Source organism: Shewanella sp. Isolate7 (assembly GCF_022398425.1).
Classification (GTDB): Bacteria; Pseudomonadota; Gammaproteobacteria; order Enterobacterales; family Shewanellaceae; genus Shewanella.
This window is the reverse complement of sequence record NZ_JAKEVJ010000012.1, coordinates 1-57,671: the sequence shown is the minus strand read 5'-3', so window position 1 is coordinate 57,671 and position 57,671 is coordinate 1. Positions and strand designations below refer to the sequence as shown.

At 54.9% G+C, this 57,671-nt stretch carries 42 protein-coding genes (1 of these 42 running past the window's edge); 27 read left to right on the top strand and 15 right to left on the bottom strand.

The genetic code is table 11. The features are described from left to right. The 3 genes from L1D47_RS04510 to L1D47_RS04500 form a co-directional block, all read left to right on the top strand. Positions 1 to 180, top strand: the 3' portion of a protein-coding gene (locus tag L1D47_RS04510) for a PACE efflux transporter (protein WP_041510557.1). Its footprint begins 243 nt before the window's first position; 180 of the gene's 423 nt are visible here — the last part of the coding sequence; the start codon falls outside the window, past its left edge; the stop codon is at positions 178 to 180. A gap of 186 nt (positions 181 to 366) precedes the next feature. Further along, positions 367 to 1,149 (top strand): OmpA family protein, encoded by a 783-nt coding sequence (locus tag L1D47_RS04505; protein WP_239882739.1) that lies wholly within the window; start codon positions 367 to 369, stop codon positions 1,147 to 1,149. Positions 1,150 to 1,178: 29 nt separating this feature from the next. Continuing rightward, positions 1,179 to 2,003, top strand: coding sequence for a mechanosensitive ion channel domain-containing protein (locus L1D47_RS04500; protein WP_041510444.1), 825 nt, complete (start codon positions 1,179 to 1,181; stop codon positions 2,001 to 2,003). Positions 2,004 to 2,100: 97 nt separating this feature from the next. Here the strand turns inward: L1D47_RS04500 and L1D47_RS04495 are convergent, their stop codons facing one another. Beyond that, positions 2,101 to 2,754, bottom strand: coding sequence for a trimeric intracellular cation channel family protein (locus tag L1D47_RS04495; protein WP_239882738.1), 654 nt, complete (start codon positions 2,752 to 2,754; stop codon positions 2,101 to 2,103). 304 nt (positions 2,755 to 3,058) lie between these two features. On the opposite strand from L1D47_RS04495, the gene ltaE reads away from it, so the two are divergent. Then, a complete protein-coding gene (gene ltaE / locus L1D47_RS04490) occupies positions 3,059 to 4,066 on the top strand; it encodes a low-specificity L-threonine aldolase (protein ID WP_239882737.1) in 1,008 nt (335 codons plus the stop codon). 93 nt (positions 4,067 to 4,159) lie between these two features. Here the strand turns inward: ltaE and L1D47_RS04485 are convergent, their stop codons facing one another. From L1D47_RS04485 to L1D47_RS04475, 3 genes are all read right to left on the bottom strand, one after another. Then, positions 4,160 to 4,990 (bottom strand): hypothetical protein, encoded by an 831-nt coding sequence (locus tag L1D47_RS04485; RefSeq protein ID WP_239882736.1) that lies wholly within the window; start codon positions 4,988 to 4,990, stop codon positions 4,160 to 4,162. Between the two features lie 101 nt (positions 4,991 to 5,091). Next, complete coding sequence (locus L1D47_RS04480) at positions 5,092 to 6,729, bottom strand: alkaline phosphatase (protein WP_239882735.1); 1,638 nt, start codon at positions 6,727 to 6,729, stop codon at positions 5,092 to 5,094. 14 nt (positions 6,730 to 6,743) lie between these two features. Continuing rightward, positions 6,744 to 8,240, bottom strand: coding sequence for an alkaline phosphatase (locus L1D47_RS04475; RefSeq protein ID WP_041510558.1), 1,497 nt, complete (start codon positions 8,238 to 8,240; stop codon positions 6,744 to 6,746). Positions 8,241 to 8,523: 283 nt separating this feature from the next. Between L1D47_RS04475 and L1D47_RS04470 the strand changes: the two genes are divergently transcribed. After that, positions 8,524 to 8,892: a hotdog domain-containing protein gene (locus L1D47_RS04470; protein ID WP_239882734.1), complete on the top strand. Its 369-nt coding sequence runs from the start codon at positions 8,524 to 8,526 to the stop codon at positions 8,890 to 8,892. A gap of 104 nt (positions 8,893 to 8,996) precedes the next feature. Here the strand turns inward: L1D47_RS04470 and L1D47_RS04465 are convergent, their stop codons facing one another. From L1D47_RS04465 to L1D47_RS04455, 3 genes are all read right to left on the bottom strand, one after another. Beyond that, positions 8,997 to 9,203: a hypothetical protein gene (locus L1D47_RS04465; RefSeq protein ID WP_041510450.1), complete on the bottom strand. Its 207-nt coding sequence runs from the start codon at positions 9,201 to 9,203 to the stop codon at positions 8,997 to 8,999. Between the two features lie 74 nt (positions 9,204 to 9,277). After that, positions 9,278 to 10,579, bottom strand: a complete 1,302-nt coding sequence (locus tag L1D47_RS04460; protein ID WP_239882733.1) for an NAD(P)/FAD-dependent oxidoreductase — start codon at positions 10,577 to 10,579, stop codon at positions 9,278 to 9,280. A 326-nt stretch (positions 10,580 to 10,905) separates the two neighbouring features. After that, on the bottom strand, positions 10,906 to 11,271 hold the full coding sequence (locus tag L1D47_RS04455) for a hypothetical protein (protein WP_041510452.1): 366 nt from the start codon (positions 11,269 to 11,271) through the stop codon (positions 10,906 to 10,908). A gap of 465 nt (positions 11,272 to 11,736) precedes the next feature. On the opposite strand from L1D47_RS04455, the gene L1D47_RS04450 reads away from it, so the two are divergent. Continuing rightward, entirely contained in the window at positions 11,737 to 12,894 is a 1,158-nt protein-coding gene (locus tag L1D47_RS04450) for an efflux RND transporter periplasmic adaptor subunit (protein WP_239882732.1), read from the top strand. A 12-nt stretch (positions 12,895 to 12,906) separates the two neighbouring features. Beyond that, a complete protein-coding gene (locus L1D47_RS04445; protein WP_239882731.1) occupies positions 12,907 to 16,029 on the top strand; it encodes a multidrug efflux RND transporter permease subunit in 3,123 nt (1,040 codons plus the stop codon). Between the two features lie 78 nt (positions 16,030 to 16,107). Here L1D47_RS04445 and L1D47_RS04440 read toward each other — a convergent pair whose 3' ends face one another. Together L1D47_RS04440 and yiaY are read right to left on the bottom strand one after the other, a co-directional pair. Beyond that, positions 16,108 to 16,317, bottom strand: coding sequence for a cold-shock protein (locus L1D47_RS04440; RefSeq protein ID WP_239882730.1), 210 nt, complete (start codon positions 16,315 to 16,317; stop codon positions 16,108 to 16,110). Positions 16,318 to 17,177: 860 nt separating this feature from the next. After that, positions 17,178 to 18,326 (bottom strand): L-threonine dehydrogenase, encoded by a 1,149-nt coding sequence (yiaY, locus tag L1D47_RS04435; RefSeq protein WP_239882729.1) that lies wholly within the window; start codon positions 18,324 to 18,326, stop codon positions 17,178 to 17,180. Positions 18,327 to 18,840: 514 nt separating this feature from the next. Here yiaY and malQ point away from each other — a divergent pair. The 6 genes from malQ to L1D47_RS04405 all read left to right on the top strand — a co-directional run bounded on the left by malQ (position 18,841) and on the right by L1D47_RS04405 (position 31,136). Then, positions 18,841 to 21,096, top strand: a complete 2,256-nt coding sequence (gene malQ, locus L1D47_RS04430; RefSeq protein WP_239882728.1) for a 4-alpha-glucanotransferase — start codon at positions 18,841 to 18,843, stop codon at positions 21,094 to 21,096. Between the two features lie 159 nt (positions 21,097 to 21,255). Further along, a complete protein-coding gene (gene glgB / locus L1D47_RS04425; RefSeq protein ID WP_239882766.1) occupies positions 21,256 to 23,442 on the top strand; it encodes a 1,4-alpha-glucan branching protein GlgB in 2,187 nt (728 codons plus the stop codon). Then, positions 23,433 to 25,595 carry a glycogen debranching protein GlgX gene (glgX, locus tag L1D47_RS04420; protein ID WP_239882727.1) on the top strand — a complete coding sequence of 721 codons (2,163 nt, stop codon included), beginning with the start codon at positions 23,433 to 23,435 and terminating at the stop codon, positions 25,593 to 25,595. Before glgB ends, glgX begins: the two co-directional genes overlap by 10 nt. Then, positions 25,592 to 28,135, top strand: a complete 2,544-nt coding sequence (locus tag L1D47_RS04415) for a glycogen/starch/alpha-glucan phosphorylase (protein WP_239882726.1) — start codon at positions 25,592 to 25,594, stop codon at positions 28,133 to 28,135. Before glgX ends, L1D47_RS04415 begins: the two co-directional genes overlap by 4 nt. A 78-nt stretch (positions 28,136 to 28,213) precedes the next feature. Further along, positions 28,214 to 29,488, top strand: a complete 1,275-nt coding sequence (gene glgC / locus L1D47_RS04410; protein WP_239882725.1) for a glucose-1-phosphate adenylyltransferase — start codon at positions 28,214 to 28,216, stop codon at positions 29,486 to 29,488. Continuing rightward, positions 29,481 to 31,136 (top strand): glycogen/starch synthase, encoded by a 1,656-nt coding sequence (locus tag L1D47_RS04405; protein ID WP_239882724.1) that lies wholly within the window; start codon positions 29,481 to 29,483, stop codon positions 31,134 to 31,136. The genes glgC and L1D47_RS04405 overlap by 8 nt, the downstream gene beginning before the upstream one ends. A gap of 4 nt (positions 31,137 to 31,140) precedes the next feature. Here the strand turns inward: L1D47_RS04405 and L1D47_RS04400 are convergent, their stop codons facing one another. Together L1D47_RS04400 and L1D47_RS04395 are read right to left on the bottom strand one after the other, a co-directional pair. Then, positions 31,141 to 31,614, bottom strand: coding sequence for an NYN domain-containing protein (locus L1D47_RS04400; RefSeq protein ID WP_239882723.1), 474 nt, complete (start codon positions 31,612 to 31,614; stop codon positions 31,141 to 31,143). Positions 31,615 to 31,697: 83 nt separating this feature from the next. After that, positions 31,698 to 32,225, bottom strand: coding sequence for a GNAT family N-acetyltransferase (locus tag L1D47_RS04395; RefSeq protein ID WP_239882722.1), 528 nt, complete (start codon positions 32,223 to 32,225; stop codon positions 31,698 to 31,700). Between the two features lie 216 nt (positions 32,226 to 32,441). Here L1D47_RS04395 and L1D47_RS04390 point away from each other — a divergent pair, with 216 nt between their 5' ends. From L1D47_RS04390 to L1D47_RS04375, 4 genes are all read left to right on the top strand, one after another. Then, positions 32,442 to 33,683, top strand: coding sequence for an efflux RND transporter periplasmic adaptor subunit (locus tag L1D47_RS04390; protein WP_239882721.1), 1,242 nt, complete (start codon positions 32,442 to 32,444; stop codon positions 33,681 to 33,683). Next, positions 33,683 to 36,787 (top strand): multidrug efflux RND transporter permease subunit, encoded by a 3,105-nt coding sequence (locus L1D47_RS04385; protein WP_239882720.1) that lies wholly within the window; start codon positions 33,683 to 33,685, stop codon positions 36,785 to 36,787. Before L1D47_RS04390 ends, L1D47_RS04385 begins: the two co-directional genes overlap by 1 nt. A 1,074-nt stretch (positions 36,788 to 37,861) precedes the next feature. Beyond that, positions 37,862 to 41,479: a PilC/PilY family type IV pilus protein gene (locus L1D47_RS04380; protein ID WP_239882719.1), complete on the top strand. Its 3,618-nt coding sequence runs from the start codon at positions 37,862 to 37,864 to the stop codon at positions 41,477 to 41,479. A 68-nt stretch (positions 41,480 to 41,547) separates the two neighbouring features. Further along, the gene (locus L1D47_RS04375; protein WP_152619148.1) at positions 41,548 to 41,859 is read left to right on the top strand and encodes a TapY2 family type IVa secretion system protein; all 312 of its coding nucleotides are present in this window, start codon (positions 41,548 to 41,550) and stop codon (positions 41,857 to 41,859) included. Positions 41,860 to 41,911: 52 nt separating this feature from the next. Here L1D47_RS04375 and L1D47_RS04370 read toward each other — a convergent pair whose 3' ends face one another. The 4 genes from L1D47_RS04370 to ettA all read right to left on the bottom strand — a co-directional run bounded on the left by L1D47_RS04370 (position 41,912) and on the right by ettA (position 47,740). Beyond that, complete coding sequence (locus tag L1D47_RS04370; protein ID WP_239882718.1) at positions 41,912 to 43,030, bottom strand: PepSY-associated TM helix domain-containing protein; 1,119 nt, start codon at positions 43,028 to 43,030, stop codon at positions 41,912 to 41,914. A 451-nt stretch (positions 43,031 to 43,481) separates the two neighbouring features. Beyond that, positions 43,482 to 44,570: a metallophosphoesterase gene (locus L1D47_RS04365; RefSeq protein WP_239882717.1), complete on the bottom strand. Its 1,089-nt coding sequence runs from the start codon at positions 44,568 to 44,570 to the stop codon at positions 43,482 to 43,484. A 303-nt stretch (positions 44,571 to 44,873) separates the two neighbouring features. After that, complete coding sequence (locus tag L1D47_RS04360) at positions 44,874 to 45,761, bottom strand: MBL fold metallo-hydrolase (protein ID WP_345778753.1); 888 nt, start codon at positions 45,759 to 45,761, stop codon at positions 44,874 to 44,876. Positions 45,762 to 46,075: 314 nt separating this feature from the next. Then, positions 46,076 to 47,740: an energy-dependent translational throttle protein EttA gene (gene ettA, locus L1D47_RS04355; RefSeq protein ID WP_041510464.1), complete on the bottom strand. Its 1,665-nt coding sequence runs from the start codon at positions 47,738 to 47,740 to the stop codon at positions 46,076 to 46,078. Between the two features lie 247 nt (positions 47,741 to 47,987). Between ettA and L1D47_RS04350 the strand changes: the two genes are divergently transcribed. The 10 genes from L1D47_RS04350 (at position 47,988) to L1D47_RS04305 (ending at position 57,419) form a co-directional block, all read left to right on the top strand. Beyond that, on the top strand, positions 47,988 to 49,622 hold the full coding sequence (locus tag L1D47_RS04350) for a DUF3943 domain-containing protein (protein ID WP_239882715.1): 1,635 nt from the start codon (positions 47,988 to 47,990) through the stop codon (positions 49,620 to 49,622). Positions 49,623 to 49,924: 302 nt separating this feature from the next. Continuing rightward, positions 49,925 to 51,178: a serine hydroxymethyltransferase gene (gene glyA, locus L1D47_RS04345; RefSeq protein WP_239882714.1), complete on the top strand. Its 1,254-nt coding sequence runs from the start codon at positions 49,925 to 49,927 to the stop codon at positions 51,176 to 51,178. Positions 51,179 to 51,303: 125 nt separating this feature from the next. Continuing rightward, complete coding sequence (gene nrdR / locus L1D47_RS04340) at positions 51,304 to 51,777, top strand: transcriptional regulator NrdR (RefSeq protein WP_041510466.1); 474 nt, start codon at positions 51,304 to 51,306, stop codon at positions 51,775 to 51,777. A 52-nt stretch (positions 51,778 to 51,829) separates the two neighbouring features. Continuing rightward, positions 51,830 to 52,981: a bifunctional diaminohydroxyphosphoribosylaminopyrimidine deaminase/5-amino-6-(5-phosphoribosylamino)uracil reductase RibD gene (gene ribD / locus L1D47_RS04335; RefSeq protein ID WP_239882713.1), complete on the top strand. Its 1,152-nt coding sequence runs from the start codon at positions 51,830 to 51,832 to the stop codon at positions 52,979 to 52,981. A gap of 2 nt (positions 52,982 to 52,983) precedes the next feature. Further along, the gene (locus L1D47_RS04330) at positions 52,984 to 53,649 is read left to right on the top strand and encodes a riboflavin synthase (protein WP_239882712.1); all 666 of its coding nucleotides are present in this window, start codon (positions 52,984 to 52,986) and stop codon (positions 53,647 to 53,649) included. Between the two features lie 82 nt (positions 53,650 to 53,731). Further along, positions 53,732 to 54,835, top strand: coding sequence for a bifunctional 3,4-dihydroxy-2-butanone-4-phosphate synthase/GTP cyclohydrolase II (gene ribBA, locus L1D47_RS04325; protein WP_041510469.1), 1,104 nt, complete (start codon positions 53,732 to 53,734; stop codon positions 54,833 to 54,835). Between the two features lie 123 nt (positions 54,836 to 54,958). Then, the gene (gene ribE / locus L1D47_RS04320; RefSeq protein WP_011864992.1) at positions 54,959 to 55,435 is read left to right on the top strand and encodes a 6,7-dimethyl-8-ribityllumazine synthase; all 477 of its coding nucleotides are present in this window, start codon (positions 54,959 to 54,961) and stop codon (positions 55,433 to 55,435) included. Between the two features lie 14 nt (positions 55,436 to 55,449). Beyond that, entirely contained in the window at positions 55,450 to 55,854 is a 405-nt protein-coding gene (gene nusB / locus L1D47_RS04315; protein ID WP_239882711.1) for a transcription antitermination factor NusB, read from the top strand. 111 nt (positions 55,855 to 55,965) lie between these two features. Next, positions 55,966 to 56,922 carry a thiamine-phosphate kinase gene (thiL, locus tag L1D47_RS04310; protein WP_239882710.1) on the top strand — a complete coding sequence of 319 codons (957 nt, stop codon included), beginning with the start codon at positions 55,966 to 55,968 and terminating at the stop codon, positions 56,920 to 56,922. A gap of 2 nt (positions 56,923 to 56,924) precedes the next feature. Further along, complete coding sequence (locus L1D47_RS04305; RefSeq protein WP_239882709.1) at positions 56,925 to 57,419, top strand: phosphatidylglycerophosphatase A; 495 nt, start codon at positions 56,925 to 56,927, stop codon at positions 57,417 to 57,419. Positions 57,420 to 57,671: the final 252 nt, after the last annotated feature.

The window sequence follows — 57,671 nt, the reverse complement described above, 5'->3', positions numbered from 1 at the left end:
GAAGGGGGGCTAGTGTTTGTAACCGTGCCCGTGGTGGCCTGGTTCTTAGCCATTTCCATCTGGCAGGCGCTGATGCTGGAAGCGGTTTTCCTGGTGGTGTTTTTCTTCTATGCCATTATCTTTAACTGGCTTTTTGACTGGGCAAGATCTAAGTTTTATGGGCAGCGTGTGGGCTCTTAATGGCTAGACTGGGCTCGGCGGCCAGGTGAAGGCCAGAATGAGAATTAATTTCACTAGATAGATATTCTTATATTGGAGATGCAGGCAGAAGGATATAAAATGTATCCCTGTCTGCATCTTTATATTTGATTGTTTTTCATGCGTTTTGAGACAGCTCTGTTTGAGTGATTGGCATGAGTGACTCCTATGACTGAACTAAGCAAGCTAATGGCGGGTGGTCGCGTAAAGCCCATTTGCCGTGTAATGGGCAGTGCCTTTGTTTTAAAGGCGAGTCAGGGCCTGTTAGGCGTGCTTTGCAGCGTCTGGCTTGCCGGCGCCGTGCAGGCTCAGGGCTGGGTCGATAGGGATCGAGACGGGGTGCCAGACAGCAAAGATGCCTGCCCACACTCGCGCCCCAATGTCGCCGTCGATGCTATGGGCTGTGAGATTAGAGCCGAAGCGATGGCATGCATTGCCCCTAAGGGGGCGGCGTCGCAACTGATCGCTTGTGAGGGGGCTGAGCCCGGTAAAAGCGTCGAGCCGACTAAGCAAACCAGCACGGCTAAGCAGACTAGCACGGCTAAGCAAACTAGCACGGCTAAACAAGCTAGCACGGCTAAACAAGCTAGCACGGCTAAACAAGGTGCGAGTGAGCCTGAAATCGTTCGCGTCTATTTCGCCTTCGGCAGCGCTGAGGTGGGTATCGACCAATGGCCGCAGCTGGCAAAGGTGCATGGCTTTCTAAAGGTGAGCGATGCCAAGTTAACGCTAGTCGGCCACACGGATAACATCGGCAGCGAGGCGGTCAATATGAACCTGTCGCGCCAGCGCGCCGAGCGAGTAAAACAGATTTTTGTACAAGATTATGGTGTTGAGGCACTGAGGCTGTCGATAGTCGGCAAGGGTGCCAGCCAGCCCGTGACCGATAACCTTGGTCCTGGTGGGCGAGCCTTAAACCGCAGAGTCGAGTTTATAGTTGAGGCCAGATAATCCTGGTCCATTTTATTAGGGAGCGTTACATGGAAAATTTGGATAAATATATCGAGCAAGCGCCTGAGCTGATCGTGACCTATGGTCTTCAGGTGATCTTTGCCATCGTCATCTTCTTTATCGGTAAGTACTTTGCCAAGGTGGCTAAGAACCTTACCACTAAGTTGATGAATAAACGCAAGATCGACAAGACTGTGGTCTCCTTTGTGGCCAACATGGCCTGGGCCTTGGTGTTTGTCTTCACCGTTATCGCGACCCTAGGTCAGATAGGTGTGCAGACCGCTTCTCTGGTTGCCGTGATCGGTGCCGCCGGTTTGGCCGTGGGTCTGGCTCTGCAGGGCTCGCTGTCTAACTTCGCCTCTGGCGTCTTGATGGTACTGTTTCGTCCATGCCGCGTGGGTGACTATATCGAGGCCGCCGGTATCGCGGGTACGGTCGATGAGATCACCATCTTCTCGACTAAGCTGCGCACCCCGGACAACAAGGTGATCGTGGCGCCTAACTCGTCAATCATGAACGGCACCATCACCAACTACTCGGCCATGGAAACCCGTCGTATCGACCTGGTGATCGGTGTCTCTTACGATGCCGACCTTAAGCAGACTAAAGACGTGCTTAAGCAGGTATTGGACAACAACGCCCATATCCTGAAAGATCCAGGCTACACAGTGGCGTTGACCGAGCTAGGGGATTCTTCGGTTAACTTCGTGGTACGTCCATGGGTCAAGGGTAGCGACTACTGGCCAGCTCGTTTCGAGATCCTAGAGCAGATCAAGCTGGCGCTGGATGAGAACAATATCGGTATTCCGTATCCACAGATGGATATCTATGTCAAAGAGACCCCGGCGGCTTAAGCCTTAGGTTGATTGACAGCAAAAAGGTCGGCATTTGCCGACCTTTTTTTGTGCCTGGATTTTGCGATATCAGGGTTGGTGAAAGGTTCGCTAAATCTTAATGTGCCTGGCTATCCTGATTCCCCTGATCCCCGTGTTGATAGTCAAACTTGGGCATGCCCCAGTGGTAGCGAATAGCCAGCATGCGGAAGCTAAAGCCGACGCTCAGGCTGATGGCTAGGTTGACCCACTCGGTGATCTCATAGCTGCGTAGCAGCATGTAGAGGCTGGCGGTGGTCAGAGAGACCAGGGCGTAGAGCTCCTTCTTGAAGATCAGCGGCACCTGATTGCAGAGGATGTCGCGGATCACCCCGCCGAAGACGCCGGTTACCACGCCCATGACGATGGCCAGAGCCGGGCTAAAACCCAAGAGCAAGGTCTTCTGGGCGCCGACAATGGAGAATACCGCCAGCCCAAGCGCGTCTATGGTCAGAAACAGCTTGGAGAGATAGCGCATCACGGGGGAGATGAGCACCGTCAGCAGGGAGGCGAAGGCGATGGCCAACAGGTAGTGGATGTTCTCGACCCAGATGAGCGGATAGTTGCCCAGGAGAATATCGCGCAGGGTGCCGCCACCGATGGCGGTGGTACAACCTATGATGACCACGCCGAACAGATCCATCTGTTTTCTGCCGGCGCACAGCGCGCCTGTCATAGCCTCGGCCAGTATGCCGATGAGCCAGAGGAGGGTGATAAATTCAGCTTCTTGCATTGTCGATTCAGTCGGGAAAAAAGAGAGCGCATATTGCCAGCCTAGAGCAATAAATGACAGCGAGATTTTTTGAAAAAATCGGATTAGATTTTTTAATCGCTTCATGGGTCTAAATCAGGCTTGTTAGCAGTTTGTTGCCTTTGTCATGGTGCTCCTGAATTTGTATGGTATTAGTTTATTCAGGTTAAGCTGGGTTGTAGGTGGCGCCGGGTGATAATTTTATCGCCGGGTGCTAGCGGGGGCGGGCGGCGAGGAGTAATATTTGCGCTCGGTGTACTATTTTAAGATGAGTAGGACGGGGAAGATGATTGATTTTCGCAGTGACACAGTGACTCAGCCCACGGCGGCGATGCGCCGCGCCATGGCTGATGCCCAGGTTGGCGACGATGTGTATGGAGACGATCCCAGTGTTAACCGACTGGAGGCGATGGCGGCGGAGCGTTTTGGCTTCGACGGTGCCCTGTTTACCTCCTCGGGTACCCAGGCCAACCTGCTGGCGCTCATGTCTCACTGTGACCGTGGCGATGAGTATCTCTGTGGTCAACAGGCCCATAACTACAAGTTCGAGGGGGGCGGGGCAGCCGTGCTGGGCAGCATACAGCCTCAGCCGCTGACTAATCAGGCTGACGGCAGCATCTTGCTCTCTGATATCGAGGCGGCCATCAAGCCGGACGATTTTCATTTCGCCCGTACCCGCCTCCTGAGTCTGGAAAACACCATAGGTGGCAAGGTGTTGCCTCAGTCCTATCTGGCCGAGGCCCAGGTGCTCGCCTTCAACAAGCGGCTCAAGATCCACCTCGATGGCGCCAGGGTTGCCAATGCGGCGGTGGCGCAGAATCTGGACATTGCCGATATCACCCAATATTTCGACTCGGTCTCCATCTGCCTCTCAAAGGGTCTGTGCGCGCCCGTGGGCTCGCTGCTGCTCGGTGATGAGCGGTTGATCAACAAGGCGCGGCGCTGGCGTAAGATGCTAGGCGGCGGCATGCGTCAGGCCGGGATATTAGCCGTGGCCGGTGAAATCGCCCTGAACGATCAAGTTGCCCGCCTGGCTATCGACCATGAAAATGCCCGTTATCTGGCCGAGCAGTTAAGCAGCCTGGATGAGTTTGAGGTAGACCTTGGCGAGGTGCAGACCAACATGTTGTTTGCCCGCGTGGCCGACGGTGTGGCGATAGACAAGCTTGCCAGGGAGCTAAAGGCCTCGGGTATCCTCATCAGTCCGGGTAAGACGCTGAGGCTGGTGACCCATGCGGATATCAGCCGCGAAGATATCGACCTCTTCATTGATAAGCTCAAGGCGCTGCTCTGAGCGATTAGCCTGGCGAGACAGCCACAGTGAAAGCAACACAGTGAAAGCAAAAAGCCATCCTCAGGATGGCTTTTTTGTTATCAGGTAAACGGCCTAGTGATGATGGTCATGGCTGCCTTCAAGCTGCTCACCGTCTGCCGAGTAGAAGCCCGAGCTGCCATGCTGAATAAAGCCCTGGGTGATCATCTTGGCGATAAAAGGGTCTGACTCGCTGTCGCCCACGTCGGCAAAGTCGAGGTCCTGATAGCCTGAGGTTAGCAGGTTGAACTCTTGCTGACTGACAGGGGTGAGTTTTGCGAGTCGGTAGTTAAGCTGCTGGCCGCCCTGGGTAATGGTCAGGCTGGCGGGTAGCGCTAGCTCGCTTATCCAGTCGAGTGCCAAAGATTGCTGCTGGTTCTTACTCGTGTGTGAGTATCGCTGCTGGGTAAAACAGGCCTCCTGATGTTGCTCGCCCTTGTCGAATTGGCTCAAGGCGGCTGGAGAGATCAGATGAAACTGTTTGTCGATATCCGTATGGATATTGAGCGCCAGCAGATCGCTGCGGCGATAGCTTATCGAGCGCTTCTGCTCGGGGAAGTAACGGATATACTCGCCGTTTTTCTGCCAGGCCTCATAGCTGACCGGGCTGCGCTGGTAGATGATGGTGTCATCCAAGCGGGTCAGGATGAGCTGGTGGGCTTGAGTCTTACCCTCTGTGCCAGCCGTTACCTGGTAGCTGGCTTGAAAGCGACTCGGCTGAGCGGTGCTATCGCAGACTAAGGTGCCAGTGGCAGCATGCTGATGGCTCATGCTGCCTGACTGGACGTTTGCCTGGATGTTGGCTTGGGCGTTGGCCATGGCTAAATTTCCCTGCAACAGGGAGCCAAGCAGGGTGCCGGTGACGCCGAGAAGGAGTGAGACTGACTTGAGTGTTGAGCGAGACATAATAGACCTACCGATATTTCTCTTAAAACTAAATAAGCAGCCTGACACCCTGCCTGAAGCTAGGAGGCAGACAAGGGTATCAGGCTGCGGGTCGCTGCGCCTTATTGCGCCGCGGCCGCTTCTGCCTTGCTGGCCAGGTCACCGGCAAAGTTCATCACATGGAAGATGTGATTCTGCTCGACCGTACCTTCAATCAGGCTGGCACCCGGGCCACGGGCGAAGATGGCAACGTCTTCACCGGCGTGGGTTTCGCTTCCCAGTGGTACCAGGGCTTCCTGGTGGAAACCGGCGCTCTGGGTGTCGATGTAGTTCAGGTCGACACGGCCAGGCTCGGCGGCGTAGTTGTAACGCTCATCGCCGCCGGTTTCCAGCGAGCCAAAGCCCAGACCGTTGGCATAGCCAACAGTGGTGTATGGCATGCCGTTGGCATCGGTAGAGTTGGTCACTGATGGCTGACCGTTTGAGTCGTTGCTCTTCACTAGACCCAGGATTGGGTTACCACGGGTTGGATAACCTGCGATGGTGAACACATGGCTGTGGTCGGCCGTGACCATGAGCAGGGTATCGTTAGCCGAGGTCTTCTCCATGGCCACACGTACCGCCTCTGACAGGGCGATAGTGTCGTGCAGGGCACGGGCCGCGTTACCGGCATGGTGAGCGTGGTCGATACGACCCGCTTCGACGATCAGCACGAAGCCTTTGTCGTTCTTGCTGAGGATGTCGATACTCTTAGCCGTCATTTCGGCCAGTGAAGGCTCGCCTTCGACGCCATCTTCGACTCTGTCATAGTCATATTCCATGTGAGACGAGTTGAATAGACCCAGAGCGTGCTCTGTGGTGTTGGTGTCCATGGCCAGGAAGCTGTCACGGTCGGTGACATAGGCGGCGTTAGGATACTGCACCATCCACTCGGCGGTCAGGTCGCGACCATCTGCACGCTTACCCGATTTGCCCTCAGGATCCACTGTGGTGTTAGGGATGAAGGCGCGGCGACCGCCACCCATGACCACGTTGATCCCCTTGCCGTCGTTGAAGTCCAGCATCTGAGCGGCGATATCTTTACAGCCGTTGGCAACGGCTTCGGCCGGTAGGTTGCTGTCAGCTTCCCAGTTACGCTCTGGCACATGGGCATAGGTTGCCGCAGGCGTGGCGTGCGTAATACGGGCGGTAGAGACTACGCCGGTAGACATGCCCGCCATAGCGGCCAGTTCCAATGATGTCACCAGGTCCTGGCCTGTGGTCGATGAACACACGCCGCGCTCGACGCCTTCGGCCTGTGAGATCACGCCAACGTCTGTTTTCACACCTGTGACCATGGCGGTCATGGTGCCGGCAGAGTCTGGGGTTTGGCCGTCGACGTTATAGGTCTTAGCCAGGCCCAGATGCGGCAAGGTCTCGAAAGCGAGAGAGTTCTCTTCACCAGTTTGGCCCTTGAGCTGACCGTCTAAGATGCGCGCCGCCGTTACCGTGGATACGCCCATGCCGTCGCCGACGAATAGTATGATGTTCTTGGCGGCGCCTGCCTCGTTGTTCTTGCTCATGCCCGCGGCCTTGGTGACGCGGTTCTGACCGTCGATATACCACTGGTTGACGCCAGTCCAGTCTTTACCGTTAGTGCCGTTGCTACCGTCGGTACCTGGCGTGCCGGCTACGCCATCTTTGCCGTTGTCACCGTCGCTACCACAAGCCGCTAGGCCGAGAATGGCTGCTACAGACAGTACAAGTAGTTTCTTATTCATTTTGCTGCTCCCAATTAATACTTAGTACCGCCAAGCGCTTGGGCTTGGTTGATGATGTGGAAAATGACGTTCTGTTCCATCACGCCCTGTACCAGGTTTGCGCCTGGGCCGGTGGCGTGCAGGCTGATATCTTCACCTGCGTGTGTCTCGCTACCCATAGGGATAAGAGACTGCTGCATGAAGTCTTTGTCTTGGGTATCGACTGAAGATAGGTCGTCACGATTACCCACAACGGCGCCAGGACCATTGGTGTAACCTAGGGTGGTGTATGGCTTACCATCCAAGGCGGTCGAAACGCTGCCGTCTACGCCATGTACCAGACCAAGGATTGGGTTACCACGCTTTGGATAACCCGCGATGGTGAACACGTGGCTGTGGTCGGCGGTAACCAGGATAAGTGTCTCTTCCGGGTCGGTGTTTTCTACCGCGGCCTTGACGGCGTTAGATAGCTCGACGGCATCAGCCAGGGCGCGCTTGGCGTTGCCCGCGTGGTGACCGTGGTCGATACGACCCGACTCGACGATCAGTAGGTAGCCGTTGTCGTTCTTCTTCAGCATCTCGATAGATTTCGCTGTCATCTCGGTCAGCGAAGGCTCGCCGCCCACATCATCGGCGCGATCGGCCTCATATTCCATGTGAGATGAGTTAAACAGGCCCAGCAGGTGGTCTGTGGCGGCAACATCGATAGCGTCGAACTCTTCGCTGTTCCACACATAGGCGGCGTTGTCGAAGTTCTCGACCCAAGCCTTGGTCAGATCCAGGCCATCCTTACGCTTACCCTTCTTGTTCTCACCGTCGGTCACGGTTTCAGGGATGAAGGCGCGGCGACCGCCACCCAGGGCGACCGTTAGGGCGTTGTCCTTGTCACGCATCACCATCTGATAGGCGATATCTTTACACTCGTTAGCAACCGCCTCGGCTGGCAGGTTGCTGTCTGCTTCCCAATTACGCTCAGGGCTGTTGGCATAGGTAGCCGCCGGCGTGGCGTGGGTGATACGGGCGGTAGAAACTACGCCGGTCGACAGGCCTTTGGCATTAGCCAGATCCACTAGGGTGACCAGCTCATTGCCTTTAGATGACAGGCAGTTGCCACGCAGTGATTGCTCAGAGACTGAGAGTACACCAGCCTTAGACTTAACACCTGTGGCGATGGCTGTCATGGTGCCGGCGCTATCTGGGGTCTGCTGGTTAGTGTTGTAGGTCTTGACTAGGGCGGTATGATCGAACTTCTCGAAGCTTAGGAAGTTCTCTTCACCACCCTGGTTGCCGGCCAGCTGCTGGCCCTGGTAGATACGCGCGGCGGTCAGGGTAGAGATCCCCATGCCATCGCCCACAAATAGAATGACGTTTTTGGCCTTTGCTTTGGTTTCTAGTGTGGCCTTGTTTGACACCCGCTCGGCACTTTCCTTATACCAATGGCTGTCTGTCTGAACGCTGGGTAACACGGCGCTGTTGGCGGCCATGGTTACTAGGCTGCAAGAGATCAACGCAGCTAATCTTTTTATCATCATCACTTTCATCATCCGTATTGGGTTGAAGTAAATTGTTCGCTATTTGAGATAAAGCGGCCTGATTGTCAGGTATCCAGATGACAGAATTGGTGAATTAAGATTGCAGTTATATGAAGCTAAGAAGTCGAAACCCTTTTTATGTCTGAGTTAACTTGGTGCACGGGGCACTAAATTAGTGAGTTTCGTGTTGATGACTTGTTTTTAATTGTCTGTTTTATATTGATTTATTTTGTTGGTCTGTTTCTTGTAACGCTTTCGTCTGAGTCTATCAGGGAGAGCACAAATGAAATATTACAGTCGACGCTTTATTAAACCCGAACATTTAAATCCGGCTAATGCATTGTTTGGCGGGCAGCTTTTAAGTTGGATAGATGAGGAGGCGGCCATCTTCGCGGCCTGTCAGATGAACAGCCAAAGCATAGTCACCAAGATCATCTCGGAAAGCAACTTCATGACGCCGGCGCGTCAGGGGGATGTGATCGAATTTGGCCTAGCGCTGATCAGCGCCGGGGTCAGTTCCATCACTGTCTGCTGTGAGGTGCGCAACAAGGTGACCCGGCTCCCCGTGGTGACCATAGATAAGATGATCTTCGTTAACGTGGATGAAAACGGTCTGCCTAAGCCCCATGGGATGAGGGCTAATGCTGCTTAATAGTGCTGCTGGCTGAGCTAGAGAATAAAAAAGAGGGCGGACATGCCCTCTTTATCTTTAGCTCAAGGCCACTATGGCTCAAGACCACTATGGCCCATGCCAATTTAATTTTCTTTGCTGAGATCTTCTTTAACCGATTTAACCGCGTCGCGCGAAGCGTGACCAATAGCCTTGGTAGTGTCTCGGGTGGCGTGGCCGATATCTGTGGTCACTTCCTTGGTGGTGCTACCTATGGTGCGACCGGCTTCTTTAAGATCGGCGCAGGCGCTGAGGGCGCCAAGGATCATAACCGCGCTAATAATTTTTTTCATAATGATCTCATGTTGACGAAAGTTGTCACATTTTAACCCGTTAGTCCGGTAAGCGAAAGCCTCCACCCTAGCCCCTAGTGCAGTTTGAGGTGAGGGTGGATGATACGGCTGATCCCCTTGGCGAACATCAGCAGGCTGCCCTTAAAGATCCCATGGAGTTCAATCAGATGGCGCCGGTAGAGCGAGGTATAGACGAACCTGGCTATCTTGCCCTCGACCAGGACACCGCCACCTATGAAGGACATCAGGTTACCCACGGTATGGAACTTGGACAGGTTCACCAGGGAGCCGAGATCTTTGTAGAGATACTCCTTGCTGGGCGCCTGGCCGGCTAACATCAGGCCTATGTTGTCGGCCGTCATCAGTGCCATCTGCCGCGCTGACTGCCCCCTGGGCGGCACCCAGGAACCATCGGGTTGCGGGCAGGCGGCGCAGTCGCCGATGGCGAAGATGTGAGGATCCCGGGTGGTCTGCATGTTGGGCTTAACCATCACCTGGTTGATCTGATTGCTCTCTAGCCCACCAATCTCACGCATAAAGTCGGGGGCTTTTACGCCGGTCGACCAGATGGTCATGTCGCTGGCGATGATCTGCCCATCTGTGGTGTGCAGGGCATTCTCATCGACCCTATCGATGCGGGTGCCTGTCATCACCCTGACGCCTATCTGATTGAGCTGGGTCGTCACCGCCTGGGAGATCTCCTGCTTCTCTACCTTAGGTAAAATGCGTGAGTCTGCCTCAACAAGGGTCACCTCCAGCAGGCTGGTGTCTATCTTGTAGCCAAAGCCACTGAGCTGCTCGACCGCGTGATGCATCTCGGCCGACATCTCGACGCCGGTCGCGCCCGCGCCGACGACGGCTATCTTGATCTTGTCGTCCAGCTGGTGGTGGCTGGCATAGCGCATGAACTTGTTCAGCAGCATGGTACGGATCTGCATCGCCTGCTGTGTGTTGTCGAGAAACACGCAGTGCTCCCTGACGCCGGGGATGTTGAAGTCGTTGGCGATACTGCCGATGGCCAACACTAGATAGTCGTAGTCTATGCGGCGGGCGGGCAGGAGTTCGTTGTCCTTGTCGTCTAAGATGGGGGCCAGGATCACCTGCTTATGTTCTCGGTCGATATCTGTCATCGCCCCCTGCTGAAAATGGTAACCGTGGGCGGCGGCATGGCTGCGATAGCTGATGGCGTCTATGCCGATATCCAGTGCCCCAGTGGCGACCTCATGGAGCAGGGGTTTCCAGATGTGGCTGTCGGCGCAGTCGATAAGGGTGATCTTGGCCTTGCCCTTACGTCCCAGTTTACGACCTAACTTGGTCGCTATTTCCATTCCACCTGCACCACCGCCGACGATGACGATATTGGCCACTGCACCCATGAGGCTATTGCTCCTATATTCTGCTTAAGTTGATGATTGGCTGGCATTGTTCTGCCAGCAGAATTGTCTCGGTTGGAGAGAAGTGTAAGCTTGAGCCGATATTTTGACAATTAGCCTAAGTTGGCGAAGTTAAGTGGGTGAAATAGGTGGTTTCTGCCTTTAACTATTTGTTTTGTATTTTGTTGTGATTTGGCTTTTTGTGGTTTAAGTCGGCGTGCATCACATTTTAGCGCGTCGCAAATGTGAACTAGATTGTTTTGTGAGCAGAAAAATGTGAACCAGATCGGGTGGCGATCTGGCTCCTTTAGCTGTGGTTGAGTCGGCGACTAGGCGAGTTTGGCGAGTCGCTGACGATAGTCATCGATCAGGTGCGTCATGATCTCCTGCACCGAGCTGTCTTTGGTGGCATCGTCCATAAAGATCTTAAAGGTGACCAAGATATGACCATCATTTTTCAGCCGGTCACTCTGCATCGAGAAGTAGGCGCTCTCGCCATCGGCTTCCCTGACGATAAAGCCGTCATGTTCGAAGATGCGGTGGCCGGATCTGTCGTGCCACTTGGTGATGCGATTCAGGCCAATTTCGCATGACTGATTGAATTCGATATGGTTTTGCCAGGTGGTTGGGTGGGCGGGATCCTTAATATGCGGGCATCTGACTGTATAGTTATAGACATGAGAAATGGCTGTCATAAATTACCTTCCTGATTATGGATACAAGGGCCATCATAGGCACTGCATTTCTTTAGGGTCAACAACTATTCGCCTGGTTTGTACCGATTTAGTCGGCCATGGGAGAAGACCCTTAACCTGTTGTAGCACGATAAGAACGGCCATAACCTTGTGCTGTGTCTCATTTTTACGCCCATTTTGCCATCTGCTTAATAAAGCATCAGCTAATAGACAAGTTGCGGACGTTCAGGTGGGGCTAGTTAACATTTACCCTTAGCAAATCTCACTGCTCGCTGGCGATTACGCAAGTTGAAAAATATAGAAAATGCCAAATGAGTCAGATAATTGCCCTTGCTATTCCTGGTGAAAGTATTAGCTTGTTACTAACATGATAAGCAGTTGTAAATGACGCTGCCGTCATTCACATCTATCTGCCGTCTGATCAAAGTTATCCATGAATTGTCGCTTGGCGCTATGGAGGCCCAAATGCTTGGTAGAAACACCTCAATTCTCTCTCGACTCACCCTATTTAGCGCGGCCTTAATGCTGCTGGCCTGTGGCAAGGCGCCGGCTCCCGGGCCAGCCATGATGCCCAGCGTCGTGGTTAATACCGCTCAGGTAAAGGAGATCCGCGCCAAGACGGAGATCGTCGGCCGTACCCGGGCATCGGAAGATGTGGTGATCAAGTCGCAGATACAGGGCCAGCTGTTAAAGCGTAATTTTGTCGAGGGTGACGATATCGAGGCGGGCGCGCTGCTGTTTGAGATCGATCCCTCCACCTTCGAAGCCGAGCTGGCGCAGCAACAGGCGGTGCTCAAGCAGGCCATCGCCTCGCGGGATGTGGCGGTGATGAACTGGGAGCGTGGTCGTCGCCTGTTACCCGACGGCATGATAAGCGCCCAGGATATGGATGAACTCACCAGTCGCAAGTTGACCACGGCCGCCGGGGTGGTACAGGCCGAGGCTGCGGTCAAGGCCGCCGAACTGCAGCTGAGTTATACCAAGGTTTATGCGCCCATCTCGGGCCGTATCAGTGGTGCCAAGGTGAGCCAGGGGGATATCATCACGCCTCAGTCTGAGCTCGCCAGCCTGGTACAGCTACAGCCCATGTGGGTCAATTTCCAGGTTGCCGAGAAGACCATCATCTCCGCTAAACAGAATTTTGCCAAGGCCGCCAAACATGATGTGGAGCTCTCGGATATTTTGATCCGTTTGCGTCTGCCCAACGGCACCATGTTTGACGAGACAGGCTATATCGACTTTATCAGCAACCGGGTCGACGCCGCCACCGGTACATTGGAGCTTAGAGCCACCTTCAAGAATGAGAGTAAGCTGATGCTGCCCGGCCTGTTTGTCACCCTGGTGATCGAGTCGCCCGTCAGCGAGCAGGCTATCTTGATCCCTCAGGCCGCGGTGCAGGAAGATCAGCAGGGGCGCTTCGTCATGGTGGTCGACACGGAGAACAAGGTACAGAAGCGGGTGGTCGAGCTGGGGGACAGATTCGGTGTCGACTGGCGCGTGCTCAGTGGCCTCGATGAGGGGGAGCGTATCGTGGTGGATGGTCTGCAGAAGATCCGTCCGGGTATCGAGGTAAAGGCAGTCGAGCAGCAGGCGGTGCCTTTCCAAGAAGCTAACGATGCCTAATCGGGGGTCATTATGATCAGTGAATTTTTTATTCATAGGCCGAAATTTGCCTTCGTCATCTCGACCGTACTGACCCTGGTGGGCTTGATCTCCATCCCCATTTTGTCGGTGGCCGAATTTCCCGAAATTGCACCGCCTCAGGTGAGCGTCAGCACCAGCTACTCGGGGGCCAGTGCCGATATCGTCAAGGACACCATAGCCCAGCCGATCGAGGCTGAGGTCAACGGTGTAGAGGGCATGCTCTACATGCAGTCCAAGAGCGCCAACGACGGTAGCTACTCCCTCAACGTCACCTTCGATGTGGGCACAGACGCCGACATGGCTCAGGTGAAGGTGCAAAACCGGGTGCAGCAGGCGATGCCCAGGCTGCCCGAGGAGGTTAAACGCCAGGGGGTCAAGGTCGAAAAGCAGAGCCCTAACATCCTCATGGTGGTTAACCTGGTTTCCCCCAATGAGACCTTCGATTCCCTGTTTATTACCAACTATGCCGGCCTGAATGTGAAAGATGCCCTGGCGCGGCAGAATGGGGTCTCTAAGGTGCAGGTGATCGGTGCGCTGGATTACGCCATACGTATCTGGCTCGATCCCAACCAGATGGCAAGCTTCGGCGTGACGGCTAACGATGTCATTGCCGCCTTGAGAGAGCAGAATATTCAGGTGGCCGCCGGACGTATCGGCGCGGCGCCGGTGCAGCCGGATCAGCAGTTTCAATATACCCTGCAGACCAAGGGGCGCCTGAAGGATCCCGAGGAGTTTGGTCGGGTGATGATCCGCGCCAATTCCGATGGCTCTAAGGTGATCGTCTCGGATGTCGCCAGGGTTGAGCTGGGCTCCCAGACCTATGATGCCCAGGGTAAGTTGAACAACAAGCCGTCGGCCATCATCTCCATCTATCAGGCGCCGGACGCCAATGCGTTGGAGGTCGCCAAGGCGGTCAAGGCTGAGATGGAAAACCTCGCCAGCCGCTTCCCGGACGATCTCGAATATAAGGTGCTCTATGACACCACGGAATTTGTCGAGACCTCTATAACCGAGGTGGTGCAGACCCTGTTTATCTCCATCGCCCTGGTGGTGTTTGTGGTCTACATCTTCCTGCAGGATGCGCGCTCGACCTTAGTGCCGGGGATCGCCATTCCCGTCTCCCTGATAGGTACCTTTGCCTTCTTGCTGCTGTTTGGCATGAGCATCAATACCGTCTCCATGTTCGCCCTGATCCTTGCTATCGGTATCGTGGTGGATGACGCCATCGTGGTGGTGGAGAATGTCACCCGCCTGATGGAAGACGAAGGCTTGTCGCCTACCGAGGCGACCTCTAAGGCGATGAAAGAGGTGACTGGGCCCGTTATCGCCACCACCCTAGTGCTGCTGGCGGTGTTCGCGCCCACGGCGGTGATGCCGGGGATCACGGGGCAGATGTATGCCCAGTTCTCAGTGACCATCTGTATCTCTGTGCTCATCTCCTCGGTCAATGCCTTGACCCTGAGCCCGGCGCTTTGTGCCTCCTTGTTGAAGCCGCCCAAGAGGCATACCAAGGGGTTCCACTATCTGTTTAACACCTATTTCGAGCGCTTTACCGGTCGTTACATGAAGCTGGTCTCCTCCCTGGTGCGTAAGTTGGTGCTGGTGGGCATAGCCTATGCCTGTCTTATCGGCGCCACTGGTGGCATTGCCAAGATACTGCCGTCAGGTTTCGTGCCCATGGAGGATAAGAAGGCCTTCATGGTGGATATTCAGCTGCCCGATGGTGCCTCGCTCAACCGTACCGAAGAGGTGATGCGGGATCTGGTTAAGCTCACCCTGGAAGAGCCTGGGGTAGAGAATGTCATCCATGCCAGCGGCTTCAGTATTCTGACCGGCTCAGTCTCCTCCAATGGTGGCCTGATGATCGTGACCCTGTCGACCTGGGATGAGCGCGATTCGCCCGACATGGTGGAGGCGGCTATCGTCGCCAAGTTGCAGGCAAAGTATGCCGCCAACCCGTCGGTGAAGGCGATGGCCTTCTCCCTGCCGCCTATTCCTGGCGTGGGCAGCGTCGGCGGTTTCGAGTTTGTGCTGCAAGACACCCAGGGGCGTTCGCCCCAGGAGCTCGCCTCTGTGATGCGCGCCTTGATCATGAAGGCCAACGAACAGACGGAAATCGCCATGGCATTTAGTAATTTCCGTGCCGATGTGCCGCAGATGTATGTGGATGTGGACAGAGACAAGGCCAAGGCCCTGGGGATCTCGCTAAACGAGATCTTCTCCACCATGCAGACCATGCTAGGCTCCATGTATGTCAACGATTTCAACCGCTTCGGTAAGGTGTTTAGGGTAATACTCCAGGCCGAAGGGGAGTTTCGTAATTCCGACAAGGATATCGCCAGCTTCTATGTGCGCTCCGCCAGTGGCGAGATGGTGCCCCTGAGCACCTTGGTCAAGGTGACGCCGATTCTAGGGCCCGATGTGATGAACAGCTATAACATGTTCAGCTCGACCACCATCAACGGCTTCCCGGCGCCAGGCTTTAGCTCGGGCGATGCCATCGCCGCCATGGAGCGGGCGGCGGATGAGACACTGCCGGCGGGCTATAAATTTGAATGGACGGGGCAGACCTATCAGGAGATCAAGGCCGGTAACCTAGCGCCGTTGATTTTCGGTCTGGCATTGATCTTTACCTATCTCTTCCTGGTAGCCCAGTATGAGAGTTGGAGCATTCCCTTTGCGGTGATGTTGGCGGTGCCAATCGCCATCCTGGGGGCCTTCCTCAACATACTATTGGTGGGGAGTGAGCTCAATCTCTATGCTCAGATAGGCCTGGTGCTGCTGATCGGTTTGGCCTGTAAGAACGCCATCTTGATCGTCGAGTTCGCCAAGCAACTCAGGGAGGAGGGCAAGAGCATACTGGAGGCGGCTGAAACCGCCGCGCGTCTGCGTTTTCGCGCCGTGCTGATGACCGCCTTCTCCTTCCTGCTAGGGGTATTGCCGTTGGTGATTGCCACAGGCGCCGGCGCCGGTAGTCGTCGCGCCCTGGGTTATTCCGTCTTCGGCGGCATGATGGCGGCGACTTTGGTGGGTACCCTGTTAGTGCCTGTGTTTTACGTCATCATGCAGAAGCTGCGTGAACGAATGAAGGGTGAAGACACGACGAGCCAATAGTTAAAACTTGAGCTAAACCTTAAAATCTGGGCACAAAAAAGGCGACTTGAAGTCGCCTTTTTTTATCGAACCGTTCGATTAAGCCGGAACTACGTTCGTAGCTTGCAAGCCTTTTTGACCTTGCTCAACATCGAAGGTGACCTTTTGGCCTTCGGCTAAGGTCTTGTATCCGTCAGATACGATAGCGCGGAAATGCACGAACACATCAGCGCCGCCATTTGCCTGCTCGATGAAACCAAAACCTTTATCTTCGTTAAACCACTTAACGGTACCAGTTGTATTAGACATATTTGTCCCTTATTCAATTCATTTAAAAAATCCGCGACGTTGCGGTATGCCGAGCCGTTGAATTATTGAGTATTACGATGAAGCTAAGGGAAAACTGAGGACAAAAATGGTGAAGATTTGACTAAGGTTTTGACTTTTACTTGATACTTTAAACTAATAACCCTGAACAACAGAGCACGACTAAGATAGCACACTTTAGCCATTTACCTAGGGTTTATTTTCGCCATCATGGAGGATACCTGTTGTGCAAAATTTATATGGCAGTGCTTTCATGGGCTTATGGTAATAAAAAAAGTTACTGCCTCTCGGGTACTTTCGGTCTCTCTTTGTTATTTGTTGTGGCTGAGTGATAGTGCGGAATATCCGGGAGAAGAAAAAGGCTCGCCGGCAATAGTTGCCGACGAGCTTTTTAGCTAGCTGAATCTTTGCAGGGAAAAAGCGAGCTGACACCATTTTATAACACATGTATCCGAAGGGACTAGTCCAAAAGTGTGACGCGAAAAGAGTATTTAGCTATTAGTGCTGGATTTTTATGATAAAAAATTCGAAAAGCTGGGTGTTTCATTGCTGGATGAGTGATTTTGTTTGTATCTTGGCCGTTTTCCGAGGCATTGACTCGGGAAGCTTGATACAAGTGCCCTCGCTCGAGTGGGGGGAAGTTTCAAGCAGCCAGTACACCTGATACAAAGAGCTGGCTGATAAAAAGCTGTGAGGGCTTAAGGAGTTGCTTGAGTCGAGCGATGACAATACACGATCACCACCTTCACGGGAGGTGGATTAAGATTGCCATTAAAAAGGCCCACCAGAGGTGGGCCTTTGGGAATTTCTACTTGCAGGGAGAAATTCGAGACTAGGCTAGCCTATAGCGCGTTGGTAAAGATCTGACAGATCTCTTCGTGCGTCGCCTGTTTAGGGTTAGTCAGGCCACAGGCATCTTTCAATGCGTTGTCAGCCAGCGTTGGAATATCTTCTGCCTTAACGCCCAGTGTGGTGAGGTTTTCAGGGATCTTCACCGCAACAGACAGCGCCTTGATTGCTTCGATGGCGGCGTTTGCACCTTGCTCATCTGTCATTGTGCTGACATCGACACCCATCGCCTTGGCAACATCTTTTAGACGCGGCGCAGCAACCTGTGCGTTGTAGGCCTGAACGTGCGGCAGCAGCAGGGCGTTACAGACGCCGTGTGGCAGGTCGTAGAAACCGCCTAGCTGGTGCGCCATGGCATGAACATAACCCAGGCTTGCGTTGTTGAAGGCCATACCCGCCAGGAACTGGGCGTAAGCCATCTGGTCGCGTGCCTCAAGGCTCTGACCATTCTCAACCGCTTCGACCAGATTACCTTTGATAAGCTCGATCGCCTTGATGGCACAAGCATCGGTAATAGGGTTAGCCGCGATAGAAACATAGGCCTCGACCGCGTGTGTCAGTGCGTCCATACCGGTTGCCGCAGTCAGACCGGCAGGCTTGAGCAGCATCAGCTCAGGGTCGTTAACCGACAGGATAGGCGTAGTGTGTTTGTCCACGATCGCCATCTTGATGTGGCGAGCCTCGTCTGTGATGATGCAGAAGCGGGTCATCTCACTGGCGGTACCGGCAGTGGTGTTGATGGCGACTAATGGAAGCTGTGGCTTAGCCGACATATCCAGACCTTCATAGTCCTTGATGCTACCGCCGTTAGTGGCAACCAGGGCGATACCCTTGGCGCAGTCGTGTGGCGAGCCGCCACCCAGTGATACCACGAAGTCACAGTCGTTTGCCTTGAGCAGTTCGAGGCCCGCTTCCACGTTACCCACTGTTGGATTGGGTTGCACGCCGTCAAACACGGTCGATGTGATGCCCGCCGCGCCAAACTTCTCGACGATCTGACCAACCAGACCAATCTCGACCAGTGGCTTGTCGGTGACGATCAGCGCACGCTGAAAGCCTAAGGTTTTAATATCGCCAATTGTGTCGTCAACAGCATTTTGTCCTAATACGTTGACTGATGGGATAAAAAATTTAGCAGCCATAAAATCACCTTTTTTATGCTTAAAGTTAAAAGTTGTTATCTTTTCTGGTAACTAAAGTACCAATGCGGTTATCGCAAAGGTGTGACCTGCCTCATAAATAGCATCTATCCAGTCGAAAGCATGGCAAAAACTTAGATCAATACGACTAAATTTGTAAATTTATGACAAATACGAAATTTGACTGATTTTCAATTTCGAAAATCTATCACGGCGACTTTCATCATCTGAAACTCACTCAGATAAGCCAAACCACCCGATCATCATCTGTTTGATTTTTGTGCATCGCTTTAGGTCGGTTGCACAATATTTGTGCGACGTCCAATCTTTACTGCGGCCGCTCGGTCTGGCTTGCTCCCTGGCCAGGCCTTAATCGTAAAGTCTTAAGTGGCTAATTATTATAGATAAATAGAGTTCATCTGATTGACATAAATCTGTCGTCAAGCTGTTACCTGTGCTTGGCATGTTTACTGCTCAAGGAATTAGGGCTGTTTGACTGACTGGCAGGGACAGGGCGATGGGCTTAGAGAAGGGCTTAGAAAAGTTACTCTATTTGCAGGGCGTAGGTGCCAGCTATAGCGACTACTCGGGCCGCATGGTGCACCACAGTCAGGCCGAGCGCCTCGGCATACTGGCCTGCCTGCTGGCTAATTGTACCCAGCCTGAATTTAACCTAGATGATCTCAGCCCAGATGCTTTTGTCGCCGCCAACGGTGAGGCGATTGCAGAGCGCAACTTCGACCTCGACGCCGCGCCCTGGCAACGACCGCTCGCGGCGTTTCAATTTGCCTGCCTGACGGCGCCAAGCTTTATATTATCTCTGCCCTGCGAGATGCAGCGCGTTCTTAGGGTGCGTATCGTCACCGAGGGCGGCGCCCAGTTCGAGATGACTATCCCCTTCTCGGCGCTGGAGCGGGTCGGCGACTACTATGACGAGCCGCATCTCTATTACCGTTACCGGGTTTCGGTCGCGCCTTATCTGGCACAGGGGCAATCTCTGCCCATGGGCTATCACAAGTTGTGGGTTGGCTTTAGCAAAGGCACGGGCGAGGCCAACACCAACGCAAACATGCAAGCCAAGGTTATCGACTGGCAAGCCGAGGGGCATCAGGGGATCTGGCTACTGGCACCGCCCAAGGCCAAGCAGCTGCGGGAGACGGATAAACCCTGGGGAGTGAGCATCGCCCTCTATAGCCTGCGCAGCGACAGCCAGTGGGGGATAGGGGACTTTGGCGATCTGAGGGCGTTGATCGCCTGGTTGGCTGGCTATGGCTGTGACTTCATTCAGCTCAATCCGCTCCATGCCCTGGGTGCCCCCTTTAATCAGGAAGAGGGCTATATCAGCCCCTATAGCACGAGCGACAGACGCCGGCTGAATCCCCTCTATATACACATCGAGCAGGTAGCAGAAGCCGAAGAGATAGCGCCGCTGCGGCAAACACTCGCACTGGAACGCGAGCGGCTAAATCGCGACAACTGGCTCGATTATCCCAAGTTGACCCGGCTCAAGTATCGTCTCTTTACCGCCCTTTATCAGGTGTTTAGTCGTGATGTGCTGGGCAGCGGTGGGGCGCGGGAGCAGGCCTTCTTGCGGTTTGTCGCCCAGGAGGGTGAGGCGCTGAGCCGTTTTTGCCAGTTCGAGGCCGATAAGGCCGCGGCCCAGGGAGAAGCGCTGGCCGCCGATCCCCAGTTGCATCAGTACCTGCAGTTTGTCGCCCATGAGCAGCTGCTTGATTGTCAGCATAGGGCGCTCGCGGCGGGCATGAGCATAGGCCTTATCGGCGACATGGCGGTGGGCGTGCGCGGCGATGGCGCCGAAGTCCACCACAATCAAGGCAGCTACTGCCAGAATGCCAACATAGGTGCGCCGCCCGATGACTTTGCACCAAAGGGGCAAAACTGGGGGTTGACGCCACCGGATCCCATCGCCATGGCCCAGTCGGGGTTTAGCCATTTCATCGGCCTGATTCGCAGCAACATGCGTTACTACGGTGCGCTGAGACTCGACCATGTGATGGCGCTGCTGCGTCTGTGGTGGTGGCCGAGTGAACCCGAAAATGCGTCCGGGGCTTATGTCTACTACCCCATAGACACTCTGCTGGCGATCGTGCGCCTGGAGAGTATGCGCGGTAACTGTGTAGTGATCGGCGAAGATCTCGGCATAGTGCCGGACGAGGTGCGCGCCAAACTCAGCGACGGCGGCATCTATGCCAACGAACTCTTCTATTTCTGTAAACAGGGCGAAGCCTTCAAGCCACCAAAGGAGCACAGGCGCGACAGCCTGATGATGCTGGCCAACCACGACGTGCCGACGCTGCTGGCCTGGTGGAGTCAAAGCGATCTGCATCTCAAGCGCCAGCTCGGGCTCATCGACAGCGATGCGGCGTTGGAGCAAGCCCTCGAGCGGCGCGACGGCGAGCGCCAGCAGCTACTGGCCTGGCTCGAGGCCAACGGCGAAGCGGGCTCGCTGGAGGACGATTATCTGCAGCTGCTCAGTGGCTGGGTGGCGGTGGCGGCGCGCTCCAATTCACGCCTCTTTAGCGTTCAACTGGCGGATCTCTGCTGCGAGCGACACGGGGTCAATATCCCCGGGACCTGGCAGGAATACGCCAACTGGCAGCGACGACTGCCCTATAGCCTGACCAGCCTGAGACAGTCGCCATCGATCAAACGCCTGCTGCGACGCGTCGTCGAGGGGCGCAGCTCGGCCGAGGCCAGCGACCAATATTGCCGGGCAGGCGATTGCCATCGTCAGCCTATTTTTAGTCGATAACAGACCTATGACACAGACAAGCAAAGGGATAACCAGATGACTAAGCCTAAATCAGTGACTGTACCTAAAGCAGTGATTGCACCTACTCCACTGATTGCACCAAGCGAAATTGAGGCTCTGCTGGCTGCCGACTATGTGGATATCTTCGCCTTGCTCGGTATGCACGCCATTGAGGTTGCCGCCGCGACCAAATCAGGCAAAGGCATCAAGGATGCCAAGGCTGTGAACCTGGTTAAACGTCTGGTGGTGCGCTGTTTTCTGCCTGGGGCCGAGCGTGTCGAGCTGATCGCCGCCCAAGATGGCCGCAAGGTGGCCGAGCTGGTTAAGTGCCACGAGGCGGGGATATTCGCCGGGCTGGCGGGGCGGCGCATCAATCCTTTCGAATATCGCCTGCGGGTGCATTATCCCAGCTGCACCGAGGAGGTAAATGACCCCTATCAATATGCCAGCCTGCTGAGCGAGGAGGCGCTGTACCTATTTAGCGAGGGGCGTCAGGAGCAGGCCTATCGCTTCATGGGCGCCAACTGGCGTGAGGTGGATGGGGTCTGCGGCGTGCAGTTTTGTGTCTGGGCCCCCAATGCCAAGCGGGTATCGCTGGTGCATGATGCCATCGACTGGGACGGCAGACGGCATGTGATGCGCCAGCACCCGGCCAATGGCGTGTGGGAGATCTTTATTCCGCAGATGAAGGCGCTGACCCATTATAAATATGAGATTGTTACCCAAGCGGGCGAGCGACTGCTTAAGGCGGATCCCTTCGGCCGCGCCATGCAAGGCGCCCCGGGGAACGCTTCTATCGTGCCGCCGCAGCTCGATTATGCCTGGCAGGACAAGTCCTGGCTGGCGAAACGGGCCAAGCAGGCCTGGCACAATCAGCCCGTCTCCATCTATGAGGTTCATCTGGGTTCCTGGCGTCGCCAGGGGGAAAATGGCGAGCAGTATCTCAGTTATCGTCAGCTCATCGATCAGCTGATCCCCTATGTGGTGGAGATGGGCTACACCCATCTGCAGCTGATGCCACTGAGCGAATATCCCTTCGACGGCTCCTGGGGCTATCAACCCGTGGGACTCTATGCGCCGACCCACAGATTTGGTCAGCCCCATGAGTTCAAGGCCTTCGTCGATGCCTGCCATCAGGCCGGGGTCGGGGTGATCCTCGACTGGGTGGCGGCGCACTTCCCCAAGGATCCCCATGGGTTGACCCGTTTCGACGGCTCCTGCCTCTATGAACATCAAGATCCCCGTCAGGGCGAGCACCCCGACTGGGACACGCTTATCTATAACTATGGCCGCGGCGAGGTGCACAGCTATCTGCTCAGCAATGCTCACTACTGGCTGCAGGAGTTTCATTTGGATGGCTTGCGCCTGGACGCCGTCTCCTCCATGCTCTATCTCGATTACAGCCGCGAGCCCCATGAGTGGCTGCCTAACGCCCACGGCGGGCGCGAGAATCTCGATGCCATCGCCTTCTTGCAGGATCTTAACAGCCGTCTCTACCAGGGCTTTCCTGGCATCATGATGATCGCCGAGGAGTCGACCGCCTGGCCCGGCGTCACCAAGCGGGTCGATGAGGGCGGCCTGGGCTTCGGTTTTAAGTGGAACATGGGCTGGATGAACGACAGCCTTAGCTATATCCGCCGGGACCCTATCTATCGCAGCCATCATCACAACGAGCTGACCTTCAGCCTGATGTACTGCTTCACCGAGCAGTTTATCCTCTCCCTCAGCCACGACGAGGTGGTGCACGGCAAGGGGTCTTTGCTGCATAAGATCCCCGGCGACGACTGGCAGAAGTTTGCGACCCTGAGGGCCTATCTGGGCTTCATGTGGGGCCATCCCGGCAAGAAGCTGCTCTTCATGGGGGCGGACTTTGCCCTGCGCGACGAATGGGATCACCAGCATAGCCTCGACTGGCACCTGCTGGCCTTCGCGCCCCATCAGGGGATGCAGCGCTGGGTGAAAGATCTCAATAGCCTCTACCGACAGAGTGTGGCCCTCTATGGTGACGACCATCATGGCGAGGGGTTTAACTGGCTCGATTGTGACAACGCCAGCGCCGGGGTACTGAGCTTTATCCGCCAGAGCGGCGACAAGCAGCTGATCTTTATCGTTAACATGACCCCAGAGGTCTACCGCGAGTTTCGTATCGGTCTGCCTCAACCTGGGTGTTACCGTGAGCGCCTTAACAGCGACAGCCACTATTATGGTGGCAGCGACGTGGGCAATCAGGGGATGATCCAGACCCAGGTGCAGCCCTATCTGGGCCATGCCCAGAGCGCCTGCATCAGCGTGCCGCCCCTGGCCTGCCTGGTACTGGAACTGGATGAGCACCGCTCATGCGACTGACCCACGGCAAGCCTTATCCCTTAGGAGCAACCCTGGACAGTGACGGGGTTAACTTCGCGCTGTTTTCCGCCCATGCCAGCGCCGTCTATCTCTGTCTGTTTGATGAGACAGGGAGTGAGATAGCCCGTTTTCGTCTGGAGCGTCAGACTCAGCAGATCTGGCATGGTCATGTGTCAGAGCTGAAGGCGGGCTGCCGTTATGGCTATCGGGTCGACGGGCCCTATCAGCCGCTGATCGGCCACAGGTTTAATGTCAACAAGCTGCTGGTCGACCCTTATGCCAAGCGCTTGACCGGCGGGATAAGCGATCATGATTCCCACTATGGCTATCGCTTCGGTCACGAGCAGGAAGACCTGAGCTTCTGCGAGCTGGATAACGCCGATTTCATGCCTAAGTGCGTGGTGGTGGATCTCGATAACCTAAGGCCCATAACGCCCCTGGTGAATCCTTTTGATCAGAGTGACAGCCCGCTATCGCTGCGCCGCAGCGCTATCTACGAGCTGCATGTGAAGGGCTTTAGTCAGCAAAACCCCGAGGTGGCACCGGCCCACCGGGGGCGTTTCGCCGGCCTTGGCGATCCCGCCAGTGTGCAACATCTTACCCGCCTTGGGATCACCGCCGTCGAGCTGCTGCCCGTGCAGCAGTTTGTCAGCGAAGCCTTCTTGCAGCACAAGGGACTGACGAACTACTGGGGTTACAACACCCTGGGCTACTTCGCTCCCCATCATGCCTATCTGAGCGAACAGGAGGGGAAGGCGGCGATAGATGAGTTTCGCGACATGGTCAGTGCCCTGCACCGGGTTGGTATCGAGGTGATCCTGGATGTGGTCTATAACCACAGCGCCGAGGGCAATCGTCTGGGGCCTACCTATAGCTTCAAGGGGATAGATAACCTCAGCTACTACCGCCTGCATCCTATAGAGCCGCGCTACTACATCAATGATACCGGCTGCGGCAACACCCTGAATCTGTCTCACCCCAGGGTGTTACAGCTGGTGATGGATTCGCTGCGTTACTGGGTCGAGGTGATGGGGGTCGACGGTTTCAGGTTCGATCTGGCCACTACCTTAGGGCGTGAGGCGCACGGCTTCGATGCGGGCTCTGGCTTCTTCGACGCCATTGCCCAGGATCCTGTGCTCAGCCGGGTGCGGCTCATCGCCGAGCCCTGGGACATAGGCCCAGGAGGCTATCAGCTGGGGCAATTCCCCATCGGTTGGAGCGAGTGGAACGACAGGTATCGCGACACTGTGAGGCGCTTCTGGCGCGGCGATGCGGGCATGTTGCCCGAGTTTGCCAGACGCTTTCATGGCTCCAGCGATCTGTTCGAGCATGCCGGGCGCAAGCCCGCGGCCAGCATCAACTTTATCACCAGCCACGACGGCTTCACCCTGATGGATCTGGTGAGCTATCGCCGTAAGCATAATCAGGCCAACGGCGAGCAGAATCGCGATGGTCACAACGAGAATTATAGCGACAACTATGGCCTTGAGGGCCAGAGTGACGAGCCGGCGCTCAGTGCACTTAGAGTCCGCCAGTGCCGTAACCTGCTGACCACACTGTTTATGTCCCAAGGTGTGCCCATGTTGCTGGCCGGCGACGAGATGGGCCATAGCCAGCTGGGCAACAACAACGCCTACTGCCAGGACAACCCGGCGAGCTGGCTGGACTGGCGCATGGATATCGACAGCGATGAGCTGCTGAGTTTTACCGCTCAGTTGATCAAGCTGCGTCGCCGTTTCCCCATGCTGTGCCACAGAGACTATATCCATGAGAGTGCCAATCAGGCCTCTCCCGGCCTCGACTGGTTCTGCCGTCAGGGCGAGCCTATGACCAAGGCCCATTGGGGCGAGGCGCAGACCCGGACCCTGAGTCTGGTGATCAGCGGCGAACTCGAAGCCCAGGCCGGTTGTCGTCAGGCGCTGCTGTTGATGTTCAACGCCGACGACAGGCCGCAGCAGTTCACCCTGCCAAGCCTGGAAGGCATAGTGCAGTGGCAGTGTCTGCTCAGTACTCAGGATAGTCCCCAGTATGGCGAGTCCATTACCCATCAGGCCTTGCTGCAAGGCGCCAGCCTGGTGTTGCAGGACAAGAGCCTGACCATCTATTACGCCCAATTTTCCTCAATGCCGAGCGCGGCAGGAGAGTCTCGATGAGTTCGACTATTAAACCCCAAAAGCCCGCAAAGACCAACGAGCCCGCTAAGACGGCCAGTGAAACAGCCAGTCAGGCCGCAGCTGATGTGTCAGCTGAGAGCTTGGCCAAGGCCGACAGCCTCATCTGCGATCCCTGTGAGACCCTGGGCGCCTGTTTCGAGCGTCATATAGACAAGAGCCTGACCCCCAAGGAGCGCGACGAGCAGGCGCTGTTTTACGCCTTCGCCATGAGCGTTAAAGATCAGATGCTGCCTAAGTGGCGCGCCACGCGCCAGCTGGATCGCGACACGGGTAACAAGAAGGTCGCCTACCTGTCACTGGAGTTCCTCATGGGGCGAGCCCTTGGCAATGCGCTGCTCAACCTGGATATGAACGATGAGAGCGCCCAGGTGTTGCAAGATTATGCGGTCGCGCTGGAGACTCTGGAAGAGCAGGAGCATGACGCCGGACTGGGCAACGGTGGCCTGGGGCGCCTGGCGGCCTGCTTCCTCGACAGCTGTGCCAGCCTGGATCTCAACGTTACCGGCTATGGCATTCGTTACGAGTACGGCATGTTCGCCCAAAAGCTGTGTGACGGCTACCAGGTGGAACGCCCCGATCGCTGGCTCAGGGACGGCAACCCCTGGGAGGTACGGGTGCCGAGCCATAACGTGACAGTGCCTTTCTTCGGTCATACCGAGTCCTATATCGACCGTGACGGTAAACGCCAATACACCTGGGTGGAGACCCAGGACGTACTGGCGGTGGCCTATGACATTCCGGTACCCGGCTACCGTAACGAGCGGATCAACACCCTTAGGCTGTGGAAGTCTGAGGCGACGGACGACTTCGATCTCGAAGAGTTTAACCAGGGGGATTACACCGAGGCGGTGGCTCGCAAGAACCTGGCGGAGCAGATCACCATGGTGCTCTATCCCAATGATGCCAGCGAGAACGGCAAGGAGCTAAGGCTACGGCAGCAATACTTTCTCTCCTCTGCCAGCCTACAGGACTTGCTCAACACCTGGGTGAGCCAGCATGGCACTGATTTCAGGGATTTTGCCCGCCAGCATGTGATGCAGCTTAATGACACCCACCCTAGCGTGGCGATCCCCGAGCTGATGCGCCTCTTGATGGACAAGTATGGCCTGGACTGGGACAGTGCCTGGGCTATCACCAGTCAGACTATGGCCTACACCAACCACACCCTGCTGCCCGAGGCGCTGGAGCGCTGGCCGGTGCGCATGTTTGCCCATATGCTGCCCAGGCTGCTGGATATCATCTATGAGATCAACGCCCGCTATCTCGACACGGTCGCCCACCACTGGCCCGGCGATGGCGACAAGCTGCGGGCCATGTCGATCATCGAAGAGGGGGATGAGCCCCATATCCGTATGGCCTATCTGGCGATCGTCGCCAGCTTCTCGGTAAACGGTGTCGCCGGGCTGCATACCCAGCTGTTGACCTCGGGGCTGTTTAAGGACTTCTACGCCCTCTGGCCCGAGAAGTTTAACAACAAGACCAATGGCGTGACGCCGAGACGCTGGCTGGCCCAGAGTAATCCGGCCTTGGCCGAGCTGCTGGGCAAGCGCCTGGGCGATGGCTGGGTGAAGGACTTAAGTCGCCTCAGCGCCCTCAATGCCTTCACCGATGATGAGAGCCTGCTAAAAGCCTGGCAGGAGGTGAAGCATGGTAATAAGCAGCAGCTCGCCGAGCTTGTGGAGCAGGAGTGCGGAGTTCGCTTCGACCCCGCCATGATGTTCGATGTGCAGGTGAAGCGCATTCATGAATATAAGCGCCAGCTGCTCAATATTTTGCATGTGATCCATCTGTATCACCAGATCCAGCAGGGCAAGCTTACCGATATTACCCCTAGGTGCGTGCTGATCGGCGGCAAGGCGGCCCCCGGCTATGCCATGGCCAAACTATTGATAAAACTGGCCAATAATGTCGCCCACATGGTGAACTCGGATCCCCTGGTGGCCCCTTATCTGCGTTTTGCCTTCTACCCCAACTATAACGTCAGTGCCATGGAGCGTATCTGCCCGGCGACGGATCTCTCCGAGCAGATCTCCACCGCGGGCAAGGAGGCCTCGGGCACGGGCAACATGAAGTTCATGATGAACGGCGCCCTCACCATAGGCACCCTGGATGGCGCCAATATCGAGATGCTCGAGGAGGTGGGCGAGGACAACTTCTTCCTCTTCGGTCTGAGGGCCGACGAGGTGGAGGCGCTAAAGCCCCACTATGATCCACAACAGTTTATCAATAACTCCCAGGCGCTGAGCGAGGTGATTAGCCTGCTGGAAAGCGGCCATTTCAACCTGCTGGAGCCAGGGATCTTCGACCCCATCATCAACAGCATACGTTGTCCGCGGGACCCCTGGATGATCGCCGCCGATTTCGAGTCATACCGACTGGCTCAGGTGCAGGCGGCCAAGGCCTACCGGGATTGCCACCATTGGACACAGATGAGCATACGCAATACCGCCGCCTGTGGTCGCTTCTCCAGCGATGTCACCATTGGCCAATATCGAGACGAGATCTGGGGGATAGCCTAATGACGTTTATCGAGCTAAGTCGGGTCGCCGTGGCGCCCAAGCAAGTTGTCTGTTTTTTATCTCAAGGAGTGAGTTCTTATGCCTAACATGAATCCTAGCCCACGTTATATCAGTAATTTAACCCGAGAAACCTATGCATTAATCTTGGCCGGGGGGCGAGGTTCACGTCTACATGAATTGACCGACTGGCGCGCCAAGCCGTCGCTCTATTTCGGTGGCAAGTTCCGCATCATCGACTTCCCGCTGTCGAACTGCATCAACTCGGGCATTCGCCGTATCGGCGTCGTGACCCAATATAAGTCGCACTCCCTGATCCGCCATGTGATGCGTGGCTGGGGTCACTTCAAGAAGGAGCTGGGGGAATCAGTGGAGATCCTGCCCGCCTCCCAGCGTTATTCCGAGAGCTGGTACAAGGGCACGGCCGACGCCGTGTTCCAGAATATCGACATCATACGCCACGAGCTGCCCAAGTATGTGATGATCCTCTCTGGCGATCATGTGTATCGCATGGACTATGCCGGCCTACTGGCGGCCCACGCCGAGTCGGGCGCCGACATGACGGTCTCCTGCCTAGAGGTACCTGTGGCCGAGGCTGCGGGCGCCTTTGGGGTGGTCGAGGTGGACGAGCGCAACAAGATCTTGGGCTTCGAAGAGAAGCCCGCGCTGCCAAAGTATCTGCAGGAAAATCCCGAGATGTGCCTGGCCTCCATGGGCAACTATGTGTTCAACACAGAGTTCCTATTCGAGCAGCTCAAGAAAGACGCCATGAACGAAAACTCGGATCGCGATTTCGGTAAGGATATCATCCCGTCGATCATCGAGGAGCACGAGGTCTACGCCCACCCCTTCAGAAGTGGCTTCACCGATGAGGAAGCCTATTGGCGCGACGTGGGCACCCTGGACTCCTTCTGGCAGGCCAACATGGAACTGCTGTCGCCGACACCTGCGCTGAACCTCTATGATGCCAAATGGCCTATCTGGACCTTCCAGGAGCAGCTGCCACCGGCTAAGTTTGTCTTCGATGACGATGAGCGCCGCGGCATGGCGGTAGACTCCATCGTCTCGGGCGGCTGCATCATCTCGGGCTCCACCGTGAGGCGCAGCGTGCTGTTTAACGAGGTGCAGGTCTGCTCCTACTCCACGGTGGAAAACTCGGTGGTGCTGCCCGATGTGGTGGTGCTGCGTAACTGTCAGATAAAGAACGCCATCTTAGACAGAGGCTGCATCATCCCCGAAGGCACTGTGATCGGCCATGACCATGATCACGACAGGGCGCGGGGCTTTAGGGTGTCCGCAGGGGGGATCACCCTGGTGACTCGTGACATGTTGGGATTGCCGGTGGGTTATGAGTAAGCCGCAGCAGGAGAAAGTGATGAAGCGCGTATTGATGGTTGCCGCCGAGAACGGCGCGCTCAAGGGGGCTAAGGTGGGCGGCATGGCGGACGTTATCCGTGACCTGCCGGGCGCCCTCTATTCCCAGGGCGTGTGTAGCGATGTGATCATGCCAAGCTATGGCTTTTTGCATCGTCAGCAGGTGGCCGAATCGCTGGGGGAGCTGGTGGTGGATTTCTATGGGCAGCCACACTGGCTAAGCCTTTACCGCGCGGCGCACCCCAGTCTGCCCGAGGTGAATCTTTATCTAATCGATCATCCGCTGTTCGATCAGGGCGGTAAGATCTACACCCCGGGGGCGAGCGAACGCCCCTTTGCCGAGGACGCCAACAAGTTCGCCCTGTTTTGTTTGGGCGTCGCCAAGGCCTTGGCGTCGGGCCTGATGCCAAGGCCGGATCATCTGCATCTGCACGACTGGCACTGCGGCGTGCTGGCGCTGCTGCGCGCCTTTGCCCCCGAGTATGGCGCGCTAAAGGCGATCCCCTGCGTGTTATCCATTCATAATCTGGCGATTCAAGGCACGCGGCCGCTCAGTCAGGAGCACTCCTCCCTGCAGGCCTGGCTACCCGGTCTGTTTGCCACGCTCGATGACGATGAACTCGCTAAGGTGACAGATCCCAGATATCCCCAGTGTTTCAACCCGCTGCGCGCGGCCATAGTGCTGAGCGATCGCGTGCATCTGGTATCGCCGAGCTATGCCCAGGAGGTGCTGCGCCCCTCAGCGCCTGAGCTTGGGTTTGTCGGCGGTGAAGGATTGGAGGCTGATTTGCAGCTGAAACAACAAGCGGGCGCCCTGCATGGCATCTTAAACGGCTGCGAGTATCCAAGTCATAAAGGCTCGGGTCAGCTCAGTAAGCGTCAGGCGCTGTTCAGGGGCAGCACGGATAAGCTGACGCCACTCATCGACAGTGCCGAGCAAGCCATTGGGGGCTGGCTATGTCAGACGCCTTGGGTTCGCAGCGTCGATCAGCAGGCATTGATGACCCTTGCCCGGCTGCGGCGACAATCGGAATTTCAGGATGCCCCAAGGCTGCTATTGACCTCAGTGGGGCGTTTGACGGATCAGAAGATGGCGATCCTCTGCTACCGCGACGAGCAGGGCGTCAGCACTCTGGAGCATCTGCTTAAGATGCTGGCCGAGCATGCGCCAAGTGGCCTGATGGCGATCCTGGGCAGTGGTGAAGATGCCATCGAAACGCAGCTGATGCAGCTGGCTGGCAGATATCATAACCTGCTGTTTATCAATGGCTTCGATCTGCCCTTGTCAGACGCCCTGTATGAGTGCGGTAACCTCTTTATCATGCCCAGCTCCTTCGAGCCCTGCGGCATCAGTCAGATGCTGGCGATGCGGGCGGGGCAGCCCTGCATGGTGCATGGGGTTGGCGGGCTCAAAGATACGGTAAGCCATGGGGAAGACGGCTTCGTTTTCTATGGAGATAGCCTTGCAGAGCAGTCGGCCGCCTTGCTACAGACCCTAGCGCAGACCCTGCCACTCATAGGTAAGGAGGAGTGGCAGCAGGTCTGTGATAACGCCAGTCATAAGCGATTTAGCTGGGAGGCTTCGGCGAAGGCCTATTGCCAGCAGCTCTACAAGCTGTCAGCGCATTAGAGCATTAGCGCAGCAGCTCGCCGTCGATGGGGTGAAACTCTGTGGCGGCGTCCATCAACGCCTTGGCGGTGAGCTCAGGCACACCGTAAACCTGGGTTTCTACGGCATGTTTGCTTGCGATATGCTCGAGCAGCATGGCGAAGTCACCATCCCCCGAGAGTAGAATCACAGCATCCACCTCGGCGGCCAGCTCCATGATATCTATGGTGATCCCCAGGTCCCAGTCTCCCTTGGCGCTCCCATCGCTGCGCTGAATGAAGGGCTTTAGCTTGACCTCGAAGCCGATATGCTTGAGGGCATCCTGAAACTTGATCTGACCGTCATCGCCCCGGTCGATAGCATAGGCTAGCGCCTTCACTATCTCTCCCTGCTCATTGAGCCTCTGCCACAGCGCGTGATAGTTAAACTGACGACCATAGGCCTGGCGGCAGGTGTAATAGATGTTCTGGACATCGACAAAGAGGGCGATTCGTTTCACGCAGTCTCATCTTTTTGTTGTTTGGTCGTTAGACCATACCCGAGTGACTCCACATAGGAAAGTGCGTTCATGGGAAAGTGCGTTCATGTTTCTTTGCCATATTGCATCAAAACGAGCTGTTTGCCTTGAGTCTGGTAGCGCCTTTGCAGCTGCAGCAGCTCGCTGGGAGGGTTATTGGGTAACATGAAGCCCAGGCCGCGGTAGAAAGCAGTGAGCTCGGCTTCGCAAAACAGGAAACTGGGCGCCGCGCCAAGTGTCGGTGCCAACGCCTGCATCAGGCTTGTACCCAGCCCTTGTCCCCGTAACTGTGGGTGGACTAACAGGCCGGTCAGCAGGCGATAGGGACCTATTGGGCGGATGCGCGCCGCGGCGGCTATCTGTCTGTCTTCGAAAAGTAGGCTTTCTCGCTCTTGCCTTGTTTGATGCGCAATCGCCTGCGCTTGAATTGGCTGAGTTTTACTTGCGTGAGTCTTGCTTGCCTGTTCGGTCTGCTCACCGAAGTAGACGACGCAGAGGGCTTCTTTCTTGGCGATCCTGGCGTGAGGCATGAACGCCTTGTAGAAGGTAAATGCCTGTGCACGGCTGTCGTTGTCTAGCCAGTCGAGTTTCATGCTTGCTTGTCTTTTCCCTATTTACGCTGCTTGTCATTCATCAGCCGAAAGTTAGCGTGCTCGCTACCTGTCATGCTTGGCCGACATATCTGTTTGCACTCTTGTGATTCAATGAGTGTGACGCTTTGCGCAGCTTTACATTGCTTTACCCTCTAAGCCACGGCGCCATTTTACAATAGGGGCACTCGAAAAGCCCATGGATAAGATACCGCCCCAATGGATAAGAAATACCTGTTTGTTCCTCTTTGCCTGCTAGCCCTGGCAGTGCTGTTCACCTTTGCCCTAGACGACAAGCAGGCTGAGGGGCAGTCGTCACAAGCGACTAATACCAAAGCGACTAATACCACTGCAGCAAGCACCAAAGGCGCTAATGCCACAGCAGTTAATGCCAGGGCCGTTAATACCAGCGCCCTTAATACCAGAGCCCTTAATACTAGAGCCGTGCCTATCGCCAGTGCCAGGGTCGAGGCCCACCAAGTGGCGCAGCACCTGTCGTTAGTGGGTAAGCTTGCCGCCAATCACTCGGTACAGATCGCCGCCGAGGTGGCGGGTAAGGTGCAGGCGATCAACTTAAGTGATAATCAGGCCGTGGAACAGGGACTGGTATTGGTGCGTCTCGAAGATGCCAAGGCCAAGGCAAACCTGGCCGAGGCCAAGGCCTATCTCAATGACGAGCGGCGCAAGTTAGGTGAATACCAGCGACTCATAGGTAAGCACGCCATCACCCAGACCGAGATAGATGCCCAGCTGGCCAGTGTCGATATCGCCAAGGCCAGGCTAGAGGCTGCACAGGCGGATCTGGACTATCACACGCTCAAGGCGCCTTTCGATGGCGTCGTCGGGCTGGTGGATTTTAGTCTGGGCAAGCTGGTGAGCGTCGGCAGTGAGTTGGTGAGCCTGGACGATCTCTCCAGCATGCGCCTGGATCTGCAGATCCCCGAGCGTTATCTGTCGCAGATCTATATGGGTATGCCTGTGGTGGCCAGCAGCAGTGCCTGGGCTGGCGCCGAGTTTCATGGTCAGGTGGTGGCCATGGCCCCAAGGATCAATCCTGAGACCCTCAATCTCAAGGTGAGGGTGAATTTCGATAACCCGGATCATCGGCTAAGGCCCGGCATGTTGATATCGGCGCGGCTCAATTTCGCCCCCGTGACCCAGGCCGTGGTACCGGTTCAGGCATTGGAGTATTCCGGCACCAAACGTTTTGTCTATGTGGTGGGGAGCGACAATATCGCCCGCCGCACTCGGGTGACCCTGGGGGCGCGTATCGACGATCAGGTGCTGATCGATGATGGCTTATCCCTGGGGGACACCATAGTGGTCAAGGGGCTGGTGAACATGCGTGATGGCATCAAGGTCGAGGATGTCGAGGCTAGCCAGCTGGCTGACAGCTCGGGCGAGGGGCGGCTATCAGAGGCCCAGGCGGGCGAGGCTGAACTCACACGAGGACAGAGCTAATGTTGCTGTCGGATCTGTCGGTTAAACGCCCTGTGGTGGCGATCGTCCTAAGCCTGTTGCTGTGTGTGTTTGGTCTGGTGAGTTTTTCCAAGCTGGCGGTGCGTGAGATGCCGGATGTGGAGAGCCCTGTGGTCACTGTGATGACCACTTACAGCGGCGCCTCGGCCAGCATCATGGAGAGTCAAATTACCACTGTGCTGGAAGATGAGCTGACGGGGATCAGCGGCATAGATGAGATCACCTCAGTGACCCGCAACGGCATGTCGCGCATCACCATCAGCTTCGATCTCGACTGGAACCTGACCGAGGGGGTGAGCGATGTACGCGATGCCGTGGCTAGGGCCCAGCGCCGCCTGCCCGACGAGGCGGACGAGCCGATCGTCTCTAAAGACAATGGCTCGGGAGAGCCCTCTGTCTACATCAACCTTAGCTCCAGCAACATGGACAGGACTCAGCTGACCGATTATGCCCAGCGGGTGTTGGAAGACAGGTTTAGCCTGATCACCGGGGTCAGCTCGGTCAATATCTCCGGCGGCCTCTACAAGGTGATGTATGTGCAGCTGGATCCCAAGTTGATGGCCGGACGTGGGGTAACCACCACAGATATTAGCAATGCGCTGCGCAGCGAAAACGTCGAGAGCCCCGGCGGAGAGGTGCGTAACGACACCACTGTGATGACGGTGCGTACCGCCAGACTCTATCTGCATCCCGAAGACTTCGACTATCTGGTGGTGCGCAGCGCCAGCGACGGCAGTCCCATCTATCTTAAGGATGTCGCCAAGGTATTTATCGGCGCCGAGAATGAGAACTCTACCTTCAAGAGTGACGGTGTGCCTAACCTGAGCCTGGGTATCGTGGCACAGTCCGACGCTAACCCGCTGCAGGTGGCGCAGCGGGTGCATCAGGAGGTGGATAAGTTGCAGAAGTTTCTGCCCGAGGGGACACAACTGTCGGTGGATTATGACTCGACCGTGTTTATCGACCAGTCGATCGGCGAGGTGTACAACACCCTCTATATCACCGGTGCCCTGGTGGTGCTGGTGCTCTACCTGTTTATCGGTCAGGCGAGGGCGACGCTGATCCCGGCGGTGACAGTGCCGGTTTCTTTGATCTCGGCCTTCATCGCCGCCAACTACCTCGGCTACTCCATCAACCTGCTCACCCTGATGGCGCTTATCTTAGCCATCGGCCTGGTGGTGGATGATGCCATAGTGGTGGTCGAGAACATCTTTCATCATATCGAGCGAGGAGAGCCGCCTATTCTGGCGGCCTATAAAGGCACCCGAGAGGTGGGCTTTGCCGTGGTGGCGACCACCGCCGTGTTGGTGATGGTGTTTCTGCCAATCTCCTTCATGGACGGCATGGTGGGACGTCTGTTTACCGAGTTTGCCGTGATGCTCGCCATGGCGGTGATTTTCTCATCGGTGATCGCGCTCACCCTGACCCCAGTGCTCGGCAGCAAGCTGCTCACGCGTAAGCATGAGGCTAATGCCCTTAACCGTCTGATGGACGCAGGATTCTCAAGACTTGAGGCCGTCTATCGTCGCTGTCTGGTCTGGGCGGTGCGTTATCGCCTGGGTGCACCTGTGGTGATCATCGCCTGTGTTTTTGGTAGCGGTCTGTTGATGAAGCTGGTACCGGCGCAGCTGGTCCCTCAGGAAGACAGGGGGGTGATCTTCGCCTTCGTGAAGGGCGCCGAGGGCACCAGCTATAACCGGATGACGGGCAACATGGATATCGTCGAGCAGCGACTGATGCCACTGCTGAGCCAGGGAGTGATCAAGTCCTTCAGCGTGCAGGCGCCGGCATTCGGCGGACGCGCCGGCGATCAAACCGGCTTTGTGATCATGCAGTTGGAAGATTGGCAGGCGCGTGACATCAATGCGCAGCAGGCATTGGGCATAGTGGCTAAGGCGCTTAAGGGTATCCCGGATGTGATGGTGCGGCCCATGCTACCCGGCTTTAGGGGGCAGTCTAGTGAGCCTGTACAATTTGTGTTGGGGGGCAGCGACTATGATGAGCTGTTTAAGTGGGCCAGCGAGCTTAAGGCGATTGCCGATGTTTCGCCCATGGTGACCGGCGCGGACCTCGACTATGCCGAAACCACGCCTGAGTTGGTGGTGATTGTGGACAGGCAGCGCGCCGCCGAGCTGGGGATCAGCGTCGCCCAGGTCTCTCAGACGCTGGAGGTGATGCTTGGGGGCCGCAGCGAAACCAGCTTTATCGAGCGAGGAGAGGAGTACGACGTGTATCTGAGGGGAAAGGAGGAGAGCTTCAACAGCATGGCGGATCTGAGTCAGATCTACATGCGCGCCGCTAACGGCGAACTGATCACCTTAGATGCCATTACCCATATCGAGGAGGTGGCCTCGGCGCATAAGCTGAGTCATACCAATAAGCAGAAGTCGATCACCCTCAAGGCCAATCTTGGAGAGGGCTACACCTTAGGCGAGGCGCTGGATTTTCTCGACGCCAAGGCGATTGAGATCTTGCCCGGCGATATCAGTATTGGCTACACGGGTGAGTCCAAGGATTTTAAGGAAAACCAGAGTAGCGTCATGATGGTCTTTGCCCTGGCGTTGCTGGTGGCCTACCTAGTGCTGGCGGCACAGTTCGAGAGCTTTATCAACCCTCTGGTGGTGATGTTGACTGTGCCCATGGGGATCTTCGGTGGCTTCATGGGTCTCTATCTGATGGGCGTCGGGCTCAACATCTACAGCCAGATAGGGATGATCATGTTGATCGGCATGGTGACCAAGAATGCCATCCTGATCGTCGAGTTTGCCAACCAGCTCAGGGATAGGGGGGCCTCATTGGAGCGTGCGATATTGGACGCCTCGGCGCGCCGCTTGCGTCCGATCCTGATGACGGCCTTTACTACCTTGGTGGGGGCCGTGCCCCTGATTTTATCGAGCGGTGCCGGTTCCGAGAGCCGAATCGCCGTGGGCACTGTGGTGTTCTTCGGCATGGCATTTGCGACCCTGGTGACCCTACTGGTGATACCCGCCATGTATCAGCTGATCTCCGGTCGTACCCGATCGCCCGGCTTTGTGGCCGAACAGTTAGAGCATGCTATCGCCAAACAGCAGGCAAGCGGCGCCTGAGTGGCTGGATGTTCGACTAGGTGACAGGATGCATTAGTGAATAGTTGGCTAGACGACTCAGTGACTTAGTAAAAGGTGACGCCCCTGTCTTGCCCCTGTGTATTTGAAATAGGGGGAAGACAGGGGGAAGAACTTCACTGCGCTTCATCTGAACCTTAGCGGGTAAACGTAAAATGCCTGTCACAGAGAACTTGTCTCTGTGCCAATGCTGTCGAGGTCGATGTTGAGCCGGTTGACCCTATAAGCTGCCGACTCTTGGCTTGTTAACTTGTTTTCCTCAAGTGCTATGAGTTTTCTTAAAACGTATTAGTTAGGAAGAGCAAATTTAAAAATGGGGCTGAATAATTGCCGACAAAATTGGGGGCCAATTCGATTATCTATTACTTATTATTTCACATCGATGATAGCCTCTAAGTTTGTTGTCTTAAAGATGATTGTCATAAAAGATGATTATCCCAAACAATTCATTAGATTAATTTCATGTTTCTATGTTTGGCCTAAATAGCCATTAAGTTGAAAAATTTACATCTTAAATAACAACTGAATATTTTTTGTTCTAGAGTGACTAAATATTCACCTTAAGTGGCATGATAGAGTGAGTGTCATTTATACGACGGTTATACTTATCTTTTTATACTTTGCCTATCTGTTTAAAACCTCCTCATCATTAAGAGGTTAATCGTTTATTATTTAGTTGGTTATATTTGTTTTGAGTTTTTGCTTTAGTCTTAAGTTGGTTGTAAATTGTACTGGTCATTCCAGTGTCAATAAAATAGCGCAGTTGTTACCTAAGTCTGTTATTCAGTCAAACTTCGATAATCCTCCTGTTTGCATGATTCATTTTGGTTAAAAATGTTGCATTTTATATCCATGGGGTGTTAAATCCGCTTTCTATCGCACTTTTGTCTCATCCTAGGTGGCTGAATTCATGCTTACGGCTAGTGTTTTGCTGCCTGAAAGTCTGTCTTTGGTTGATAGCCTCTAGCTATAGCGGGTTTAGGTAGTGAGCCATGAAAGTGGGATAAGGGGTCATTTAAAAAATTAAAAAGAATTTGAAGTAATAGGTTTAGTGAAATGGATATTTTGCGCGCTGGTCAGTCTGCTCTGGCAAATATCATCATGCAGCGAAAGGGAGAGCTTGTTAAACCCCTTGTCGCGCTGTTGACTGCCATCATGAGTCTTCTCTCGGCTTCTTTGTGGGCCGACGATACCGAGTTATATGTCTATGAGGCGAGTGCCCGAACGGGCGCCAGGCCACAGATCCTGCTCATCTTCGATAACTCAGGCAGTATGGGCACCACAGTCTATGATGTGGATGTGCCTTATAGCCCAGGTGCCGGCGGAGGTTCCGGTTCCAATAACGCTACATCTGGGATGCTCTATTACGTGAAGGGCGATCAGGGGAAGAATAAGCTACCCAATCCCGATGACCCCAACGAGCGCCGCAAATTCTCGGGCGACATCAACAGCTGCGCGAGTTCATGGGAATTTCTTAACGACTATGGTGTATTTACCGGTTTCTTTCGCAAGTATACCTATAGTGGCGCCAATGGTGCCTGGCGCGAGTTTGGTGACAACAACGGCCTGAATGCCAAGGCGGTGGATTGTTACGAAGACATTCAAGAAGGCACTTATCTTAACGCCAAGGGCCTCATGTCTGGCTTGCCTGTCGATAGTTTGGGGTCTCCCACCACGCCTATCATGTATAACAATGTCAGCAGTAGTTCGAGTGATAGCATCAAGAAGACCGCCAAGGAGCAGGCGCAGCTTACTGGCTTTGGTACCGGGCGGGTGCTCACCGTGTATACCGAGGATTACCTTCGCTGGCATCATAATGCCAATAAGAAACAAGAAGATAAGACTCGCTTAGCCTTAGCTAAAGATGCGATTAAGAACGTCGTCCTAACCACCCCAGGGGTGGACTTTGGCCTGGCAATCTTCAACATGAATGGTCCGGACGATACCTTGGATAATGGTCGTAACGGCGGCCGTATCATCAAGGCGATTCAGACCCTCTCTCCAGGGCAAAAAAAGACTTTGCTTGAAGGGGTTAAAGATATTGAGTATGGCTGGAATACCCCCCTGTGTGAAACCCTCTACGAGGCCTACCGTTACTTTGCCGGCGCGCCTGTGCTCTTTGGCGATGATGACAAAAATTACACCTATAAATCATGGGGTCGATGGGTAACTTATAAAGCCAATAAAAATGACGGTTTAGATCAAGGTGCACTCAATAAAACAGATAAGAAGCTCTATCAATCGCCCTTTAAAAAATGTCAGAACAATGCCTATATCGTCTTCATCACTGATGGTGAACCGACGCTGGACAGCGCCGCCGATAAAGCGGTAAATGATTTGACAGGCGGCGTCGACAAACACAGCACCAGCTACATGAGCGCGCTGTCGAGTTGGATGTATCGCAAAGACGTGAACCCTAACCTGGATGGGGAGCAACATGTGATCACCCACACCATTGGCTTCAGTGAGGGGGCGAAGAAGGCCGAAGACCTGCTGAAGAAGGTGGCAAGCAAGGGGGGCGGAAGTTATTTCGATGCCACCGACGCGACTAAGCTGCAGGGTTCGATTCAGCAGGCGGTGAACGAGGTGTTGGCCAACAGCGCAAGTTTTACCTCGCCTTCTGTGGCCAGTAACAACTTTAACCGCACCCAGACCTTTAATTATGCCTATTACTCCATGTTTCTGCCGGACAGGGGGCCGCGCTGGACAGGCAATATCAAGAAGTTCAGAGTCGACTCCGAAGGCAAGGTATTAGATGCTGAGGGTAAGTTAGCCATAGGTGGTGACGGCAATATCAAGGACGATGCTTGTTCCTACTGGACGCCCAAGAACCTCTGTGGAGATGGTAACGATGTGCGCAAGGGCGGCGTGCTGTCGGCTATGCAGGGTGCCGATAGCCGAACCCTGTATAGCAATCTGGGGGGCGGCATGGACAAGCTGAGCCTATCGGCGGCAGCCAGCAAGGCAGGCGGCAAGGAGAAGCTAGCCAATTTCATGGGGGTGGATAAGAGTCAGCTCAAGGAGCTCTTCGACTGGGCCAAGGGACTGGATGTGGACAACGAGAAGAATCAGTCTAGCATTGCCAATCCCAACAAGAATTGGCGCAGTGACATCATGGGTGATGCCCTGCACTCTAAGCCTCTGGCATTGAACTTCGGCAGTAAGTCCAGCCCGGATATCCGTATCTTGGTGGGCACCAACCATGGTTTCATGCATATGTTCAAGGATGACACCACTGCCAATGAGGTTAGCGAGAGCTGGGCCTTCATGCCTTATGAAGTGCTGCCTAATATCCAAACACTAAGAAACAATGTGCCGACGGGCGTGCACTCAGTCTATGGTGCCGACGGTTCTCCAGTGGCCTATGTGAAAAATGGCGCCTCAGGCGTAGAAAAAGCCTGGCTTTATTTCGGCATGCGTCGTGGTGGTGACAGCTACTATGCCCTGGATATCAGTAATCCCGATTCACCAACCTTCAAGTGGCGTATCGATGCCAGCTCTCCGGGCCTAAGTGAGCTGGGACAATCCTGGTCGACGCCTGTGGTGACCACGATTCGCAGCGCCAGTGGTACCGACAAGCCGGTGCTCATCTTCGGCGCCGGTTACTCGCCGGCAGGTAAGGATAGTAAGAATGTCGGCACCGCGGACAATAAGGGGCGCGGTGTATTCATCGTCGATGCCGATACCGGCAAACTCATCCATCAGTTTGGCGTAGGTGGCGGCACTGCCCTGCCAGGAATTCAGGACAGTATTCCCAGCGGTGTGGCGGTACTCGATGCCGATGGTGATGGCAATACTGACCGTATCTATGCCGTCGATACTGGCGGTAGCGTCTGGCGCATGGATATGCCTAGGGCGGATAAGAGCAGCTGGTCGGCCTTTAAGTTTGCCGATCTGGGTGGCAAGTCGCTGCTGCAGAATCGTCGCTTCTACTCGGCCCCTGCTGTGGCACAGACCCTGATTAATAACGTCTCTGTGGTTGATCATACGGTCAATGGCAAGACCACAAGGGTGACCACCAGTCAGAATGTGCCTTACGATGCCGTGGTGGTGGGCAGTGGTCACAGGGCGGCGCCGTCGGATACTTCCCGAGAGGATATCCTCTTCGTCCTGCAAGACCGAAATGTGGTGACTCAGACCTTTGGCGGTACAGGCAGGCCTAAGGCGCCAGCGGCTTTGACCATCGGCGATCTCTATGAAAATACCAAGTCGAGAGCGGAGATCACGCCCGATAAGCTGGCTATCGGTAAGAAACTGGGTTGGTATTTCAAGTTTCCCGAGGATGGTGAGAAGAACCTGTCATCGGCGACCATTATTGCTGGGAAGGTGCTGTTTACGACGTTCGTTCCTGGTAATTCGACGGCAACTAATCAGTGTTTGAGTTCAGGTAAGGGATATTTAAGAAGTTTTAACCTTCAGTATGGTACTAGTACCTATAAGTCGACCGTACTCGAAGCGGGTAACTTGGTGCTAGACACGCCTCAGCTGGTGATCCCCGCCGACAATAAAGGCGGCCAAGGAAAGGATGGTGACGCCTATATGTATCTTATTGGCATAGGTAATGCCGCCGAGGAGATGGAGAAGGTTAACCCCGACGACGAATGCCCAGCCGGGAATAACCGCTGTATAGGTGGTCGTCTGCGCGCCAAAAAGCTCTACTACTATAGCGAGTAGTTGATGGTATTCAGGAATAAGTGATGCTGAGTGGTGAGATGATTAAATCAATAAGTGAGAGAATTAGCGTGAATAAATTAACTTTGCTGGTGCTACTCGCCGGTTGTGCGATGACTGGGCCGCTACAGGCGGAGCCCCGTGAAGACTACAAGTGCTTCATCGACACCAATAAGGGGCAGGTGCTGGTGCGTTTCTCCTGGCAGCCCAGCAAGGCGTCAAAGTATAAGAAGCAGCTCCTCGGCAGTCAGTTGCCCGCCTTGCCCCACACAGACGGTAAGCCCATGCTAGTGAAACGTGTCTATGAGTGTGTCAAAAAAGAGGAAGCATTTAGCACCAGCCAGGGACGCATGCTAGAGCATAATTGGCCCATGGAAGGCTAAACGTTATCGAATCCTTATCAAGAGGCCGGGTGATCACCCGGCCTTTTTTATCCTATCGGGCCAATACCTGCTCCTTCGAGGTCTTGCATTGTGTTGGCAACGTGCGGCGCCTTGTTTGTGGTTTGCGCCGGATCTGCCACATTAAATAACCGGAGAGGGCCATCAGGCTCGGGAAAAAGCCCACCACACACCAGATGATTTTGCTGACTAATCCGCCGAAATGGCCGTAATGCAGTGGACGAAAGCTGTCGACGAATTGGTAAAGTGCATCGGCCTGAGTGGCATCCTCGCTGGCGGTGAGGCGACCCGCTTTATCATCGAAACTGACAATAGAACCATAGTCGCTGCGAAGAGCTCCGCTGTCTCTTGCGGCGCCAAACAGGTGGATGCCGGGATAACTCTTGTCGGGAAAGCGTACATAATGGGCTTCGAAGCCCGGGATAACTTGATTTGCCTGAGTCAATAGCGCATTGAAATCCAGCTGCTTGTTGTAGTAGCTCTGGGTGATGGCGAGTGTTTTAGGATCTATCTCATCCCACTCTTCTAAGATGTGCGCTATGTTCCACCAGGCGCCGGTAAAGCCAAGGATTAGAAACAGCGGTGCGCCGACTATCCCCATCATCTTGTGGCTGTCGCTGAGAATGAGTCGCAGACTCTTACCCCATCTTAGGGTGAAGAAGGTTCGCCAGAACTGACGATGTAGGATAAATCCAGATAACGAAAGCAATATCAGCAAGACAGATATTAATGCGGTAACGGCGAGCCCCAGGTGATCTGCCAGTAAGGTGTAGTGCAGCTCCAGCAGCCAATCCAGCAGGTAGTGACTCAGGCCGACGGGCTGGCTTAGTAAGTTGCCTTGGCTTGGGTCGACAAACAGGATCTGCCAGTCGTAGGTACCCTGCTTGGCCACATAGAGCTTGTCTGCCTCGCCGGCGCGAGCCGCAAACTGCCAGCCAAGGATTTCATGTTGTGGCAAGGCCTGGTCTGCCGCTTTCAGGAGCTGGGTAAAGCTCTGGCGGCTATCATCGGCGGCGAGCACCTTCTCAGGCATCAACAGGTGTTCGAGTTCGCTCTTAAACACCAAGATACTGCCGGTCATGGTGATGATAAATAGCGGCGCGGCGGCGAGGAGTCCGAGCCAGCCGTGCCATTTCCATAGGAGACGACGCATTAGATGAATACCTTTTGTTATGGCGCCATTCTGAAAGATGCGAGTGGCAGGGTAGAAGAATCAGGCTTGAGGTTAATGTTAATGAGAGTCAATTTCATTCTCAAGTTTAATCCTGTGGCATTGAGTCACATTTTTAATCCAAAGCGCCGCATTAGACTCGTTATCCAGGGAGATGGGAGGTAAATATAATGAGCAGGGGACTTGGCTTGAATTGCGAGGTCCTCATTACGTTCTTGAGTCGATTTAGACCGCTAGATTGTGTCGGATCCAGGGGAGCTTTGGGTTTCAGATTTTAGGTATTAGATATTGGGCTTAGAGGCTTAGAGGCTTAGAGGCTTAGAGGCTTAGAGGCTTAGACGTGGCGATGGCTTTATTTTTGGCCATCGCCACGTCTTCGATAGAAGGAACGCCAGACTGAGTCGAGCCTGCGCTTAGGCTGAGCTTAGCTGGCTCAAAGTGGCGTCTGCGCGCCGTCAAACTGACCGCGGATAAGCTTGTCTTTCTCTATGAGGAGTAGCTCGCCAGATTGCCCCAGCTTGATGCTGCTGTCGACGGCAATCACCTGGTTGTCGAACAGCCCAAGCACCCGAGTCTGTGAGGTGTGGCCCACAACGATGCGTTTGACTTTGAAGTAATTCAGGATATTGGCCAGTTCCTGGGTATCGAAGTCGGGCTTAAAGTAGCCGCGATACCAGGTGGGGCCGTTACCGAAGAAGAGAAAGTTAAGCAACTCATCCTGTTTTAATTCGGGCTTAGTCTTGTCGATATTTTCTCGGTAGAGACGGTTGGCTCTGTCCAGTGTCAGCTCTCGGTCGACCCACTCCTGGCTGATGCCACCATGGAGAAAGAGGGTATCGTTTATCTTAACGATAGTGTGCTTGCTGCGTAGCCATTGGCCGAGTTCGCTGTCTTTGCCATAGAGCTCCTGATATTGGCGATTAAGCAGGGTACTGGCCGTCTGATACTTGTCATTGACGTAGCGTAGATCGCCGCGCATCACCATCTGCTCATGATTTCCCATCAGCAGATGTAGCTGGCCACCGGCGGCTTTGGCCTGTCTGTCGAGTCGATACATGAACCAGAGTACTTCGTTGACCTGAGGGCCACGGTCAAACATGTCACCCGTCATCACCATATGGCCCTTGCCGAAGGCCCAGTTGTTATCCTGATCGATGATCTTGTTGCTGCGCAGCAGCTTGATCAGTACCTCATACTGGCCATGGACATCGCTGAGCGCCACTATCTTATCGACGCCCTGATAGCTGTCGGCCAGTACTTCGGTGGCCTGCGGATTGAGCATGGGCTCGGGGAGCTCGCCGCAATGATTGGGCCTGGTGAGGCGCTTGTTTGCAACGGCAGTTTGTTTCAGTTTACCGGCACAGATCCACTGGGCATTTTGCGGTTCGCTGTTGCTGCCAAACAGATAGGGGCCGTCGTTGAGGGTAGCAACAGACGCTTGCTGATTTGGTGTGTCAGCCGAGGCTTGCGTGGCGAAAGTGAGAAGCGTTGCGCCATACAAGGCGAAAATGGTTCTTTTCAAGAGTAACTCTCTTATTATTTTAGTGATACTTGAGCTTTGCACTCATGTTATCACCAATGGAGAGTGAAGAGCAGTTGCGGGGAAGTTGAATATTTTTCAAGCCAACAGATTTTCAAGTCAAGGTCATTTCGAGATGGTTAGTTAGAGAAAGTTATTTCGAGAAGGCCTTGTCTGTTCTTTAGCTCTCTATCGGCCTGATTCTAGTGCAGCACAGGCAGCGCGCTACAGGATAGTAGGGGAGTAGCGCGCGGCCTGCGAGTCAAGGCTTATGTCATTCTGTCAAAGGCTTATGTCACGGGCTGTCTACATGGGCCAGCGCATCTCTCCCATGATCACCTTGGTACTGATCTCCAGCACGGCATCAGGCTGATAGCCGGGATAAAGGCTTTGTAACTTCTGCGCGAGCTCGGCCGCATCCTTGGCGGTTGCCGCTGCAATTTCAAACGCCGTGATATAGTCCAGGGTGGCCTGGACGGCGTTGCTGTCGAATGTGGCCTCGCCGGCGTAGTGGCCTGGGATCACCTTGACGGGATTGAGGGCCTGCATCTGTTTGAGTTGGTCGCGCCACACTTGTCGCTCCTCCTGAGTCTGGCTGTCTGCCATCCAGACATGCATATTCTCAAATACCTGTACTCCACCGGTAATGGTTTTGGCCGATGGCACCCAGAGATAGGTATGTTTGGCATCTGGGCCGTCAAAGCCTTTGATGATGATCTCCTCGCCTTCGAGGCTTAAGGTGTCTGAGGTGACGGCCTCGGGCAAGATCAGCGCCTTGGGAGCATCATCTTTGAGTATGGGTCCCCAGTAGGCCAGTTTTCCTTCCATGGAGGCGGCAATCGCCTGTCGAGTCGCCGGTGTAGAGACTATCTTCACCTGGGGGAAGTGCTGGCGAAGGGTTGCCAGCCCAAAATAGAAGTCAGGATCGCTATGGCTGATATAGATCTGGCTAAGATGCTTACCGCTGGCCTTGATCAGCTCGACCAGGGACAGAGCATCCTTGTTTTGAAACTGGGCATCGATCAGCATCACCTCATTTTCGCCGCTGATAAGACTGGATGAGACGGCAAAGATACTGCTCGCCCCCGGATTAAATTGACTGACCTCCAGAGGGGCGGCCTGGCTATTTAGGCCAATGAGTAGCAATGTCGGTGCGAGAAGACGCGTCAGGAGTCGCTGTTTAAGGTTTTTCATCATGATGTTACCTGCTGTCATGGAAATAAAGAGGGTTAGATCGCGGCGCATGGTGCCGTGACTGGATGCGACAGAGTATAGGGAGATTGGTGTGCGATAAACGCGGTTATCTGTACTTGTTTGTATCTTAATTTGAACTAATGGCGGCCTTTATTGGCTTAGTTGTGCGAAATGCATGATGAATCCGCTATCGAGAGGCTGGGGAAGGGGCCAGAATTGGGTGGCTGAGCAAATAAAAAACGGAGGCTTTTGCCTCCGTTTTTGTTCGACTTACACAAATTGTAATGCGGCATATAAACCGCAATCGTCGCCGATTAGCTGATGCGCTTGTACTTGAGACGATGCGGCTCAATCACATCTGTGCCCAGGGTCTCTTTTAGCCAGGTCGAATATTCGGTGTAGTTACCTTCGTAGAAGTTCACCTGACCCTCGTCGCGGTAGTCCAGGATATGGGTGGCGATTCTGTCGAGGAACCAACGGTCGTGCGAGATCACCATGGCACAGCCTGGGAATTCCAGCAGGGCTTCTTCCAGTGCACGCAGGGTTTCGACGTCGAGATCGTTGGTGGGCTCATCGAGGAGCAGCACGTTGCCGCCAGCTTGGAGCAGCTTGGCTAGATGCACACGGTTGCGCTCACCGCCCGAAAGGGTGCCGATGATCTTCTGCTGATCGCCGCCGCGGAAGTTGAAGCGGCCCACATAGGCGCGGCTCGGGATCTCAGTGTTGTTGATACGCATGATATCCTGACCGCCGGAGATCTCCTCCCATACGGTCGCCTTGTCGTTCATGGCATCGCGGAACTGTTCCACCGAGGCGATCTGTACCGTATCACCCACTTCAATGCTGCCGCTGTCTGGCTGCTCGGCGCCGCTGATCATCTTAAACAGGGTCGACTTACCGGCACCGTTTGCACCGATAATACCGACGATAGCGCCTTTAGGTACGCTGAAGCTCAGGTTGTCGATAAGTACCCGATCGCCATAAGACTTGGTCAGGTTGTTGACCTCGATCACCTTGTCACCAAGACGTGGCCCTGGCGGAATAAACAGCTCGTTGGTCTCGTTACGTTTCTGGTAGTCGTTGGTGTTCAGCTCTTCGAAGCGTGCCATACGGGCCTTGCCCTTTGACTGACGGCCCTTGGCACCTTGACGAACCCATTCGAGTTCCTTGGCAATGGTCTTCTGGCGAGCGCTCTCGGCGGCCGATTCTTGTTGCAGACGGGCGTCTTTCTGCTCTAGCCATGAAGAGTAGTTGCCTTCCCAAGGAATACCCTCGCCACGGTCGAGTTCTAAGATCCAACCGGCGGCATTGTCGAGGAAGTATCTATCGTGGGTAATGGCCACTACTGTGCCTGTGTATTCCTGCAGGAAGCGTTCAAGCCAGGCGACAGACTCGGCGTCCAAGTGGTTGGTCGGTTCGTCCAGTAGCAACATATCTGGCTTTTCAAGTAGCAGACGACAGATAGCCACACGGCGACGCTCACCACCTGATAGCACCTCAATCTTCTCATCCCAATCTGGCAGACGCAGCGCGTTAGCGGCGCGTTCGAGAATGTTGTCCAGGTTGTGGGCATCCTGGGCCTGGATGATGGCTTCCAGCTCGCCTTGCTCCTTGGCAAGGGCGTCGAAATCGGCATCTGGCTCGGCATAAAGGGCATAAACCTCGTCGAGACGGGTCAGGGCGTTCTTGGCCTCACTCACCGCTTCTTCGATCGCTTCACGCACGGTTTGTTGGGGATCTAGCTTAGGCTCCTGGGGCAGGTAACCTATCTTAAGATCCTGCATTGGACGCGCTTCACCCTCGATCTCGGTATCGATGCCGGCCATGATGCGCAGCAGGGTAGACTTACCCGAACCGTTGAGACCCAATACGCCAATCTTGGCGCCGGGAAAAAAGCTTAAGGAAATATCTTTGAGGATCTGCTTCTTCGGCGGGACTATCTTGCCCACGCGTAGCATGCTGTATACAAACTGAGCCATAAAAAAGTTTACTCACTGACGAAACAATGGGGGCAATTCTACTGTAATCGCCCTAGAACTTAAATCGGATTTTCGGTGGCAGATTTTAGCTCGCATTATCATCCTTCCCATAGTGAGGCGTTTTTGTTTTGTGACCCAGTGTAAAAATTGTTAACATCTGCGCAACCTAGGCTGGCCGCCTGTTAGGTGATGCCTGGGCACCAATAAAAATAACGACAAAAATAACCACAAAGATAAGGGATCGATCTTGAACGCCACCCCCCCATTTTTTGCCGCCTCCCTGTTTGGCGGCATGAGCCTACTATTGTCAGCCCCTACGCTAGCCGATACTCAGCCGCAAGTCGTTGAGACATTGCCTTTAGTGGCACAGACAGATCGCCCCGTGACTTACTCGGCGGCGCTGGCCAGTGAGGGAGATGCCTCTGTAGAGAAAGAAGCCCTTAGCGAAAAAGGTGTCCTTAGTGAAGAAAAAGAAGCCCTTAGCGAGAAGGACTGGTGGGGAGCCACGCTGGAGATCTCTACCGTGCTGGTGCTGGGTGAGCTGCTTTATAAGACGGGCTCGGAAGCCATGGAAGACGATTTCGATTATGAAATCGATGGCAATGCGGCCGAGTTTTTCTACGACAGGCTGACCACAGGTGCGTCGTGGAAATATGATGATAACGATATCGGCATGAACTGGGGCCATGCCTACGCCGGCGCCCTCTACTATCAGGCGTTTCGTAACCATGGTTTTAACTATTACGAGTCGACCCTGGCCACCTTTGCCGCCTCTACCATCTGGGAGGTGTTTGCCGAGTATAAGGAAGTGGTGAGCATCAACGATCAGATAGTCACCACCTGGGGCGGCGCAGTTCTCGGGGAGAGCCTGTATCAGTTTACCGAGATGCTGGCCGCCAAAGAGGGCTGGCTGCCTGCCGGCCTGAGCTACCTGTTTAACCCCTCGCGGGCGGTGCGGGGCTGGTTTGGCTACCCGAGCCCTAACAGGTTCGATCGCAGCCAGGCCAAAGACAGCTTCTCCGTCTATACCGGCGTGCGCTATGCCAGCAAGGACGAGGCGGACGTCAGCAGCACCATGGTGATGCTGGGGATGCGCGCCGCTATCGACAGCCGCGAAGGAAAGTATGATTCCCTGAGCGGTACCCCGAGCCGGGTTGAGATGATGATGGAGACGGCCCTCTCTCAAGAGGGGGTGGAGGAGTGGCAGATGGCCACGCAACTCTTGCTGGGCAGCTACGGCCGCAAACATAAAGGCGGGGGACTGGCCAGCGACTGGTCTCACAGCTTCTATGTCGGCCCATCGACGGGCATGGAATATACCAGCCTGGGGCTGGAGCTGGATGAAGATTTCTACGCCGTGGTCAATCTACTCGGCCTGTCGTTTGGGGCCAACTGGTCGACTCAAGATATCAATATCGATCTGCGCAGCGATCTCTTTGGTGACTTTGCCATGGTGAAGCCGTTCGCGACCAAAGATTATCTGTCTCAGGGGCGGCATTTCTGGGGCACTAAATCAGTGCTTTGGGAGGGAGAGTATGGTTACGCCTGGGGCCACACCTTTAATCTGTCGCTGGAGGCCAGTTACCGCAACCTCTTGCTGGGCATGCGCCTTAAGTCTCAGCGCTGGACCTCGATCAACGACAGGGAGAATGAGCGCACGCCGCTGTGGAATCCCAACAACAGCGATCTGGATTTTGATGACGCGAGAGACAGGTATGAGATCTATCTCAGCTACGACGTTAGCGACGATTTGACCCTGAGTCTGCACCATGAGCGGATCGATCGCAGCGGCGAAATTCACGGTATCGACAACCCTGGCATCTATAGTCGCCTCGACGACACGGAGCAGCGTAGTTGGCTGCAACTCGAATACCATTACTGATCACCTTACTGATTACCTTTACTAATGCAAAATGACGGCCCGGCGCCGTCATTTTTGTTGGATTAATAAAACAGTGTTTTCGTTCAAAAGGCTGTAAACCAGCCATTTTGTCCCTTGCAAAAAAGGAGTCTTGGCAAAACAGGGCTTAATCGCCCGACTTTTGTTGTAAGGGGCATTTTGATGAACATTTCTCAGCTTGAATCGCAACTAATTTCATGTCGCAAATGCTGGGATTGTGATCGAATGCACTGTAGAATACCGCGCAACCCTACCTTAATAAGACTTTACAGCTGGAGTGACCAATGCTGAAAAAAGAGATGAACATCGCCGACTTTGATCCGCAACTGTTTGAAGCGATCCAGGAAGAGACTCGTCGTCAAGAAGAGCACATCGAGCTTATCGCCTCGGAAAACTATACCTCTCCTCGCGTGATGGAGGCTCAAGGTTCTCAGCTGACGAACAAGTACGCCGAAGGTTATCCTGGCAAGCGTTACTACGGTGGTTGTGAGCATGTCGATATCGTCGAAAACCTAGCTATCGAGCGCGCCAAAGAACTGTTCGGTGCGACCTATGCTAACGTTCAGCCTCACTCTGGCTCACAGGCTAACAGCGCAGTTTACATGGCGCTATTGCAACCAGGCGATACCGTACTGGGTATGAACCTGGCTCACGGTGGTCACCTGACTCACGGCTCACCAGTAAACTTCTCCGGCAAGCTGTACAACATAGTGCCTTACGGCATCGACGAGTCTGGCAAGATCGACTACGACGAGATGGAGCGTCTGGCCGTTGAGCACAAGCCTAAGATGATGATCGGTGGTTTCTCTGCTTACTCTGGTATCGTCGACTGGGCGCGCATGCGTGAGATTGCCGACAAGATTGGTGCTTACCTGTTTGTTGACATGGCTCACGTTGCAGGCCTTATCGCCGCCGGTGTCTATCCTAACCCAGTGCCACACGCACACGTGGTGACTTCGACGACTCACAAGACCCTAGCCGGTCCTCGCGGCGGTATCATTCTGTCTGCGGCAAACGACGAAGACCTGTACAAGAAGCTGAACTCGGCGGTATTCCCAGGTGGTCAGGGTGGCCCATTGATGCACGTTATCGCCGGTAAGGCGGTGGCCTTCAAGGAAGCCTTGTCTCCTGAGTTCAAGGCTTACCAACAGCAGGTTGTGGTTAACGCTAAGGCGATGGCTAACACCTTCATCAAGCGTGGTTTCGATGTGGTATCTGGCGGCACAGAAAACCACCTGTTCCTGCTGGATCTGATCGCTAAAGATATCACGGGTAAAGATGCCGATGCGGCCCTGGGTCGTGCCAACATCACGGTAAACAAGAACTCAGTGCCTAACGATCCACGCTCACCTTTCGTGACCTCGGGTCTGCGTATCGGTTCGCCAGCCATCACGCGTCGCGGCTTTAAAGAAGCTGAAGCGGTTGAGTTGACTAACTGGATCTGTGACATTCTCGATGACATCAGCAACGAAGGCACTATCGAGCGCGTGAAGAACCAGGTGCTTGAATTGTGCGCTAAGTACCCTGTTTACGGTTAACCTTAAGGGTTAAATCGGGTAAACTCCGATGGCCGCTACTGATGTTAATATTGGTAGCGGCCATTTTTGTATCTATTTCAAGGGAAAGCTCCCCAAGATACCGATTAGCATATGCTGGAGGCTCAATGCATTGTCCGTTTTGCAGCGCAACCGACACTAAGGTGATTGATTCTCGTCTGGTGGCCGATGGCCATCAGGTGCGTCGTCGTCGCGAGTGTCTGCTTTGTCACGAGAGATTTACCACCTTCGAAGGCGCCGAGCTGGTGATGCCCAGAGTGGTGAAACAAGATGGCAGCCGCCAACCCTTCGATGAAGACAAGCTGCGTGGCGGCATGCTCAGAGCGGTCGAGAAGCGCCCCGTGTCGATGGACGAGATAGAGCAGGCGCTCAGCAAGATAAAATCTACCCTAAGGGCCACGGGCGAGCGCGAGGTCACCTCTAAGATGATAGGTAATCTGATGATGGATCACCTGGTCAATCTCGACAAGGTGGCCTATATCCGCTTCGCCTCCGTGTACCGCGCCTTCGAAGATGTCTCCGAGTTCGGCGAGGCGATTGCCAAGTTGCAAAACGATAAGAGCAAACCGGGCAAGTCTTAGATTATGCGTAGCGGGGCTTCCCCAATTCTTCTCAAGAGATGGCGATCCAGACATGGCCTGGTCCAAATTTGATTCTCAGATGATGGCGCGCGCCATCCAGTTGGCCCGCAAGGGCCAGTACACCACCCGTCCCAATCCGAATGTCGGCTGCGTGCTCGTCCAGGGGGAGACCCTTGTGGGCGAGGGCTATCATATCGCCGCCGGTGGCCCCCATGCCGAGGTGCATGCCCTGCGTATGGCGGGCGATAACGCCAAAGGCGCCACTGCCTACGTGACTCTGGAGCCCTGTAGCCATTATGGCCGCACGCCCCCCTGCGCCGAGGGACTGATTAAGGCGCAGGTTTCCCGCGTCGTGGTCGCGGTTACCGATCCAAACCCTCAGGTGTCAGGCCGGGGTATCAAGATGCTTGAGGACGCTGGTATTCGCGTCGAGGTCGGCCTGCAGCAAGAAGAGGCCGCTGCCCTCAACCCTGGGTTTATGAAGCGGATGCGCACCGGGCTGCCCTGGGTCAGTATCAAGCTGGCCGCCAGCCTGGATGGTAAGACGGCGCTTTCCAATGGCGTGTCTAAATGGATCACCGGCCCCGAGGCGCGCCGTGACGTGCAGCGCATGCGCGCCCGTTTCGACGCCGTAGTGACAGGCATAGAGACTGTACTGGCCGACGATCCAAGTTTGAATGTACGACATGGGGAGCTAGGTTATTTAAGTGAGCAGTTAGCGGATGCCGATATTCGTCAGCCTCTGCGTGTCGTGCTCGATTCTCGCGCGCGTCTTGGCGCTAAGCCTAAGCTGTTTGACACTAAGTCCCCCGTGCTCTTGGTGAGCTGTCAGCCTTATCCCGATGAGGTTGTCAGAGCCTTGCCCGAGCAGGTGAGTCAGCTGCAACTGACCAGCGCCAATGGTCGGGTACCGTTAAAGGCGCTGCTCGAATACCTTGGCGGGCAAGTTAACAGTGTGATGGTGGAGGCCGGGGCGACCCTGGCCGGCGCCTTCATGGCACAGGGACTGGCGGACGAGTTGGTGTTGTATCAGGCGCCCAAGATCTTAGGCTGCCACGGACGCAACCTGCTGGCCCTGCCAGACTATACTGAGATGGCACAGTTACCCGGCCTGCGTCTGTGTGACGATCGCCGCATCGGCGCCGACAGACGCCTTACCTTTCAATTGAGTCACAATCATTTACCGAGCGATAAGAGTAGTTAGTCATGTTTACTGGGATCATCGAGGCTGTGGGCAGCCTGAGAAAAATTGAGCGTCGCGGCGATGATATTCGCCTGACCGTGGCGAGCGGCAAGCTGGACTTAAGTGACGTTAAATTGGGTGACAGCATAGCCACCAATGGCGTGTGCCTGACCGTCGTCGAGCAGATGGCCGATGGTTATGTGGCCGATATCTCCGCCGAAACCGTTGCGCTTACCGGCTTTGCCCATTATCAGGTGGGGCAGAAGGTCAACCTGGAGAAGGCAGTCACCCCAACTACGCGTCTTGGCGGCCATATGGTAAGCGGCCACGTCGACGGCGTGGCCAGCGTGGACGACAGGCAGTATCGCGGCAAGGCGATCGAATTCTGGTTGACGCCGCCTAAGGGCTTAGCGCGCTATATCGCCCATAAGGGCTCTATCACCATAGATGGCGTTAGCCTGACGGTAAACGAGGTGGACGGCGAGCGTTTTCGCCTGACCATAGTGCCTCACACCGCCAGCGAAACCACGCTTATCGATCTCAAGGCGGGTGACAGGGTCAACATCGAGGTGGATTTGATCGCCCGGCACCTAGAGCGCCTGCTGAGTTTCTCTCAGTCAGAGGAAAATCCAGCGAAAGAATCAAAGGTCACCATGGATCTGTTAGCTCGCTCCGGCTTTTTAAGATAGACACTGGCAATCCCGGTCGATAGCAGATTAAATAACTCTTACTATAAGAATATTTCAAGGTCTAACAGTTTAAGGTCTAACAATGGCACTACACAGCATAGAAGCGATTATCGAAGATATCCGTCTGGGTAAGATGGTTATCTTGATGGATGACGAAGATAGAGAGAATGAAGGCGACCTTATCATGGCCGCTAACCTGGTGACGCCCGAGGCGATCAACTTCATGGCCACCTATGGCCGTGGCCTTATCTGTCAGACCATGACCAAGGCCCGCTGCGAGCAGCTTAACCTGCCGCTGATGGTGAGCAACAACAATGCCCAGTTCTCCACCAACTTCACCGTGTCTATCGAGGCGGCAGAAGGGGTGACTACGGGGATCTCTGCCTATGACAGGGCCGTTACCGTGCAGGCCGCCGTGGCCCGCGATGCTAAACCTTCGGATATTGTTCAGCCAGGCCATATCTTCCCACTGATGGCCCAAGAGGGCGGGGTACTGATACGCGCAGGTCACACAGAGGCGGGCTGCGATCTGGCGCGCCTGGCTGGCCATGAGCCATCGGCAGTGATTGTCGAGATCCTCAACGAGGATGGCACCATGGCCCGTCGCCCGGACCTTGAGGTGTTTGCCGAGAAGCATGGCCTTAAGATAGGCACTATTGCCGATCTGATCGAATACCGTAACACCAAGGAAACCACTGTGGTGCGCGAGGCCAAGTGCAAGCTGCCGACTCGTTTCGGCGAGTTTGACATGATCACCTACCGCGACACGATAGACAACCAGCTGCACTATGTGTTGGTGAAGGGAGAGGTAGAGGCTAATGCCTTGGTGCGCGTGCATCTGCAAAACACCTTCAACGACCTGCTGCACTCTGAGCGTGACGAGAAGCGCAGCTGGCCGCTGGAAAAAGCCATGGCGCGTATTGCCGATGAGGGCGGCGTGTTAGTGGTACTGGGTCATCAGCAGAGTAACGAGGAGCTGATCGCCAAGGTTAAGGCGTTCGAGGCGGAAGATAAGGGCGAGATTGGCGCACCGGCGCCGTGGCAGGGCACCTCACGTCAGGTGGGCGTGGGTTCGCAGATCCTCGCCGATGTTGGCGTGACCAGCATGCGTCTGCTCAGCTCGCCTAAGCGTTACCATTCGCTGTCGGGTTTCGGGTTGGAAGTCACTGAATATATTGCAGAATAAGTTACTCTGTAGGGAATTCATCGATTTGAGTTAAATTGCATGGGGATCAACGCGGTGGGCTGTGGTATCATACCGCCTCTTTTTTCCCGTGCCGGGTTTGTTAAGCTAATTTAGGTAAGATAAATGAACGTAGTTCAAGGTAATATCGAGTCGAAAAACGCCAAAGTGGCCATAGTGGTTTCACGTTTTAACAGCTTCGTGGTTGAAAGTCTGCTAGAAGGCGCGGTGGATACATTGAAGCGCTTCGGTCAGGTCGCCGATGACAACATTACCGTTGTCCGCGTACCCGGTGCCGTAGAGCTACCACTGGCTGCCCGTCGTGTGGCGGCAAGTGGTAAATTTGACGGTATCATTGCGCTGGGCGCCGTGATCCGTGGTGGTACGCCACACTTTGATTTTGTTGCAGGCGAGTGTAACAAGGGGCTGGCTCAGATAGCGCTTGAGTTCGACCTTCCTGTGTCATTCGGTGTATTGACCACAGATACCATTGAACAGGCTATCGAGCGTTCTGGTACTAAGGCAGGTAACAAGGGCGGCGAAGCGGCACTTGGTCTGCTAGAGATGGTCAATGTTCTGCAAGAACTAGAACAGCAGTTGTAAGATTAGGAACCAAGATGAAACCTTCAGAGCGCCGTAAAGCCCGTCGTCTAGCGGTACAAGCTATCTACTCATGGCAGCTAAGCGGCAATAATGTTGCCGACGTGGAGCATGAATTTCTCACTGAGCAGAAGATCGATGGCGTCGACGTTAGCTATTTCCGTGAATTGCTATCAGGCACCACGAGCAAGTCGGCTCAGTTGGATGAGTTGATTATGCCTCACCTCGAGCGCCCGTTCGATGAGGTTTCGCCTATCGAGAAGGCGGTGCTGCGCATCGCCACCTACGAGCTGACCTTCCGCAAGGATGTGCCATACAAGGTCGCCATCAACGAGGCGATCGAGCTGGCCAAGGCCTTCGGCGCCGAAGATGGCCACAAGTTTGTTAACGGCATTCTCGATAAGATAGTCGCTAAAAAGTGATACAATAAACGGCGTCCCAGGATGCCGTTTTTTATATTCAGGTTTAGCCCCGACATCTCCCCCGTCAGAAAGTGTGCTAGCTGATTAACCCTTACTATGGTTCTTAAGACTGTGAAAGAGTTTACACTGATAGATCATTTCTTCGCTAACCTAGGCCAGAACCGCCGTGATGTGCACCTCGGCATAGGCGATGACTGTGCCCTGGTCCAGCCTGGTGAAAATAAGGTGATTGCCATCTCCTGTGACACCCTGGTTGAGAATGTACACTTCTATGCCGACATGCCTGCTAAGGCGCTGGGTTATAAGGCGCTGGCGGTTAACCTGTCTGATCTCGCTGCCATGGGGGCCGAGCCCGCCTGGATGACGCTTGCCCTTACGCTTCCTGAGGTGGATGAGAGCTGGCTTCAGAACTTTAGTCAGGGGCTGAAAGAGGCCGCCGAGTATTATGGGGTTGCCCTGGTTGGTGGTGATACGACCCGTGGTCCTAAGTCGATCACCATCACCATCAACGGCCAGGTCCCCGAGGGCAAGGCGTTAACCCGAGGCGGCGCCAAGAATGGCGACTGGATCTATGTGACCGGTAGCCTCGGCGATTCCGCCGTGGGGTTGGCCATTCTGGGTGACAAGCTTAATATCGAGGGTGAGGCGAGAGAGCACTTTATTCAGCGTCACTATTTCCCGACTCCTAGGGTGCTCGCGGGTCAGTCGCTGCGAGGATTAGCCTCGAGCGCCATCGATCTTTCCGACGGTTTCGTGTCTGACATAGGCCATATCCTTAAACAGTCTCAGGTGGGAGCCGTAGTGGATGTCGATCGTCTGCCCTTGTCGGCTCAGATGCGCGAATTTTTGGATGAATCAGTGGCACTTGGCTATGGCCTGACCGGCGGCGAAGATTACGAGTTGCTGTTTACCGTGCCTGAGGCTCAGCGCGGTGCGCTGGAGACGGCGCTGGCCCACGCCGGGGTAAGCTTTACTCAGGTGGGGCAGATAGCCACAGGCGATAAGCTGCGCCTGATCAAGGACGGCGAACCCTACACCCCAACACACTTTGGTTTCGAGCACTTTTAAACATGCAGTTATGGTCGAGCGATCCGGTTCTTAAGAAGCTCTCACTGGCAAATCCTATTCATTTCCTGGCCTTGGGCTTCGGGTCTGGCCTAGCCGCCAAGGCCCCCGGCACCTTCGGTACCCTGGCGGCGATTCCGCTTTATCTGCTGATGGCAGGCCTTCCGCTGAGTTGGTATCTGGGGTTGACCCTGCTTTGCGTACTCGCCGGTTTCTATATCTGTGACAAGGCGTCAAAGGATATGGGCGTGCATGATCACGGCGCCATCGTCTGGGACGAGGTGGCGGGTCTGTTGATCACCCTCATCGCTGCGCCCGCCGGTTGGCTCTGGCTGGTGATTGGTTTCGCGCTGTTTCGCTTCTTCGACATCCTCAAACCTTGGCCCATCAAGGTGCTGGATGCCAAGGTTCATGGCGGCATAGGCATAATGATCGATGATGTGCTCGCCGGGGTGTTTGCATTTTTGTGCCTGCAGGGGATCGTCTATCTGGCCGGATAGTGATTGGCTTACCCCGTTCATGAGTTGAAATTAAGTCCCGACTGTCGATGGCGAGCGCGCCGAGACAATCGGGATTTTTGTTTTTGGCACACCAGCAAAAATTTGATTTGTAGCTGCGCTGACTGCTTGCGCGGTTTTAACTTTTATACCAATCACAGTAAATATGTGATCAGAAATAGCGCAGGAAAAACGCTTGAGAACAAAGCAAGATTTTTAGATAAGTAGTTATTCTACAATTAAAAATACTAATAC

Bases quoted from the DNA above. Each gene is read 5' to 3' on its own strand.
- L1D47_RS04505 (WP_239882739.1), top strand. From the start codon at position 367: ATGACTGAACTAAGCAAGCTAATGGCGGGTGGTCGCGTAAAGCCCATT.
- L1D47_RS04500 (WP_041510444.1), top strand. From the start codon at position 1,179: ATGGAAAATTTGGATAAATATATCGAGCAAGCGCCTGAGCTGATCGTG.
- L1D47_RS04495 (WP_239882738.1), bottom strand. From the start codon at position 2,754: ATGCAAGAAGCTGAATTTATCACCCTCCTCTGGCTCATCGGCATACTG.
- ltaE (WP_239882737.1), top strand. From the start codon at position 3,059: ATGATTGATTTTCGCAGTGACACAGTGACTCAGCCCACGGCGGCGATG.
- L1D47_RS04485 (WP_239882736.1), bottom strand. From the start codon at position 4,990: ATGTCTCGCTCAACACTCAAGTCAGTCTCACTCCTTCTCGGCGTCACC.
- L1D47_RS04480 (WP_239882735.1), bottom strand. From the start codon at position 6,729: ATGAATAAGAAACTACTTGTACTGTCTGTAGCAGCCATTCTCGGCCTA.
- L1D47_RS04475 (WP_041510558.1), bottom strand. From the start codon at position 8,240: ATGATGATAAAAAGATTAGCTGCGTTGATCTCTTGCAGCCTAGTAACC.
- L1D47_RS04470 (WP_239882734.1), top strand. From the start codon at position 8,524: ATGAAATATTACAGTCGACGCTTTATTAAACCCGAACATTTAAATCCG.
- L1D47_RS04465 (WP_041510450.1), bottom strand. From the start codon at position 9,203: ATGAAAAAAATTATTAGCGCGGTTATGATCCTTGGCGCCCTCAGCGCC.
- L1D47_RS04460 (WP_239882733.1), bottom strand. From the start codon at position 10,579: ATGGGTGCAGTGGCCAATATCGTCATCGTCGGCGGTGGTGCAGGTGGA.
- L1D47_RS04455 (WP_041510452.1), bottom strand. From the start codon at position 11,271: ATGACAGCCATTTCTCATGTCTATAACTATACAGTCAGATGCCCGCAT.
- L1D47_RS04450 (WP_239882732.1), top strand. From the start codon at position 11,737: ATGCTTGGTAGAAACACCTCAATTCTCTCTCGACTCACCCTATTTAGC.
- L1D47_RS04445 (WP_239882731.1), top strand. From the start codon at position 12,907: ATGATCAGTGAATTTTTTATTCATAGGCCGAAATTTGCCTTCGTCATC.
- L1D47_RS04440 (WP_239882730.1), bottom strand. From the start codon at position 16,317: ATGTCTAATACAACTGGTACCGTTAAGTGGTTTAACGAAGATAAAGGT.
- yiaY (WP_239882729.1), bottom strand. From the start codon at position 18,326: ATGGCTGCTAAATTTTTTATCCCATCAGTCAACGTATTAGGACAAAAT.
- malQ (WP_239882728.1), top strand. From the start codon at position 18,841: ATGGGCTTAGAGAAGGGCTTAGAAAAGTTACTCTATTTGCAGGGCGTA.
- glgB (WP_239882766.1), top strand. From the start codon at position 21,256: ATGCACGCCATTGAGGTTGCCGCCGCGACCAAATCAGGCAAAGGCATC.
- glgX (WP_239882727.1), top strand. From the start codon at position 23,433: ATGCGACTGACCCACGGCAAGCCTTATCCCTTAGGAGCAACCCTGGAC.
- L1D47_RS04415 (WP_239882726.1), top strand. From the start codon at position 25,592: ATGAGTTCGACTATTAAACCCCAAAAGCCCGCAAAGACCAACGAGCCC.
- glgC (WP_239882725.1), top strand. From the start codon at position 28,214: ATGCCTAACATGAATCCTAGCCCACGTTATATCAGTAATTTAACCCGA.
- L1D47_RS04405 (WP_239882724.1), top strand. From the start codon at position 29,481: ATGAGTAAGCCGCAGCAGGAGAAAGTGATGAAGCGCGTATTGATGGTT.
- L1D47_RS04395 (WP_239882722.1), bottom strand. From the start codon at position 32,225: ATGAAACTCGACTGGCTAGACAACGACAGCCGTGCACAGGCATTTACC.
- L1D47_RS04390 (WP_239882721.1), top strand. From the start codon at position 32,442: ATGGATAAGAAATACCTGTTTGTTCCTCTTTGCCTGCTAGCCCTGGCA.
- L1D47_RS04385 (WP_239882720.1), top strand. From the start codon at position 33,683: ATGTTGCTGTCGGATCTGTCGGTTAAACGCCCTGTGGTGGCGATCGTC.
- L1D47_RS04380 (WP_239882719.1), top strand. From the start codon at position 37,862: ATGGATATTTTGCGCGCTGGTCAGTCTGCTCTGGCAAATATCATCATG.
- L1D47_RS04370 (WP_239882718.1), bottom strand. From the start codon at position 43,030: ATGCGTCGTCTCCTATGGAAATGGCACGGCTGGCTCGGACTCCTCGCC.
- L1D47_RS04360 (WP_345778753.1), bottom strand. From the start codon at position 45,761: ATGAAAAACCTTAAACAGCGACTCCTGACGCGTCTTCTCGCACCGACA.
- ettA (WP_041510464.1), bottom strand. From the start codon at position 47,740: ATGGCTCAGTTTGTATACAGCATGCTACGCGTGGGCAAGATAGTCCCG.
- glyA (WP_239882714.1), top strand. From the start codon at position 49,925: ATGCTGAAAAAAGAGATGAACATCGCCGACTTTGATCCGCAACTGTTT.
- nrdR (WP_041510466.1), top strand. From the start codon at position 51,304: ATGCATTGTCCGTTTTGCAGCGCAACCGACACTAAGGTGATTGATTCT.
- ribD (WP_239882713.1), top strand. From the start codon at position 51,830: ATGGCCTGGTCCAAATTTGATTCTCAGATGATGGCGCGCGCCATCCAG.
- L1D47_RS04330 (WP_239882712.1), top strand. From the start codon at position 52,984: ATGTTTACTGGGATCATCGAGGCTGTGGGCAGCCTGAGAAAAATTGAG.
- ribBA (WP_041510469.1), top strand. From the start codon at position 53,732: ATGGCACTACACAGCATAGAAGCGATTATCGAAGATATCCGTCTGGGT.
- ribE (WP_011864992.1), top strand. From the start codon at position 54,959: ATGAACGTAGTTCAAGGTAATATCGAGTCGAAAAACGCCAAAGTGGCC.
- nusB (WP_239882711.1), top strand. From the start codon at position 55,450: ATGAAACCTTCAGAGCGCCGTAAAGCCCGTCGTCTAGCGGTACAAGCT.
- L1D47_RS04305 (WP_239882709.1), top strand. From the start codon at position 56,925: ATGCAGTTATGGTCGAGCGATCCGGTTCTTAAGAAGCTCTCACTGGCA.